Raw genomic sequence first — 57,671 nt, 5'->3', positions numbered from 1 at the left:
TGTTGCATCATCAAGGTTAGCAATCGCTTCACAAACACCGATTGTGCCTTTAGCAAAGGTTGATAATTCAAAAACTCCCATTGGGCCATTCCATACCACTGTTTTAGCGCCGGCTAATTCTTTTGTAAATAATTCAATTGTTTTTGGTCCAATATCCAATCCTTCTAAATCATCTGGGATATTGCCTTCAATAATCGTTGTTGGTGCATCATTATCAAAATCTGGTGCACAAACAGTATCGATTGGTAAAACTAATTTGTCGCCAGCTTTTTCTAAAATTGTTTTTGCTAATTCAACTTTATCTAATTCTACGATTGATTTACCAATGCTACGGCCTTGAGCCACGTTAAAGGTATACGTCATCCCACCACCGATAAGGATTTTGTCTGCTTTATCGATTAAGTTTTCAATTACGCCGATTTTATCTGACACTTTTGCGCCACCTAGAATAGCGATAAATGGACGTTTGGGTTCATCAACAGCGCCACCGATAAATTTAATTTCTTTATCCATTAAGTAACCAGCTGCTGAAGGTAAATTAGATGCAATTCCAACGTTAGAAGCATGAGCACGATGAGCTGTACCGAATGCATCATTCACAAATACATCACCTAAAGATGCCCAATATTTACCTAATTCAGGATCATTTTTGCTTTCTTTCTTACCATCAATATCTTCATAACGAGTATTTTCAACAACCACAATATCGCCAGCTGCCATGTCGTTGATTGCTTTTTCTAAATCCGCTCCACGTGTTTCAGGAACAAAAGTAACTGGTTTGTTTAATAATTCAGACAAACGTTTAGCAACAGGTGCTAAAGATTTTCCTACTTTATCTTCTTCTGTTTTTACACGTCCTAAGTGAGAGAATAGAATTGCTTTTCCACCTTGATTTAAAATATATTCGATGGTCGGTATTGCCGCAACAATACGGTTGTCGTTAGTAATAACACCATCTTTAATCGGAACATTAAAATCAACACGGACTAAGACTTTTTTACCTTTTAAATCTAAATCTTCAACAATTTTTTTAGCCATGGTCAAAAACCTCCTAAGGTTGTTTATCAATATAAAAAGCGGAGAAGCGCGATTGCTTCCCCGCTCCGATTAGTTTAATTTGAATAAATTAAGCTAATTTTGCAAAATATTGTAAAGTACGGATTAATTGTGCTGTATATGACATTTCATTATCATACCAAGCAACTGTTTTAACTAATTGTTTTCCATCAACAGTCATTACTTTCGTTTGAGTTGCATCAAATAATGATCCGAAAGAAATACCTACGATATCAGAAGAAACGATTGGATCTTCAGTATATCCATAAGATTCGTTAGCTGCTTTAGCCATCACTGCGTTGACTTCTTCAACTGATGTATCTTTTTCTAAAACTGTTACTAATTCAGTTAATGAACCAGTTGCAACAGGAACACGTTGAGCTGCTCCATCTAATTTACCATTTAATTCTGGAATTACTAAACCAATTGCTTTAGCAGCACCAGTCGTATTTGGAACGATGTTAGCTGCAGCTGCACGAGCACGACGGAAATCGCCTTTAGCATGAGGTGCATCTAATGTATTTTGGTCACCAGTGTAAGCATGAATAGTTGTCATCAAGCCTTCGATGATACCAAAGTTTTTATGTAATGCATCAGCCATTGGTGCAAGACAGTTTGTTGTACATGACGCTCCAGAGATAACTGTTTCTGAACCATCTAAAATTTCGTGGTTAGTATTGAATACAACAGTTTTCACGTCATTTCCACCAGGAGCAGAAAGAACAACACGTTTAGCTCCAGCTTCAATATGTTTTTCAGCTTTATCTTTAGAGTTAAAGAATCCAGTACATTCTAAAACGATATCTACGCCTAATTCGCCCCATGGTAATTCAGCTGGGTTAGCATTAGCAAAAACTTTAACATCTTTACCATTTACTTTAAAGAATCCATCATGAACTTCTACTTCGCCATTGAAACGACCTTGAGTTGTATCATATTTTAATAAGTGAGCTAACATTTCACCATCTGTTAAGTCATTAATTGCTACTACTTCTAATCCTTCAACTTCTTGAATACGGCGGAATGCTAAACGTCCGATACGTCCAAATCCATTAATTGCTACTTTAACTGTCATGTGAGATTTCCTCCTTTAGAAAATCGAAACTATATTATTTATTTTTAAAGAGTCACCTCTTTTAAAATCTGATCACATGCACCTTCGTCTGTGATTAACCACGTTTGTGAAGGAGCATTTTTTATGTACGCTTGAATAGCTTTAGCTTTACTTTTGCCTCCCGCTACTGCAAGAACACACCTCGCTTTTTTTAAATCTTTCAATTGAAGACCAATTCGAGGGATTTTATAAACAACATTACCATCTGTATCAAAGAAATAGCCAAAAGACTCTGCTACTGCTCCATTATTGGTTAACATTGCCATTTCTGTATCCTTCATGCCACGACGTTTCGCCATATGTAAGGCGCGCCCAATACTATGAATGACACAGTCTGTATTGGAAATCAACTCTAATACTTTTTGCACTGTCGGTTCTTGTAGTAAAAACTCATACGTTTCATGGCTGACTTGTTCTGGTACATATAGTACTTTAAAATCGCCACCCGTTTTTTCTGCCATCATCGCACTAATTGAATTCGCTTGAATGTTGATGGTTTCACCTACGCCTCCTCGAGCGGGTACAAATAAATTATGTCGATTCTCTGTTTCAAGTTCATGCATATTTTTTGCAACAGTCGCCATCGTCGTTCCACCCATAACAGCAATTGTATTTTCGCCATCGGGTAAATGTTCGTCTAGAAGATCTGTTACAATAGCGCCAAAACTCTCAAGCACTTTTTTTTCTTGATCGCTATCACCTGAAACAACAATACATTGTTGAATTCCTAACACTCGAGCAAGTGCTCGCTCTTTTTTCCGCATTCCTGCATGAGCATCAATAAATGTTTCCAAGCCGTGATAAACCGAAAGACCTTCGTCTGTTAAACTCATCCCGCTTTTGGATACATCAATTAGATTAATTTGCTTCAAATAGTCTGTTTCTGTTCGTAAAATACGCTCTGTCACATCTAATTTTAAAGCTAACGTCCGTCTGCCGACAGGTTGCATCCAATAGATATTTCTTAAAACACGAAATCTTTCTTCAACTACTTGGATGATATCAGGAGCAATCCGTTCAATCATTTCAATATCCTGACTCATTTTCTCCTTGTCCCTTCGGTTGGTCATTTTATGTCCAACGTAGACGTTTTACGACCCAAGTATTTTAAAAAGTAAAGGGAGTTCAAATTGATGTTTTAATTTGTTCATCCCTATGGCTCTATAATATCAGTCTTACTCTTTTTTTTCAAGCTATTTGTTGAATATTTTTTCCTTTTTACATTTACTTTTCATCATAGCGCTTTCTTTTCGATGAAGAGGCGATCCCTAGCTCTTCACGATACTTCGCAACGGTTCTTCGCGATAATTTATATTGTTTGTTTTTCAATTCTTCCACAATTTTTTGATCAGAAAGTGGTTTTCTTTTATCTTCATTTTCAACAATTTTCATTAACTCTTTTTTTAGCTCTCCCGTAGCTACTTCTCCGTCCTCTGGATTTGTCTGTTTCAACCCCATTGGGAAAAACATTTTTAACTCAAAAATGCCAAAAGAAGTTTGGAGGTATTTACCATTAACACTTCGACTAACTGTTGACTCATGAATTGAGAGTTCTTTCGCCACTTGCTTCATTTGAAGTGGTTGCAAAGGTCGACTAGGATCAACAAAAAATTCTTTTTGATAAGCAACAATGCTTTGACCTATCCTTAAAATTGTATCGCCCCTTTGAGTCAGGCTTCTTTTTATCCAATCGTATTCACTTTTACGATTAGCAAGATAGTCTTTGACTTCTTTATCACCAGACTTTAGCATTTTATCAAAATAGTGTTGCTGAAAAGTAACTTTCGGTTGTGATTCTTTCGTCCGTCTAACTTTAATTTCTTTGTCTATAATAGTAACTAATAAATCCGGAATGATAAATTGCTCCTCCGTTTTTGAAAAAGCAGCTCCAGGAAAAGGGGTTAGTTTTTGAAGATAGTCAAAAATCCTTTGAATATCTGATAATTTTAATTGGTAATCTTTTTCAATCGCTGACCATTTTCGATTAGCTAAATCTTCAAAATGCTCTTCTAAAACAAGATAAGCCAGCTCAGGAGCTTCCTCATCTCTCTCTGTTTGTAACATCAAACACTCTTGTAAATCTCTTGCACCAACTCCTACAGGTTCTAATATTTGAATCAACCTTAAAGCGTCTAATAAAGCTACTTCACTTGCCCCGGTCAAACGAGAGGCATCTTCTAACGTGATGGTTAAGTAACCATTAGAATCAATATACTCAACTAAAAACAAACTTAATTTCCTTAAGCTGGTTTCCCGATAATTCAGATGAATTTGTTGAATTAAAAAATCGAATAATGAAATATCACGATCTGGTACTTGTAATAACCAATCATGTTCTTCTTCGTTCGTCCGATTAACTGTTGAGCTATATGAAGTTGTATCCATCATTGGCAGGTCGACCTCTAACAAAGGATTTTCTAATGCTTTATTTTCTAAGAAAGAGAGTAAGTCTGGGGTATTATATTGCAACATTTGAATGGATTGTTTCATCTGCATTGTCATCGCCAATTTTTGTGTTTGTTTTTGTTGCTGGGATAGATGCTGTTCAAATCTCATCTTAAAACTCCTTCTTCTTTATTAATTTTCTTGCTATTTTAAAATAGTTTGGTAAAATAGTAGAGTAATGCGTCCTTAGTGTAGTGGATATCACACAAGATTCCGGTTCTTGAGACAGGGGTTCGATTCCCTTAGGACGCGTTTTCATCGTTGATTGTAACATAATTTTCGAAACATAAAAAGTAACAATACTATCGAACTAATGATAAGTAGAAGATACTAACCTAAAGGGTGGGTATCTTCTTTATTTTTGAGAATAAACGAAACAACAAGACGTAAAATTGAGTTCATCATATTATTGAAAGCTGAGTAACACACATCAGAAAAAAACTGAAATTAACCACTTTTAAAATGCACATTTAAATTTTTGTTTTCCATCTACTTTTTAGAGGTGCTGTCTTGTGGAAAGTGACAAATCGTTCTTTTTACGATATACTTAGGAAAGAGCTTGTTGCTCTTCCTTTGTTTTCCAACTCTCTTTATTGATTGAACTGCATGCTTTACTTCCCTTTTTACCCCCTACTTCTGATTAAAAATAAATAAGAGATTTTCACTTCAAAACATACTTTTACTACTAAAGTATATTTTTTTATTTTCCTCGGTTGATCTACCACTCTAGATACTTTTAACATCTCAATACACTTACTTTTATTTTTCACATTAACCTTTCACTTCTATATTTTTATATGATTTCATTTACGATCACTTAATCTATTGAATTTTCTAAATATTCAAACAAAAAGAATGGATGTGATAAAATGCTGCAAAAAAAATAAAATTAGTTTTAATCCTCAGCCTCTTATTCACTTTTGCAAGCGCTTGCTCAAGTGTGAGTAAGGAAAAAAAACAAGAAAAAGAATTTAGAGTTGGAATGACTGTCGGTTACCCTCCTTTCAACTGGATACAAAACAGCAACAAAGATGGCGCTGTCCAACTTAAAGGTGCCGTCGGTTATGCTGGTGGCTACGATATTGACATGGCAAAAAAAATCGCCAAAGGTCTAAATAAGAAATTAGTCATTATCAAAACAGAATGGGATGGCTTAGTTCCTGCTTTAACCTCTGGTAAAATCGACGCGATTATCGCAGGAATGTCACCTACTAAAGAAAGGCTTGAAGTCATAAATTTCACCAAGAGTTATTACGATGCTGAACTCGTGATGGTAACTCTTAAAGACAGTCCGTATGTAGAAGCAACCTCGATTCAAGACTTTTCAAATGCACGTGTTACTGGTCAATTAAACACCTTTCACTATAAAGCCTTAGATCAAATTAAAGGACTCAAAAAAGAAGTACCTGTCGACAGTTCCTCTTCGATGCGAGTCGCCTTACAATCAAAAGTTATCGATGCTTATATTTCTGACCTACCGGAAGGATTAAGCTCCGAATTAATTACTCCAAATTTCAAATTAGTTGAACTAAAAGATGGCTTTAATACAAGTGTAGAAGATACTGTAATCGCTATCGGTTTAAACAAAAAAAATAAAGAACGCGATAAAATAAACGATATTTTAGCCAGCATTTCACAAAAAGAACGTGACCATATTATGCGAGAAGCGATAAAAAGACAGCCTGGGTTAGCATCCCCACGATAAAAACAAAGATTTAACTAGGAGGAAAAAAATGGATTTTCAATGGATATTAAAAATAATTATAGATGATGGTCCTATTATGTTATTCGGAGCTGGAATCGCGTTAATTATTGCTATTTCAGGAACTTTTTTCGGTGGACTAATCGGTCTAATCATCGGGATTATACGAACTATTCCAAAATCAAAATCAAAATTAGTCAGAGCTCTAACCAAAATATTAAACGGTATTTTTACACTATACATTACTATTTTCAGAGGAACTCCAATGATTGTTCAAGCAATGGTTATCTACTATGGTTCAGCTCAAGCTTTAGGTTTAAATATTGATCGAACGTTGGCAGGTGTGATTATTGTTTCCTTAAACACAGGTGCGTACATGTCCGAAACTGTTCGAGCTGGAATTCAATCCATCTCAAAAGGACAGTCAGATGCTACCAAGTCAATCGGTATCACCCATTTCCAAAGTATGATTTATGTGATCCTTCCTCAGGTTCTCCGAAATATTTTACCTAACATCGGGAATACTTTTATCAGTAATATTAAAGATACCTCTGTCTTAAACGTCATTTCTATAACGGAAATATTTTTCCAAACAAAATCAATTGCCGGTAGTAACTTTAGATATTTCGAATCGTTCTTTGTCGCTACTCTAATTTACTTAGCGATGACTATTATTGCTATTTTTATCCTTAAATCAATTGAGAAAAAAATGGCTGGTAAAAGCAATTACATACGAGCAATCGACATCATGCCATTAAGTAATTTTTCGGAAACCATAAAATAAGATACTTAAAGGAGTTTTTCATTTGACAAATTTGCTAGAAATCAAACACCTTAAAAAAAGTTTTGGTCAACAAATGATTTTAAAAGATATTAATTTTACCATTAAGAAAGGCGAAGTTATTTGTATTATTGGTAGCTCCGGCTCTGGTAAATCAACGGCTCTGAGATGTATCAATTTATTAGATGAACCAGATTCTGGTGAAATTATCTATCTTGGTGAAAATATTTTGACACGACAGGCCAATATTAGAGAATACCGTCAACACCTTGGGATGGTTTTTCAACAATTTAATTTGTTTAATAACTTGACTGTACTTGATAACTGTACTCTCGGGCCAATTAAAGGTCTTAAACTTTCAAAACTTGAAGCTGAAAAATCTGCCATTTACTATTTATCTTTAGTCGGTATGGAACAATATATTAATGCAAAACCTTATCAACTTTCAGGTGGACAAAAACAACGGGTTGCAATTGCCAGATCTTTAACGATGAAGCCAGATTTAATTTTATTCGATGAACCAACCTCCGGACTAGATCCAGAGTTAGTCGGTGAAGTTTTAGGTGCCATGAAAACCCTAACTAAATTGGGACAGACGATGATTATCGTAACCCATGAAATGGACTTTGCTCAGGAAGTTGCCGATTCAATTATTTTTATTGATGAAGGCTTAATTGTTGAACAAGGAACACCTGAAACTATTTTTAAAAATCCTGTCCATCCAAGAACAAAAGAATTTTTAGACCGTTTTATCTTAAAATAAAAATTAATTTAGAGCCGCTGTTTATCAATCTTTTTCTTTGACCTTTTATGACTATTAATTTAAACTTCATAGTAGGTACTTCACATAAATTATGTTAAAATAGTATATTGAATAGGCTTATATTTTAGGAGGAATTAATAATGAACCTTATACCAACTGTTATTGAACAGTCTTCACGTGGCGAACGTGCGTACGATATTTATTCTCGCCTTTTAAAAGATCGAATTATCATGTTGAGTGGCCCGATTGATGACAATGTCGCTAACTCAGTGATTGCTCAACTTTTATTTTTAGATGCTCAAGATCCTGAGAAAGATATTTTTCTTTATATCAATTCTCCAGGCGGAAGCGTCTCAGCTGGATTAGCAATTTACGATACAATGAATTTTGTTAAATCAGATGTTCAAACCATCGTTTTAGGAATGGCTGCTTCAATGGGTAGTTTCTTATTATCTGCAGGAACAAAAGGCAAACGTTTTGCTTTACCAAATGCTGAAATAATGATCCACCAACCATTAGGAGGCGCTCAAGGACAAGCTACTGAAATTGAAATTGCAGCTCGTCACATCTTAAACACACGTGAACGCTTAAACAAAATCTTAGCTGACAATACTGGACAACCTATTAAAATTATCGAAAAAGATACTGATCGCGATAACTTTATGTCTGCTGAAGAAGCCAAAGAGTATGGTTTGATTGATGAAGTCATGGTTAACAACAAACAATTAGCTAAATAATTCTAAGTCGAAATGAGGCCGTATATATGAATGATATTGATACTCAAAAAATTGATTTAACAACAGGTATTATCCTTGGGAAAAAGGATGCTCCGATTAAATTAGTTGAATTCACCAATCTACGTTGCCCTTTCTGTAAACAATGGTGGGAAGAACGACAAAAATTAATTGCTAAGTATGTTGCAGAAGGAAAAATCCAACATATTATCAAATTGTTTGACAAAGACAAAGCTAGTTTAGCTGCTGGAAACATCATGCATCACCACGTTCCAGAGGATGAAACCGCAACTAAAGTCATTACAACTATCTTTGAAACACAAGACGATTGGGGCGAACTTGATTCTTTAGAAGACGTTGCCAATTATGCTAAACAGGAACTCGGTTTAACTCTTCAAAAAACTGAACATACTAGTGAGGCTATCAAAAAAGAAGCTGCTGCTTCTGGTGTTTTTTTCATTCCAACGATGATTATCGGTGACACTGTCTTTGACCAAAAAATTTCTGATCAAGATTTAGAAAAATTACTCAATTCGTAAATTCACAAAACAAAGAGGTTTGATACTTTTCAGTATCAAACCTCTTTTTATTTATAAAAAAGGACAGAATAGATTGGAATACTCCGCCCTTTAATAAACACTTAATCCTTATCTTTAAACAATTAACGAATAAGGTGCTTCTAAATAATTAATAATTGATGCTAAGAACGCTGCCGCAGGGGCACCATCCACAACAGCATGATCAAAGGTTAAACTTAATGGTAATTCTTTGATTTCAACAATTGATTGGTCTTCACCAAAAGCTAATTTAGATTGAGTTTGTCCAACTCCTAAAATACCAACTTCAGGCGCATTTAAGATTGGCGTAAAGTATTCAATACCTAGACTACCTAAATTTGTAATTGTAAAGGTTGAGCCTGAATACAGATTACCTGGTAACGTTCCGTCAACAGCTTGAGAGGTCACTTCACCAAAATCAGCACCAATTTGTGATAATGATTTACTTTGAACATCTTTTATTACAGGAACAACCAAACCATCATCAACAGAAACAGCGACACCGACATGAACTGCTTCATGTTGTGTTAATGTTTCTAAATCATACCAAGCATTCATTTCTGGATGGTCTTTCAATGCTAAACTAACAGCTTTAATTAATAAAGTATTGATACTTAAGGCACGACGATTAATTGAATCTCCTGCTTTTTGTTGTAATTCTTTTCTGAAAGTTAAAAGTGCATTGATATTGGCTTTACGATGTAATGTCAACTGAGCACTTTGATTTAAACTTTGGTGCATTCTTTGAGCGATGACTTTACGCATGCCTTCTAAACCTTCACCGATGATTGCCGTCGCTATTGGAGCGACAACTTTAACTGGTGTGTGGCGTTCGACGTCACGGCGTGTAATACGACCGTTACCACCTGTTCCGATGATATCTTCTAATAAATAACCATTTTCATCCGCGACTTTACGAGCTAATGGAGTGGCAAAAACACGTTCACCAGCTACACGTTGTGGTTTTTCTTGAACTGAAGAGATTTCTTCTTTCACTTCTTCAACTTGGACCACTTCTTCACTTGTTTCTGTTGTTCCTGTTACGTTAGGTAGCGCTTCTCCTTCAGCACCGATATAACCAATTGCTTCCTGACAAGGTGCATCGCCACCGTCATCTACAATGATTTGTAATAAAATTCCATCCGCAGTTGCTTCAACATCATGTGTCAATTTTTCTGAACTAATCGCGACAACAGCTTCTCCTTTTGAGATTGGATCGCCGACTTTTTTAAACCATTGATCAACGGTTCCTTCCGTCATTGTTAAACCTAATGTTGGCATTGTTATTGCTTCAGCCATATTTTCCACCTACCCTTTTATTTTAAATCTTCAATCAGTTCGCTAGCTACATTTAAAACTTTTTCTTTATCTGGTAAATAAAGAGCTTCTAAATTACTTGCAAATGGTACTGGCGTATTTGGTGCACAAATACATTTGATTGGACCATCTAAATAATCAAAGGCTTTATCACCCACAACTGAAGCAATATCAGTCGCTGTGTTATTATGTGGATTTGCTTCATCAATGACAATTAAACGTCCTGTTTTCTTCACTGAATTAAGAACTGTTTCTTGATCCCATGGCGCGACAGTAATTAAATCAATGACTTCAACTGAAATATTTTGTTTTTCTAATTCTTTAGCTACGTCTAAAGCAACATAAAGCATTTTTCCAATCGTTACAATTGTTAAATCAGTACCTTCACGTTTCACTTTAGCTTTACCAATTTCAACTTTATAATAACCTTCTGGAACTTCATCTTTCATACCATAAAGAGTCTTATCTTCAGTAAAGATAACAATGTTATCATCTTCAATAGCAGAAAGTAATAATCCTTTCGCATCATATGGATTAGAAGGAACAACTACTTTTAAACCTGGGATTGAACCAAACATACCGTAATATGAACCTGAATGTTGGGCTGCTGCTGATGCTCCAGCACCATGACACGTTCTAACTGTCATTGGAATTTTGGCTTTTCCACCAAACATATAGCGCATTTTTGACCCTTGAGCTAATAATGTATCAAAACAGAAACCTAAAAAGTCATTAAACATTAATTCTGGAACAGGTCTAAGCCCAGTTGCAGCTGCACCAACACTCGCTCCCATATACCCCATTTCTGAAATAGGGGTATCAATGACGCGTTCGCGACCATGTTTTTCAACTAATCCTTTTGTTACTCCGAAAACACCGCCCCAAGCGCCGTCTCCATCTAGATGTTCAACTCCAGCTCCACCGGCAATATCTTCACCTAATAAAATGACGCGATCATCATTGTCCATTGCGATATCTAAACCTTCATTGATTGCTTGCATAAATGAAATTCTTCTACTCATTTTAAAGTCACTCCTTCATCTTGTCTTTTCTTAATTAAACGCTAACGTCTTCATACAATGCTTCTGGATTTGGTAATGGACTATCACTAGCAAATTTAACCGCATGTTCTGTATCTTTAATTGATTGTGCTTCAATTTCATCTGCTACTTTAGCTGTTAACCATTTATTTTTAATGGCAACTTCACGGAACGCTGGAATATTATCAAAATTAGCTAATTCTTTTTCAGCACCTTCTTTAGCTTTATATTTTTGCTCGTCTCCTTCAAAATGTCCATAATCACGATACGTCATACATTCAACGATAGATGGACCTTCTCCACGACGCGCACGGTCAATTGCTTCACCAGCCGCTTCATAAACAGCAACTAAATCTTTGCCATCAACAGTCACGCCAGGAATATCATAAGCTTTACTTCTTTCAGCAATCGTTTTTGTTCCAGATGCATAACTTTGTGGTGTTGCTTCACCAAAGTGGTTATTCTCACAAACAAAAACAACTGGTAAATCCCAAATTGCTGCCATGTTAATTGACTCATGGAATGTTCCCTCATTTGATGCACCATCTCCGAAGAAGCAGACTGCTACATCATCTGTTTTTAAATATTTATTTCTTAAACCAGCACCAACTGCGATGGGAAAACCACCACCAACCATACCGTTTGCACCTAACATCCCTTTATCGATGTCAGCGATATGCATTGAACCACCTTTACCTTTGCAAAGACCTGTTGCTTTACCAAAAATCTCAGCCATCATACCGTCTAAGTCACAACCTTTAGCGATACAGTGACCATGACCACGGTGAGTACTAGTAATATAATCTTTTTCTGTCAAATGAGCACAAACACCTGTTGCTACAGCTTCTTCACCTGCATACAAGTGAACAAATCCTGGAATTTCACCCGTTGTAAAAATACGATGTACCTCATCCTCAAAGTTTCTAATGTCATTCATAATCTTGTAAATCCACTCTGCTTTTTGTTTTGTAATTTGTTCCATTATTCTTCCTCCTTAATTAAGCATCTCGTTTGCTAATTCTCCCATCATCTCTGAAAGAGTTGGATGAGCAAATGTCATTTGTTCTACTTCCGATAATGTTCCTTCAGCTTGTTTCGCTGCTAAAATAGTATGTATCATTTCTGTTGCATTCGCGCCGACAATCACAACGCCTAAGAGTTCTTTATATTTTTTCTCAGAAATAATTTTAATAAAACCAGTTGTTTCGTTACCTGATATTGCACGACCGTTATTACTATAAGGTGTCTTAGAAACTAAAACATCATAACCTTTTTCTTGCGCTTCACTCTCAGTTAAACCAAAGCTTGCAATTTCAGGATGTGTATACACACATTTAGGAATATCCTCATTCTTAAGTGGGGCTTCCTTTTTGCCAAACATGTAGCGAACGGCTTTTATCCCTTCTTTACTTGCAGCATGAGCTAACATCAAGGTATCAATCACATCACCAATCGCAAATACGTTTTTTTCACTTGTTTCATAGTGACGATCAACCTGAATAAATTTTTTGTTTTCTGTTTTCTCTAGATTTAGTGCATCGGCTAATTGTAGATTGGCTTTACGACCTGTTACAACTAACAATTCATCAAAAGAAATTGTAGTATTGTCTAAAACTAATTCACCTTGTTTAACTTCTTTAATTTGTACTTTTTCTAAAACTTTAACCTGCATTTTTTTTAATTTTTGACGAATGATTGTACGTGCCTCTTCATCTTCGGTCATTAATATTTCCGGGGCAACTTCGACAACCGTCACTTCAACACCCAACGGTGCCATTGCAAAGGCTAATTCAATGCCAATAACGCCTCCGCCAATAATTGCCATTTTCTTCGGTAATTCTCTCATTTCAAAGAAAGTATCAGTGGTTAGATAAGAAACTTGATCTAATCCGTTAATTGGAGGAACAAATGGCGTGCTTCCTGTTGCTAATAAAAGATAATTTGTTTCATATTTCGCACCATTCACACTAACTACTCGATTAGAAATAACTTCTGCTTCGCCTTCGATATAATCAATTTTGTTTTCTTTAAACAAATAATGAATCCCTTGTTGTAATTGGCCGACCACTTGATCTTTTCGATTGACTAATTTTGAATAATCAATTTCTTTAACTTCATTTATCACGCCAAACTGATTAGCCTCTGCCATTGTTTCCAGCCATTCCGCATGCTTTAAATAAGCTTTAGACGGTATACAACCAACGTTTAAACAGGTTCCTCCTATCTTCTTTTTCTCAATCACTGCTACTTTTTTCCCTAGTTTACTTGCCTCAACTGCTGCAACATAACCACCAGGACCTGCACCAATGATGATTAAATCATATGACTTCATGAGTTCACCTTCCTTATTCTTGTTTCACTTTATTATAAGCAATTAGCGTGCCAACTTTAAAAAACGTCAAATGAAAGGGGTTTCTTTGTGAAAACAATGAAACGAAACAAATTCGTTGCACATTGTCGCAACACTTCTTCTCTTTTTTTCACAAAAAAAAAGATTAGGAATATTCCTAATCTCTCTATAATAATCTTCAATTTTAACGGTCTATTTTTATTTGATACTTATCTATCTTGCGATATAACGTACTTCTTGCAATCCCTAATTTTTCAGCAGTTTGACTTAAGTGATTGTTTGTCTCAACTAGAACATGTTCAATTTGTTCTTTTTCTGATAACTGACTAGGTGTATTATGTCTTTGTCCGTTTTTCGGTTGCACAGAACCGAGATTAATTAATTCATCAATTTCATCCAATGAAGGTTCTTCATCAAAATAGAAAAGATGAAGACGATCAATAAAATTATAAAATTCACGGATATTCCCTGGCCAATCATAATCGGTCACTCTTTGTTTCACTCGACAAATCCAAGTTGGGTACCATTTTTCTTTTTGACAAAATGCATCAATCAAAACGTCAAAATCTTCCATGCGATCACGCAATGGTGGTAACCTTAGTGGCAAGACAAACAAACGATAAAATAAATCTTCACGGAATTCACCATTTAAAACGAGACGGCGCAAGTCTTTGTTGCTCGCCGTGACTAATCTAAAATCGACATCATGCGCAACTTCTCCACCTAATGGCACGACTTTCTTATCCTCTAAAACTCGCAATAAAGAAACCTGCATTCGAGTTGACATGCTATCAATTTCATCAAGAAACAACGTTCCCTTATTAGCCAAACGGATTTTACCTTGGTATCCCCCTTGATTTGCTCCTGTAAAAGCTCCTGAAGCATACCCGAATAATTCACTTTCTAATAAGTTTTCGCTTAACGCACCACAGTTGACTGAAATTAAAGGGCCGTCTTTATGCGGACTATTGTAATGGATTGTTTTAGCGGAAACTTCTTTACCACTCCCTGTCTCGCCAAAAACATGTACGGGTAAATTCGAGTCGGCAGACTTTAGTAACTGTTTCAAATACCGACGATAAGCTGGATTTCGGGAGGGTATCCCAAAAGAAGTAAACCCTTGACTATGGGATAGTTCTGGAATATCAAAAAAGTAAGCACTCCCTAAACGAAACCGTTCGTTTGAAAGCGGTTTTATTGTATAGGTAAACGTCTTAGTTGCTAAAAACTCTTCCATCGAACGACCCAACCAATAGTTTTGATGTTCTGCTAAATCGTTTGAGACAGCGACAATTTGTTCTTCTTTATTTAAAAGAACGCAAGCCTGAAAGGGTGCATTCATAATTTCTTTCATTTGATTGGCTTGACCACGAAACGTTTCTTGCAATAACTCAATATGGACACTTTTAGTGATCATTTGTAAGGCAACTTGAGTATAATTTGTTTCAAATTGATTTTCTGCACTTGAAACGTTTAGAACAGCGACAATTTCATTGTCTGCTCCTAAGATGGGTGATGAACTACAAACAAAGGGATGTGACGCTTTCGAATAATGTTCATACCGTTTAACAGTAACCGTTTGTTTAGTTCTTAATGTAATTCCAATGGCATTTGTCCCTACCGCTTTTTCAGTCCAGATACTTCCTTCACTAAAGCGAATGTCATTAGCTAGTTGCTTCGTTTGTTCATTACCATCTCGCCAGATAATCGCTCCTTCGGCATCTGTCAAAATAAACAATGGCCGTTTCATATAAAAAAACTCATTGAAATCTTTAATTTCATCTTTAACTGACTGAATAACAAAAGCTAATTCTTTTTTTTGTTGATGTAATCGGGTTAAACTGATTCTCTCAATGCCCTTATCTGAATAAGGATTAACATCATTACTAATACAATATTGCCAAGAATCTAAAATATGATGGGGTAGCACAATCGATTTTGTATCATGTGATTGAACAAAATTGTGCCAAACATCTTTTGTTGTCATCAAAAAGCCTCCCCTTTTACTTTACCTTATTTATTTTGATTATAGCAGTTTTTCAGTAGAGTGCCTACCAAAAGAAATTTTTAAAATCAGCGATTAATAAAAGTTTAACTTCACCTTTATTATTTCAGCCTTTGATTTTCTCATTTTCAGAATTTCTATTCAATCGGAACATAAAAAACAAAACCAACGAAAGTTCCGTCACACCAATAATTATCCATGGAAAGATATCATCTTTTATTTCGGTGACATTGAATTACCTACTGATTAATCTAAATAAAATTTACAAAAAAACTAGAAAAAGTTTTTTCCTTTTTCTAGCTTTATTTATTGGTTACTTCCAATTTACTTGCATATTCATTGATTTTACGCATCCGATGGTTAATGCCGGATTTTGTTATTGCGCCAGAGGGTAAATTTTCGCCTAACTCTTTCAAACTGATCTCAGGTCGTTCTAATCTCAATTCTGCAACTTCTCTAAGTTTTTCAGGCAATGCCTCCAGCCCCACAACCGTCTCAATTAATTGGATATTCTCAATTTGTTTTTTTGCTGCATCTGCCGTTTTATTCATATTTGCATTTTCGCAATTCATGAGACGATTCACAGAATTTCTTAAATCTCGGACAATTCTAACGTCTTCAAATTTCAGCATTGCATTCGTTGCCCCAATCAAAACAAGAAAATCAGCGATTTCTTCTGCACCTTTGAGATAAGTTATGTAGCCATTACGTCGTTCGGCTACGCGCCCATTAAGACCATACGTTTCTAACATTTCACAGAGATCAAAACACTGATCTTCGTAAATTGAATAAATTTCTAAATGATAACGACTAGTCTCCGGATTATTAACCGATCCTCCGGCTAAAAAAGCGCCTCGAAGGTAAGAACGAATTTTTTGTTCATTTTTCTTAATTTCATCAGAGACACGTGTATTAAACATCAGCCCATTTAAAATTTCTAAATCACTGAGCACTCTCTGAGTATCATGTTTTAATCGAACAATATAAACATTATTTTTTTTCAACTTCATTTTTCGTCGAACTAAAAGTTCACTATTGACTTGATAATGATCTTTCAATAACGTATAAATGCGACGAGCAATCGCCGCATTTTCCGTTTGAACATTCAAGACAAATCGTCGATTAACTAAAGTCACAGCACCATTCATTCGAATTAATGCTGCTAACTCAGCCTTCGCATGTTCTTTATGAACTTCAAGCGTTGTTAATTCTTTTTTTACATCTGATGCAAAAGACAAAATAACAGCCCCCTTATCAACCTAATACTTCGCACCAAAAACAAGTCGGAATAATTCATCTACGACTTTGTTTCCATCATGAAAAGCTCCTCCATCTCTAAGCTCTAAAAAGTCTGCTGATACCACTCGGCATTCTTCTTCACGTAATCCTTGAAAATCATGCCTAACCTGAACTAAGTACTCATCAAAACGATCGGAATTCATATACTCTTTGGGAACTTCCTCAGTATTTACCAAGACAGTATCAATAAAACGATGGTTCAAATGACGATGTAAAACCTCAATATGATTTGCATCTGAGAATTGTTCCGTTTCACCTTTTTGAGTCATGATATTACAAATATAGACGACTTCTGCAGGTGAATGAATCACTGCTTGACCAATTTTTTCAATCATTAAATTAGGTAATATACTAGTATATAAACTTCCTGGTCCTAGAACGACCATATCCGCTTCATGAATCGCAGCAATGACTTTTCGTGACGGCTCAGGTATCTTTCCCGTTTCTGTATCTGTAACATAAACATATTCAATCGTTTTTCTAAATTTTCCAATAGTCGATTCACCTGAGGCCTCTGTCCCATCTTCAAATTTAGCATGAAGAGTTAATGATTGTTCTGACGCCGGATAAACATGACCATTCACATGCATAAATTTCGCTAATAATTGTATTGCTTCATACGTACTTTCTCGCATCTCTGATAAGGCAGCAATAATTAAATTGCCAATGGTATGATTCGCTAGAAAATCATCTTCTGCTTTAAACCGATATTGGAAAATATCCTCAACAAGTTGAGGCATATCAGATAAAGAAACAAGAACATTTCGTAAGTCACCCGGCGGACTCATTTTAACACTTTCTCGCAAAACGCCACTACTTCCTCCATCATCAGCTACCGTTACAATTGCTGTTATATCTGCACTTTGATTTCTTAGTGCTTTTAAAATGACTGGCAAACCAGTTCCTCCACCGATTACAACAATTTTAGGTTTTCTGATGCGATACGTTTTCATGATCGATTGACCGTTTCTTTCCTCTTGTTAATATCTCGGTGGGTGATATTCGTTCGATAATTTTCTTCTAGACGATGCCCTAGTCGTTCGGTTAATGCGACTGACCGATGCTGTCCACCAGTACAACCAATTGCAATCGTTAAACTCATCTTACCTTCTTTTTCATAACCAGGTAAAATACTTAAAATTAACGCTTCATATTTTTGATAAAAATCTTCTGTTAAATCAGAAGCCATTACATAGTCATAAACAGGCTTGTTTGTCCCATTTAAAGGCCGTAGTTCTGGTACATAATGTGGATTTTGTAAAAAACGGACATCCATTACGATATCGGCATCTATTGGCAACCCATATTTAAAACCAAAAGAAATCATTTCAATCCTAAACGTATTGCTTTCGGTTGTACTAAAATGTTCAATTATTTGTTCTCTTAATTGTCGAGGCGATAAAAGAGTCGTATCAATCACTAATTGTGCTTCTGATTTCAAAGCAGTTAGCATTGAACGCTCGGTCATAATTCCCTCAGTTACCAATCCATCCATTGCTAGAGGATGTGTTCGGCGCGTTTCTTTATAACGTGAAACGAGTTCTTTATCCGATGCATCTAAAAATAAAATAGAAGTATCTACTAACTTTGTATTTTCAATCTCAATTAACATACTTTGTATTTCTTCAAAAAAAGCACGCGATCTTAAATCAATCACTAACGCGATTTTTGCGATTTTTCCAGATTCTTTAATTAATTCCCAAAACTTGGGAATTAAGCTGGGAGGTAAATTGTCGATACAGAAATAGCCCATATCTTCAAAGCTTTGAATGGCAACCGTTTTACCCGCTCCACTCATTCCTGTTATGACGACTAGTTTTAAACTATCGATTTGTTTTTCTTCCATGTCCATCACTCCTTATCTTCCATCGTTCAATTATATCATACCCGGCGTATCGACGGACAGCAAAAGAGACATAAAAGAGGAAATCCTCATTTTATGTCTCCTTTTTAATTTCTATTATTTTCGATTCATTACTTCTTTCAAATAATATCCTGTAAAACTTCCATCAACTAAAACTACTTCTTCAGGGGTTCCAGTTGTAACAATAGTTCCCCCACCATCGCCACCTTCAGGACCTAAATCAATAAGGTAGTCTGCTGTTTTAATGACATCTAAATTATGCTCAATTACTAAAACTGTGTTTCCAGCATCAACTAATCGATTTAATACGCCTAACAATCGCTTAATATCATCTGCGTGTAATCCCGTTGTCGGTTCATCTAAGATATAGAAACTCTTTCCATTTGAACGTTTATGTAGTTCACTTGCCAATTTCATTCTTTGAGCTTCTCCCCCAGACAATGTCGTTGCAGATTGACCCAATTTCACATAACCTAAACCGACATCCAAAATAGTCTGTAATTTCCGATTAATTTTAGGTATCGAATGGAAGAACGGTACCGCTTCTTCAACCGTCATTTCAAGAATATCTGCAATACTTTTTTCCTTGTAGGTTACTTCTAAAGTCTCAGAATTATAACGTTTTCCCTGACAAACCTCACAAGGAACATAAACATCTGGTAAAAAATGCATCTCAATCTTCAAAATACCATCCCCACGACACGCCTCACAACGCCCACCTTTTACATTAAAACTAAATCTTCCTTTTTTATAGCCCCGAACTTTGGCTTCATTCGTTTTTGAAAACAGATCGCGAATATCATCAAAAACACTTGTATACGTTGCCGGATTACTTCGAGGGGTTCGACCGATTGGGCTCTGATCAATATCAATAATTTTTTCGATTTCCTCATAACCAATAAGTTCACGATATTTACCTGGTTTTTGCGAATTACGATTAATTTTTTGAGCGAGGGCCTTTTTTAAAATATCATTGACTAGTGTACTTTTCCCCGATCCAGACACTCCAGTCACAGCAACAAATTTACCCATTGGAATGGTCACATCAATATTTTTAAGATTATTTTGACTAGCGCCTTTAATGACTAATTGTTTACCATTTCCCTCACGTCGTGTTTTAGGAATAGGTATTTTCTTTTGTCCTGATAAATATTGTCCAGTTAAGGAATTCGGGTTCTGTTCGACTTCTTCCGGTGTCCCTTCTGCTATAATTTGTCCGCCTGCTTCCCCAGCACCCGGTCCAATATCAATTAAATAGTCAGCAGCGCGCATCGTATCTTCATCATGTTCGACGACAATCAAAGTATTCCCTAAATCTCGCATTTGTTTTAAGGATTCGATCAAACGATTATTATCTCGTTGATGTAGCCCTATCGAAGGCTCATCTAAAATATAAAGAACACCGGATAAATTAGAGCCAATTTGTGTTGCAAGGCGTATCCGTTGTGCTTCACCACCAGAAAGCGTTCCAGAAGCTCGACTTAAAGATAAGTAGTTTAAGCCCACATTATTTAGAAATGTTAATCGATCTTTGATTTCTTTCAAGATTGGACGAGCAATTGCCTCTTCTTGTTCCCCCAATGTCAACTCTTCAAAATAATGTAAAGTATCGCGAATGGCTAATTCACTAATAATCCCTATGTGATCACCATTGATTTTCACAGATAATGCTTGTTGATTTAAACGGTACCCATGACAACTTTCACAAGTTAATTCAGTCATATAGGTTCTCATTTGTTCACGAGTATAATCACTATTCGTCTCGTGATATCGACGATTAATATTAGTTACTATTCCTTCGAAAGGAATATCAACATCTCGAATGCCACCAAACTCATTTTGATAATGAAAATGAAAGAGTTCTTCATTTGATCCATGTAAGATGAATTGCTTCTGTTCAGCAGATAAATCACTAAAAGGCATATCAAAATCAATCTTAAAATGACGACATGCTTGCTCCAATAATTGTGGATAATAATTTGAACTGATGGGATTCCAAGGGGCAATAGCTCCTTCACGTAATGATTTACTTTCATCTGGTATGACTAAATCAAGATCGACTTCCAATTTGAGACTTAAACCGTCACAATCGGGGCAAGCACCAAATGGCGTATTAAAAGAAAATAATCGAGGTTCAATTTCACCAACTGTAAAACCACAATAAGGACAAGCATAATGTTCACTAAAGAGAATGGGGTCACCACCAACAATGTCACAGACTGCGTACCCTTCAGATAATCTTAACGCAACTTCAAACGAATCAAATAAACGTGAGCGTATTCCCTCTTTAACAACAATCCGATCAATAACAACGCCGATATCATGTTTTTTTGTTTTAGAAAGTTCGGGAACTTCCGTCACATCATAAATTTCACCATCGACTTTAACTCGAACAAAGCCATCTTTTTGAATTTTTTCTAATACTTTTTTATGCTGACCTTTTTTTCCTGTTATTATTGGAGAAATAATTTGTAACTTGGTTCGCTCTGCTAATTCTAAAACTCGATCTACCATCTGTTCGACTGATTGGCTGGCAATCGGTGTCCCATCATTTGGACAAATTGGATGACCAATACGTGCATATAGCAAACGCAAATAATCATTAATTTCCGTGACTGTTCCAACTGTTGACCGAGGATTCTTACTCGTTGTTTTTTGATCAATAGAAATTGCAGGACTTAAGCCATCAATACTATCAACCTCTGGCTTTTCCATTTGGCCTAAGAATTGACGAGCATAGGACGATAAACTTTCCACATAACGTCGCTGTCCTTCTGCATAAAGGGTGTCAAAAGCAAGTGAACTTTTTCCAGACCCTGAAAGACCCGTCACCACTACTAATTTATCCCGAGGAATCGTAACGTCTATATTTTTTAAATTATGAGCACGTGCTCCCTTAATTATAATTTTATCATTTACCATCTTTATTCAATCCCTACTTTCCTGCTTTAAGTTCCAAAATGGTATCGCGGAGTGTTGCTGCTTTCTCAAAGTCAAGCGACTTCGCTGCTGCTCTCATGGCTAACTCCATTTCTTCTAAGACATGTCCTTTTTCTTGACGGCTCATCTTTTGGTACTGTTCAACAATTGAATTTCCATCTGTATCTTCAGCTAGTTTAGAAATACTAATTAAATCTCGAATATCTTTAATAATAGTTTGAGGAACAATACCATGTTCTTCGTTATATGCCGCTTGAATTTCACGACGACGTTGCGTTTCATTAATTGCTCGTTGCATCGAATCCGTCATTTTATCCGCATACATAATGACTTTACCTTCTGAGTTTCGAGCCGCCCGACCAATGGATTGGACAAGCGAACGTTCACTTCTTAAGAAACCTTCTTTATCCGCATCCAAAATAGCAACTAATGAAACTTCAGGAACATCGAGTCCTTCCCGTAATAAATTAATTCCAATCAAAACGTCAAAAACACCTAACCTTAAATCACGGATAATTTCAGTTCGCTCTAGTGTTTTAATATCACTATGTAAATACTTCACCTTTAAGCCAAGTTCTTTAAAATAATCCGTCAAATCTTCAGACATTTTTTTGGTTAACGTTGTGATGAAAACACGTTCATTGCGGTCTGTTCGTAAATTAATTTCTCCAACCAAATCATCAATTTGCCCCATAATTGGTCTCACTTCAATCGTTGGATCAAGTAATCCGGTCGGACGAATAATTTGCTCGATAACCTCAGGGGTTTGCTCAAGCTCATAAGGACCAGGGGTTGCTGAAACATAAAGAATTTGATTAACATGAGCTTCGAACTCTTCCAATCGTAACGGGCGATTATCTAAAGCGCTCGGCAATCGAAAGCCATAATCAACTAGCATCTGCTTACGTGCTTTATCGCCATTATACATCCCTCTTATTTGTGGCATGGTTACATGAGATTCATCTACCATTATAAGAAATTCATCAGGAAAAAAATCAATTAAAGTATAAGGTGAGTCACCCGGAGAACGACCATCCATATGACGGGAATAATTCTCAATTCCTGAACAATACCCCATTTCTCGCATCATTTCGATATCATAATTGGTTCGTTGTTCTAAACGTTGCGCTTCCAACAATTGTTCGTTTTCTCTTAATTCTTTTAAGCGCTCTGCCAATTCTTTTTGGATTTTTTGGATTGAATCTTCCATCTGATCATCATTCGTTACAAAGTGAGTTGCAGGAAATATAGCGACATGTTCACGATCTGCAATTACTTCTCCTGTCAAAGCTTCAACTTCTCGAATTCGGTCTATTTCATCGCCAAAAAATTCAACACGTAGTGCATGCTCATCCCTTGAAGCTGGAAATATTTCAATCACATCACCACGAACACGAAATCGTCCACGTTGAAAATCAATATCATTCCGATCAAATTGAATATCGACTAATTTACGTAAAAGTTCTTCTCGACTTATTTCCATACCTTCTCTTAACGACAACACTTGGTCTTGATATTCTTTTGGATCACCCAAACCGTAAATACAAGATACAGAGGCCACCACAATCACGTCATTACGTTCAAGTAACGAACTGGTAGCTGAATGTCGCAATTTGTCTATTTCATCATTGACACTGGCATCTTTTTCAATATAGGTATCACTTGACGGAACATAAGCTTCCGGTTGATAGTAATCATAATAACTAACAAAGTATTCCACGGCATTGTTGGGAAAGAACTCTTTAAATTCACTATACAGTTGACCAGCTAATGTTTTATTATGTGCAATAATTAATGTCGGCTTATTAACTTCTTTTATCACATTTGACATTGTAAATGTCTTACCAGAGCCTGTAACACCTAATAAAATTTGAGCTTTTTCATGCTTTTCAATATTATTCACTAATTGTTTAATTGCTTCTGGCTGATCTCCGGCTGGTTCATATTTTGATACCAACTCAAAGACACGTGAATTATCTTTTTCTATCAATCGTACCACTCCTTGCCCTCTCAGATTAATGTCTTTATTTTATCATAGCGAACATATTTTCGCCATCATAAGTTATTACGCTTTTTAATAGCAATTCTATGATTTAACTTTAATTTTTCTAAAAAAAGAGTACAATGAGAGTATCATTAAAATTTAGAAAGGTTGTTATCTATGAGTAAAAGTATTTCATTTGAACAAATCAAACAATTTGATGAGCAATTTAAAACAAGTCAAAACCATTTAAATACACAGCATGCTGTCATGAAAACTGGTATTTTAGCAGCTTCTGCAAACCAAACGGCAGTGATTGAGAATACACCTGTTTTTTCAATCGACCTAGAAACAGGTAAAGTAGCTAACCAAAAACAAAGTGGACGTTGTTGGATGTTCGCGGCCCTCAATACATTTCGTCATTCAATCCAACATGAATTTAATATTAAAAATTTTGAATTATCTCAAAACTTCACTTTCTTCTGGGATAAATTTGAAAAAGCGAACTATTTTTATGAAAATATTTTAAAAACAGCGAACGAACCACTCACCAGTCGTAAAGTCGCTTTTCTATTACAAACACCGCAACAAGATGGTGGTCAATGGGACATGTTAGTCGCTATCATCCAAAAATATGGTATCGTTCCTAAAAGTGTGATGCCGGAATCATTCAATAGTTCAATGAGTCGTGAACTAAATACCTATTTAAATAAAAAACTAAGAAAAGATGCGGTTACTTTGCGTCAACTTGTTGCTGACCAAACCGATGAAACAACGATTCAAATCACTAAAAATAAAATGCTAAGTGATATTTACCAATTGCTTTCTATGACTTTAAGAACTCCACCTGAAACATTTGATTTTTCATATCGTGATAATGATGAAAAATTTCATGCTCATCAAAATTTAACACCTCAAAAATTCTATCAAGAGTTTGTTGGGCAAAATTTAGATGAATATATTAGTATTATCAACGCACCTACCGCTGATAAACCTTATAATCAATTGTACACAGTTGAAATGTTAGGAAATGTGATTGGTGGAAAAGAAGTCTGTCACTTAAATGTTGATATCAAAACATTTAAAGAGTTAGCAATCGCACAACTTAAAGCAGACGAGTCAGTATGGTACGGTTGTGATGTCGGACAATCCTCTATTCGTGATTCTGGTATTATGGCTACGAATGCTTACGCAGTCAATCAAGTCTTAGATATTGATTTTTCAATGACTAAAGCAGAACGTTTGGATTATGGTGAAAGTCTAATGACTCACGCTATGGTTTTAACTGGCGTGAATCTCGTTGATGGCCAACCAACTAAGTGGAAAGTAGAAAATAGCTGGGGCGAAAAAGTTGGCACAAAAGGCTATTTTGTCATGAGCGATGATTGGCTAAACGAATACACTTATCAAATTGTCATCAATAAAAAATATCTATCACCTGAATTACAAGAGATTGTTGCTCAAAATGAAGTAACTTTATTAGACCCTTGGGATCCAATGGGTGCTTTAGCGTAAAATAAATAAAAAATTCCAGGATAATAACAAATTATCCTAGAATTTTTTTATTTTAATTGTTCTTTTAATAAGTTTTGAACTCGTAGTAGCTCTGCTTCAGGTATTTCTTGATAGGAAACGTCATCAATCATGACACCTTCACCTTGTAGGGTCGTTTCATCAATTCGGTAAAAGGATGAGCGATAATCAGTCGCAATTTTCCACATATCTTCCCATTCTAAATCCGTTTGCATGTTATTTTCAATTGCTTTCAAAATACTTTGAAATTTAGTCACCCCTTCAAAACTCAAGGCTTTATCCGCTATTGCTGAGACAACTTCACGTTGGCGATCTTGGCGACCATAGTCTCCATTCGGATCTTCATAACGCATACGTGTATAAGCAAGTGCTTCTTTGCCATTTAATTTTTGAAGTCCTTTTTTAAAGGTATAGCCGTCTTGCTTAAATTCAAACTTACTATTGACCTCTACACCACCAACAGCATCTACTAATTCCTCAAATCCTTCCATATTAATCCAGACATAATGATTTAATGGAATATCTAATAATTTCTCTGTTGTTGCTAGCGCCATACCTTCCATACCAAACGCATAAGCATGATTGATTTTATCGACGGTCCCTTGACCTACGATTTCGGTACGAGTATCTCGTGGAATACTGACTAATGTTGTTTTTTTCTGGTTTGGATTAACCGTTGCTACCATTAGTGTATCTGAGCGACCTAAATCATTTCGCCCAAAATCACCCGTATCCAAGCCTAGTAATAATACTGAAAATGGTTTCCCCTCATTAATTCGATCATCTTTAGCTTTACCAACGGGATATTCCCGTTTACCTTTAATAGGCTGACTTACTTTGTTAGCAACTTGTCTGACATCATAATATGTTTTTGCAAGAAAACCGCCAACCCCCAAAATAAAGATGAGAATTAATGCACTAATCGTGATTAATAATTTTTGCAAAAAAGATTTTTTTTGCTTATTTTTTCTTTTCCCCATAGTTCATCTCCTATATTAATATAAAAGAATTCTAACACATTTTTAATGAAAAGACTGTTCTAAAAAACAAGCTTTTAAAAAATTTAAGTTAATCACAAGAAACACTTTTAACCAATTGTTTCATGGCTTGTTCGATAACTTCTGGTTTTGTCGCTAAATTGATTCTAATACAATTTTCTGTGTTTTTACCAAACCAATTACCATAATCAATCGCTAATTTTGCTTGTTTTTGCATTAATTCTTCAAGACAATCTTCTGATGTATAGTTACTTAGATCTAACCAAGCTAAATAAGTTGCTTTTTTTTCAGCTAAGCGAGCTTTTGGTAAATACTTTTCTGTATAGTCCTTAACTATCGCATAATTATACTCAATCACTTCTAAAACACCTTCAAACCACTCTTCACCATGTTCATAACAAGCTTCTGCTGCAACCATCCCTAACGTACTAACTGGATGACAAGCAACGACTTCAGCATAATCATCATATTGTTTACGATTATTTTCATCTGGAATAATGAGATGAGAATGTAATAGTGATGCCACATTAAATGTCTTAGAAGGAGAATTTAAAACAAAAATAGAAGCATAATATTTTTCAGGTAATGCCAAAGCACTAATAAAGCTATCTTTATCACGTGCAAAATCTTGATGAATTTCATCTGAAATTATTTTCACACCGTGTTTATCACAAATATCAAACAATTGTTCTAATTCCTCATAGGTCCAGATTTTTCCTATTGGATTTTGTGGTGAACAATGTAAAAAGACCTTCACATCATCTTCTATAATTTTTTGTTCAAATTGTTCAAAATCAATGGTATATTGCTGGTCCTTATTTTCAATATCTAAAACCGATAATTGGCGCTCATTTTTAATCACTGCATCATAAAACGGGTAGTAAACAGGAGATAATATTAAAACATGATCGTGCTTATCCGTTAACATTTGAATAATATAGTTAAAAGAATTGACAACTCCTGTATTAAAACGTATCCAATTTTTATCAATCAAAACATTATGACGTTTTTTCTGCCAATTAATAAAGGCTTGATAGTAGCTATCAGGAACGAATGAATAACCAAACACACCATGATTGACCCGCTCATTTAATGCTTCTAAAGCAGCTTCTGGTAACTTAAAATCCATATCGGCAACCCATAAAGGTAATAAATCATTTTCGCCAAATTTTTCTACCATCCCATCCCATTTAACACTATTCGTTCCTTTACGTTCAACATAATAACGTTTACAAAATCCTGCAACATCTGACATTCCTACCGACTCCTTCATATTCATTTACTGTCCTATTATAACTCACTTTTTTTAGATTTCCCAATTTTTTTAGGAAAAGAAACAAAGTATGTGATTTTTTTATCAAAAAAAGAGGATGCCCTTAACGGACTTATCCTCTTACTGAACTAACCTTGGACTTGATAACCTAATTCATCAATCGTTTGGCTTATTTTTTCAATTGTTTGTAGAGATTCATCAAAGTTTACTTTTACTTCTTCTTTTTTTAGTTTTACAGACGCTTTTTTTACGCCATCCAAACCAAGTAATGCTTCTTCGATTCGACTCGCACAATGAGAACAACTCATCCCTGTAACAGTCAATGTTTGTTTCATCTCTAAAACCTCCTTATTTAACAACTCTCTATGGATAAATACGGTGTAATAAACGAGGAAACGGACTTGCCTCACGAATATGCTCAATTCCACAAACCCATGTCACTGTTCGCTCTAAACCTAAACCAAAGCCAGAGTGAGGAACCGCACCATATTTTTGTAAATCTAAATACCATTCATAATCTTTACGATCTAAACCATCTTTTTCAATTTGTTCTAACAAATAGTCATAACCAATCGCACGTTCACTACCACCGATAATTTCACCGTAGCCTTCAGGAGCAATTAAATCGGCACGAATAACAACATCCTCTCGAGTTGGATGTGGTTTCATATAAAACGGACTCATTGACTTAGGATAGTTCATAATAAACACTGGTTTTTCAAAATGATTTGCTATAAATGTTTCATGTGGTGACCCAAAATCATCTCCCCAAGTAATATCATCAAAATCATTTGATTGCAATAATTCAACTGCTTCATCGTATGAAATTCTTGGAAACGGTAAATCAGTATACTTTCTTAAAAGCTCTTTATCACGTCCTAAAACATCTAGAGCATAGTCACAATTTTCTAAGACTTGTTCAATCATGAATGCAATATATTGTTCTTGAATTTCTAAACTTTCATCTTGATGAACATAGGCCATCTCAGGCTCCATCATCCAAAATTCAGTTAAATGACGGCGTGTTTTTGATTTTTCAGCTCTAAAAGTTGGCCCAAATGAAAAGACTTTTCCAAATGCCATAGCCGCTGCTTCTAAATATAGTTGACCCGTTTGAGATAAATAAGCTTGTGTTCCAAAATAATCTGTCTCAAATAATTCAGTTGTACCTTCAGGTGCACTGCTTGTCAAGATTGGTGGATCAATTTTTATAAAGCCACGTTCATTAAAAAATTCAAAAGTTGCTCTAATCAATTCATTACGAACTTGCATGATTGCATGCTGTTTAGATGATCGTAACCATAAATGACGGTGATCCATTAAGAAATCCGTACCATGTTCTTTCGGTGTTATTGGATAATCATGACTTTCTCCAACAACTTCAATGCCGGTAATTCCAATTTCATAACCAAATTTCGAACGAGTATCTTCTCTTATTTCACCTGTTACCCAAACTGACGTTTCTTGTGATAAGTTTTTTGCTACATCAAATAATTCTTCGCCTACTTCATTTTTAACTAAAACACCTTGAAAGAAAGCCGTTCCATCTCTTAATTGTAAGAATGCAATTTTTCCACTTGAGCGTTTATTGGCTACCCAAGCCCCAATTTTAACAGTTTCTCCAACATGTTTTTTTGAATCAATAATTTGTATTGTCTTCATTTCTATGCTCCATCCACTCTAGCTTTTTTATTAATTGTTTGCCATTTTTTTCGTTATAAATTTTTCTATTCTTTGAACTGCTGCTTTTAATGTTTCTAAATCTGTTGCATAGCTCATACGAATATGATCCTCTGTACCAAAACCAATACCACTTACGACTGCAACTAACGCTTCCTCAAGTAAGTCATTGACCCAACTTGAAACATCAGAATAACCACATAATTTAACGGTTTCTGAAACATCAGGATACAAATAAAATGCACCTTGTGGCTTTTCAAGTTTAACTCCTGGTAAAGCAGCAACTAATGGAAAGATCGTGTTTAGTCGAGATTCAAAAGTTGCTCGCATCGCTTCAACACAAGATTGATTACCCGATAAAGCTTCTAGTGCCGCATATTGACTCACTGCTGTTGGATTACTAATCGATTGAGATGTCAATTTAGTCATTTGACTAATGATATCTGAACGACCTAACGCATAACCAATTCGCCAACCAGTCATTGAGTAACTTTTTGATACTCCATTAATCACAATTGTTTGGTCTTGAATAGCTTTGGATAAACTACTAATGGAAACAAACTTATTTCCATTATAAACAAGTTTTCCATAAATATCATCCGCAATTATCAAACAATTATTAGCGATTGCCCAGTCACCAATTGCTAAAAGTTCTGCTTCACTATAAATCATTCCCGTTGGATTCGATGGGGTATTCAAAACTAACGCTTTTGTTTTCGCTGTTTTCGCCGTTTCTAAAGCTGCTACGGTTACTTTATGTTGCGTCTTTTGTGATGTTTCTACATACACAGGAATACCACCAGCTAATTCGACTTGTGCTCCATAACTAACCCAGTAAGGAACAGGTATTAAAACCTCATCTTCTGGGTTAATGATTGCTTGAAAAAGTGCATATAAAAGAAACTTAGCTCCTGTTCCAACCGTCACTTCATTTTTCTGATAGATGACACCTGTGTCTTCCTTAGTTCTTGCAATAATAGCTTCTAATAATTCTGGTATCCCTGCTGAAGGGGTATAAAAACTGGCACGCCCATCTTCAATTGATTCGATGGCCGCTTTTTTTATTGCTATTGGGGTTTGAAAATCAGGTTCACCTAAAGTTAAACTTAAAACATCTTTTCCTTCGCCTTTAAGCTGTTTCGCTTTGGCTGCAGCTGCAAGTGTTGCTGAAGGTTTTAATTGAAGTACTCTTTTTGCTAATTCCAAAATCATCGCCTCCGAATTTAGATATTTTTTAATGTTTGAGAAATGTTCCCCGTTTCAAAATTAATCAAATAATAATCTATTTGATTGCTCTGATTGGTGACAACGACTTCCCACACTGGCTCCTTATCATGAACGCCTAAAGAAAGTTTACGTATCCGTTTCACTTCATCAACATCTAACATACTTTGGATGACCTCTTCTTCACTAACGCCCTGACTTTGATCCATAACAAGAGCTTCCGAGCCATCTTGAGGAATAAAAACAACTTTTTTCTCTCCCTTAGAATTAGACCCAATGACAGTATAGTAATTTTCACCACGATTAAACCAATAAAAATCATCGACTCTTTTAATGTCTGCAACGTCACGAGCAATCTTTACCGATGCTTTCTTAACACGATTGACAGGTTTCAAGGCTTGAGAAATAATCAGGACACTTAAAATAATCAATAACATTAAAAAGATAGAAAATAACTTCAAGCTCTTATTGTGTTTTTTACGCAAACTTATCCACCTCGTTCCGTTTATTTATTATAGCAGTATTCCACTTTATTTTCATTCATTTTTATAGAAATCCTTAATTTCAGTAGCAATATTATCCGGTTTAAGAACCTTCATTGGGATTTCTTTTGGCAAGTAATTTTGGAGTGCTTGACCATATTTGGCATCAATAATCCGGCGATCCATTAGGATCATCAAACCTCGATCTGTATCTTTCCTTAATAAGCGACCAAGCCCTTGTCTTAAACGCATTCCAGCTTGTGGTAATGCTTCTTCATAAAAAGGATTTTTATTCAATGATTCTAAATAATCATAACGCGCTTTAACTAATGGTCGCTGCGGCGGATCAAAAGGTAATTTAGTGACAATTAAAAGTTTTAAATGTTTATTGGGTAATTCAATACCATCCCAAAAACTAGCGGCTCCTAAAATAATACAACGGTCATTTTGAGTGGCTTTTTTTACAATTTTTTCATTCGTTCCCGTCATTCCTTGTGCCAAAACTTCGATATCTGAAAAATCTAATAATGAAGAAAGGCGATAGTACACTTTTTTCAAGATATCATGCGAGGTAAAAAGAACTAAAATAGAGTCATCTAAGGCCGTATATGCCGCCTCAACCGTTTTAGTAATTTGTGTTACAAATTCTTTTTCATTGCCAAAATCAATTTTTTCATCTAAGACAATTAATTCAGCTTGTTTACCATAGTCAAAATAATCTTGTGTTTGATACTTTTCTAATTTAGTTAAACCAAGCTGTTTCTCAAAATAATTAGAATCACTATCTAGCTGTAACGTGCCACCTGTATATAAAATTTGTTGAAAGGATTGATACCATCTCATTTTTTCTAACGAAAATTCTCTAAAATTAAAAGAAGCTAGGACCAAACCTCTACTAGTTAATGTCAGCCACTTAACAGCATCTCGAGAATAATCCATAAAGTAATGACGTAAATTGGTCAACTCCATTAATAAACGTTCATTGTCGAGTTCAAATTCCATTCCATGAACACTCGTTTTTAACCAATCAGACAAATGATAATTAGGTAACTGACGTTGGAACGTTTTAAACCATTGTTCATATTCCAGCAGATTAATTTTAAATTTATTAAGAATTTTTTTGAATTCGATTGGCCAACCTTCAGAAAAATCATCTATTGATAATAAATACTCCGACGTTGCGCGTTTTGAAAAGTAAACTGTTTTTACAAAACCTTCAATTTCTTCAATCAATTCTTTAAATTCGGAAAGAAAAATAGTTTGATACCGCATCTGTTCTGTCCACCATGAATGCTCTAGTGTCTCAGTGAGTGTTTCAGCTAAATCACGAATCGTTTTTATTAAATAATTAGCTTGACTTAAACGTATCCGTTGCGTTGCGGTTTTTTCAATCGTATCTCTTAATTTATGTGCTTCATCAATGACTAAATAATCCATAGTAATAAATTGGGGTTTTTGGCGGAAATCCTCTTCACACAAAAAGGCATGATTCACAATCAAAACATCGGCGACTTCTTTTTTCTTCATCAAATAACGCCAAAAATCATGTTCTAAGTAAGTCCCTTTCCGTACTTTTTGTCTTTCACCTTCATGAGAAACATGTGTATAGAACAAGTGGTTTTTATTAATCGTTAACTCATCGAGATCACCTGTTGTTGTTTCTAATAGCCAAACCAAGCAAGCAATTTGATAAATCGCATATTGTTTTTGTAAAACAGGTTGTTCTAAGGTTAAGACAAATTTTTCTAAATCAATGTAATGATGATGACTTTTTAAAATCACACCATAAAGAGACTGATTTAATATCTTTTCAGCCATTGGTAGCGTTTCGCTTAAAAATTGCTTCTGTAAGACGAGTGTCGAAGTTGAAACGACTACAGGTTCAGCTACTGTTTTATTCATTAATAGAGGTAGCAAGTATCCCAAGGACTTACCTACGCCTGTCGGTACTTCAACTAATAAATTTTTATTTGATTTTTCAATTAAAAAACGATTAATGTGATCCATCATTTCTAATTGTGGTTTTCTAACCTGCAATTTTTTTGTTTTAAATAATTCTTCTTTTGCCTCATCTGTTTCAGGAAAACGACTGCTTAAGGTTGAATAATGTTCTAAAAAATGAAAATCTTTTTTACGTAAAGCCATCTCACCTATAATTTCAATCGGAAAAGGATACGTTAATTTCGTCAGCCGTTGCTCTTTGCGTTGTTGATACATTTTATTTAAAAAAGAAGAATTTTCAACCCCTAATTGGGTGGAGAGTTCCACAATTTTTTTTAACGTGATTAACGGGACTTGCTGAATCCTTTCAATGATTTTCAAAAAAATATGACTTGTAGCAATCGCATCACTTAATGCTTCATGCGGATTTAAATGTTCAATCGCTAAATAGTTCGCCAAATCTTTCACACGATATCCCGGTGAGATTGGGAAAAAAACTTGAGCCAGTTCAACGGTATCCAATACGGATACTGTCAACGGTGAAAACCCACTACGTTCTAATTCACTATTTAGAAACGAAAAATCAAAATAAGCATTGTGTGCGACGAAAACACAATCTTCTAACATATTTTTAATGGTCGGTGCAACTTCTTCAAAGTAAGGGGCACACGCTACTTGTTCATTTGTAATCCCTGTCAATGCTTGAATCGGCTTAGGTATTGATTTATTAGGATTGATATCAACAGTCAGCTCGTGGACAATTTTTCCCTTTTCTACTAAAATACAGGCAAACTGGATGATCTTATCATTCATTAAGTTGGTGCCCGTTGTTTCTAAATCTACAACGGCAAATACCGAATCCCTCATGACTATTTTATCTCCTTTAACATAAACTCAATCCTTTACATTATACTATACTATTATTTTATTTCACGCTATTTTTATACAAAATTATTAAAACGAGTTAGATTGTTTTAACCTATATTTTATGGTTAAATATAAGATAGGATAATAAATAAAAACGGAGTTACGCCCATGAAAAATATTAAGCTAGTTATTGGAAGCATCAGCCTTATTTGGTTACTTATTTTAGGTTTTACCTTTTCTCATTCCATTATTTGGTATGCCTACTTTTTTCTAACAGGAACTGCTTTACTTTTGAGTTTTATTTTACTCTTTCAACTTGGTAAAAATAAGCAGACCACTAAAGTAGATGATCGACCTAAAAATGTAACCTATCAAAAACCATTACAAATCCCTCATCTTTTTAATCGCATTAAAAAGAAACGAAAAATATCAAGAAATGAAGTCGCTATTGTTAAACCAATGGAAAAATCACCCACAATCAAAGATGTGACAGAAAACAACAGTTTTATGAAACAAAATCAAAAAATGTCTTCTGTCAAAAATAAACGTTATCTTCACACTAGAATTCCATTGCTATTTCAAGGTACTACACAAAAAATCCTATTTGAAACAATTCAACGTTTAAAAGATCAACATTTTTTTTATGATTTTTATGGTAATCTCTCTAATGAAGAGTTAATTCAAAATTTTGAACTTTATGTTGATCGACCAATTTTTGAACTTTATGATCAAACGTTACCAAATACTTTTGCCAAAACGCTCTATGACCCTGAAACTGAAAGCAATCGGATTGCTATTTTTCTACCCAGCAACAATGGAAATGAAACCGATATTATGCTTGGTTTTATTGAAATGGAGGATACTTACAAAGCCAATCTACTAATGCAACGTTATGCAAATATTCAAGTCTTCACGACCATTCTTGGAGGAACTTATAAAAAAGTTTATCAAAATGAGAAAAACGAAATAAAAATGATTAAAGACTTTGTTAATTATGATTTAACCATTTCATTAGCTTTTTACAATAATTAAAAAAACCTCTCAAACCTACTATTTTAGATTTGAGAGACTTTTTTTATGTTTTTTTATTTTCTTTAATGCCCATTCATAGTGACTCGAAGTCGCAGAAATATAATAACTACCTAGTGTGCTTCCACCAACCCAAGAAAAAATATTTTTTTCAAATAACTCTGTATCTGAAAAGAGTTGACAGGATTCTAAAACTTGCCGATGGCTTTCTGATAGTTTTTCTTTCAGTTCATTAAGTGGCGTTTCTTGATGACATTCCCAAAATTCAAGATTCATGCCAGAATAAGTTCGCCAATTATACCCTTCTTTTAAAAAAGGACGAGGTTGGCCTTCCTGATTCGAGCTAACCCACTCTAAAAGTAACTGATGCCATTCGTATAGATGAGCTAAAACATCTCTAATGTTTTTATCTCTTTGCCAATGAGCCCCCTTTTCTTTCATACTATCGAAAGAAAAAGTTTGCAACTGCTCTTCTTGTGATAATGAAGCAATCAGGTCACATAGCCTTCTAAAATTTAGCTCTGCTTGAGTTAATAACTCTCCTTTTGATTTAGGTCTCGTCATTAAAATCTTCCTTTCCAACTTTCAACGTTTCTTTTTCAACTTCTTTATCAACAAAAATAGCTTTTTTAGAAATAATATAATTGATCACAATTGCTAGTATTTGAACCAACAAAGCAAAAATAAACTCATTTAATAACTTTTCATTCCCAATAAATCGATTGGTTAACACATTACTAAAAATAAAATGGTCATAATTTAGTTTATCTAAAAATAAAACACGAATAAAAAATTCTGAAAAACGTTTAACAGTTAAATACGTAATTGATAAATCTAAACCAAACACCAGTAAGCGACCGATAATAAAACCAAATAATTGTTTTAAAACGGTTAGAAAGCCCCAGTTTTTATCTTTAAAAACAAAAATTTTATTAGCAAAATAGGCAAATAAAATCGCTGCAATTTGGGCAAGAACAACACCTAACATTGAATTATCTGTTGCTTTCACTACCGAAAAACGAGTGACAAAATAAACAACGGTTGTTAATCCTCCAAAAAAGATGTAACTAATGGTTTCTCGATTAAAAATTTTTTTCATCTGTTTCTTCCTCATCATTATATGTTTGAACAAAGTAAAGGGGTCTATCTTTAGTCTCCATAAATATCTTTCCTAAATATTCACCAAGAACACCGAGTGATAGTAATTGAAACCCACCTAAAAAAAGGATTAAAATAACTAACGTCGGATATCCTGGTACTTGATTACCGAAAAAAAGTGTTGATATAATAACGAAAATCATATAAATAAATGCTAAAAAAGAAATTAAAACACCAATAAAGGTTGATATTCTTAACGGAAAAGTTGAATTTGACGTGATACCATCAACCGCTAACCCAACCAACGCTGAAAATTTCCATTTTGTTTCACCTGCAAAGCGCTCTTCTGCATCAAAAAAAACTTCTTTTTTACGATAACCAACCCACATATAAAGCCCTTTAGTATAACGTTGTGATTCACGTAACTTTTTAATTCCTTCAATACAAACACGATCAAGTAATCGATAATCTCCTACGCCAGATAAGACAGGAACTTTTGAAAATTTCTGTAAAATTTTGTAGTAGGTTTCTGAGGCTTTTTTCTTGAACCATGATTCGCCTTTTCGTTCTCTTCGCTTACCATAAACGTCTTGATACCCTTCTTCCCAATACTTAATCATTTCAAAAATAGTATGAGGAGGATGTTGTAAATCAGCATCCATTGTGATAACTGCATCACCTTTAGCATAATCAAACCCTGCTGCCATTGCGACTTCTTTTCCATAATTACGAGATAAATCAACAAACTTAACCCGCGGATCATATTTCCTAAGTTCACGGACTTTAGATAAACTATCATCCATACTACCGTCATTAATAAATAAAAATTCAAAATTATATTTTTCGTATAGTGGGGTTAATGTTTGATTAATTTGTTTATAAAACGCATTAATATTTTCACCCTCATTATACATTGGAACACAAATTGATATTAATTTCATCTCTATTCTCCTTTAAATCTAACACGTAAAATTATAGAGTATCTTATCTAAAAAAACAATCGAATTAGTCAAATTCATCACTATTCATAGTTAATCTTAACTAATCTAGATTTAAAAACTAGCATGGTAAATTAATAAATGCTATTATTTAAGTAAAGCTAAATGAAAGGAATGATGTTTTATGAAAATGGCACATACTTGCGTGCGTGTTAAAGATTTAGAAGCTTCTGTTACTTTTTATAAAGAGGCTTTCAATTTTGAAGAAAGCCGTCGTCGTGATTTCCCAGAAAATAAGTTTACTTTAGTTTATCTTACTCTTCCTGGTGATGATTATGAATTAGAATTAACCTATAACTACGATCATCCTGGCTATGAATTAGGTGATGGTTACGGGCATATCGCTATTGCAACTGAGGATTTAGAAGCACTACATGCTAAACATAAAGCGGCTGGCTTTAACGTGACTGAACTAAAACACTTACCTAATGTTCCACCTTCATACTATTTTATTATCGATCCCGATGGTTATAAAGTTGAAGTCATTCGTGAAAAATAAATAATCCTATAAAAAGAGGGGCTGAAAAGCAGCCTCTTTTTTTGTGTCTAATTATTTATAAAAAAAAACACTTTTGACTGCCTATCCGCCCTTAGACCGATAGGTAATTAATTTGTTTTACGGTATAATTATAAAAAAAAGGTAAAGGAGTTTATTTATGTCGCGAAGAGAAAAGAAAAAGATGAGTAAGCGTAAGAAAATTAGTATTGGATTAATTTTAATTATTTTAGTGGTTGGTGGTTTTATCGTTATTAGAAATCTTGGTAAAGGGAATGACGCAAAAAATATCACCTCATTAGATAACAAAATTGAATATTTTGATGTTGAAGATGTCGATCAAGTCTTTGTTAATGGGATTGTGACTCCCGTTCGTTCGAAAGAATTTACTAAGGACACAACACTCGGAAAATTAGGTGATTTGCAAGTCAAAAATGGTGACGTTGTTGACGAAGGGACTATTCTTTATCAATACGTTGATGATGCGACCAGCAGTCAAATTACCGATTTAAAATTCCAAATTGAACAAACACAAGCAGAAAAAGATAAAGCAGCTCGAAAAATGCAATTAGCAATCAATCAAATTGGTGCAGCCAGTGAGGCTTCAAAAAATACCGATAGTGAAGAAGAAACAGTTTCCGCTCCTGGTTCTTCGAGAGAATCTATTGAATTAGACTACGATTTAGCAAGCTTTGATATGAAGATGAATCAGCTACAAAGCCAAATCAATGAACTTAATGAAAAACAAGTGAATCAAGTAACAGCACCTTTTAAAGGCCAAGTTACCATTCCACAAGAACAAAATCGTGATAGTGCTATCTTAACTTTAACGTCCAACGATTTTTATGTTGAAGGTGAAGTGAACGAACGTGACTTAGTCAAACTAAAAGCGAAACAACAAGCAGATGTTCGAACTATTTCTGATAACAAATTATATAAAGGAGAGATTACCTATATCTCAAATACACCAACATCAAAAGCACAAAGTACAGAGGCTGGTGCTAGCATGGGCGGTGGTTCAAGTTCGCTTTCAAACTATATTGTTAAAATGACACTTAAAGATGCCAAAGATATTAGAGATGGTTTCCATGTCCAAGCTTCAGTCAAATTAGAGGATAAAAAAATCCAACTTCCTAAAAAAGCTTTAAAAAATGATAAAACTGGTGATTATGTTTTAGTTGATGACTTTGGTTCGGTTGTTAGAAAAGATATCAAAATAACAACTGAAGGCGCTAAAAAAGATCATGTCGTTGTTATTAGTGGATTAGATGCTTTAGATAAAGTAATTATTTCATCAGAAGTAGATTATAAAAACGGTGATATCATTGATGACATCACTGTTGATTCTGGAGGAATGGAGGAAAGCAAATAATGACTGAAAAGCAATTAAATAATTTGCAATCCCCTCTTATTGATTTAAAAGATATTAATAAATATTTTCCAATGGGTAACAGCAAGTTACATGTTTTAAAAAATCTGAATTTAACCATTCATCGTGGTGAATTTCTAATGATTATGGGAAAATCTGGTAGTGGTAAGACAACACTAATGAATATCATCGGTTTTCTTGATCAAGCAACGGATGGTGACTATATTTTTGATGATGAAGAAGCCTCAACTTTAAGCGAAAACCAAAAGTCAGAATTAAGAAATAAACATATTGGCTTCATTTTCCAACAATTTTTTCTAATCCAGTCACTCAATGTTTCTCAAAATGTTGAATTACCTATGGTTTATGAAGGAAAGAAAAAAGAACCTCTACGACGTGAAATTGCCAAAGAATATTTACACTTAGTTGGCTTAGAGGGCAAAGAATATTCCAAAACAACCGAACTTTCAGGTGGACAACAACAACGTGTCGCCATTGCACGCGCACTTGTTAATGAACCTTTATTGATTATGGCAGACGAACCAACTGGTGCTTTAGACAGTGAAACTAGTCGAGATATTATGGAAATTCTCGCACAGTTAAATGATGAAGGAAAAACGATTGTCATGGTGACTCATGATCCTGACATGCGTAAATATGCTTCACGTGTCGTGTACATGAAAGATGGTCTTTTCTTAGATGAGGAGGCGTTCCTTAATGGTTAAAAACCTCTTACTAAGTACTCTTTTAAGCTTACGAGCCCATAAATTACGTGTTTTTTTAACAATGGTAGGGATTATTATCGGAATTACTGCGGTTGTTACTGTTTCAGCGATTGGTGAAGGGATGAAACAAAGTAGTTTAAAAATGGTGGAATCAACAGATGCTAATATGGTTCGCCTCATCTATAAAGAGGATGAAGATGAAATGATGGATCAATCATTTGAACCTTTCTCTTTTTCTACAACTGATTTAAAGATGTTACGTCATTTAAAAAATGTAGATAACATCGCTGCTGATTACGGTTTTGGCTATGGTAACGATGAAAGTATTTTTACTAATATTAACTATTTTGAAATCGGGGACGGTACTCCTATTGTCGCTAATAACAACAAAAATGATAAGGTAAAATACGGCCGTTCCTTCACAACACAAGATGCTAATCAAAATAAAATCATTTTAACTTATGAAGCAATGAAAGATTTATTAAAAATAAAAAAACCAAAAGATATCATTGGTCGAGCGATTGATATCGACGGCCTTAAGTTTATGGTCATTGGGGTTAAAGAAAAAGTGAATTACGATGAATTAGCTTTTAATTCTGATGGTTCGTTTCAATTTAGCATCGTTCCTAAAAAAGCCTTTAATGAATTGGCTAAAAACAAACCCATTAATGCGATTAAATTAAAAGTCACACAAGGAACTGATCGGCAATCAGTTGTTGATGAGGCAAACAACTTACTAAAAGAATACCATTTAGACTTAACTGGCTCATTTGAAGAAGATAGAACAAATGAAGAAATTAAGCGTGATATTGAAAATATGATGAATACAGTCATGCTTGGACTTCTTTTCATTACTGCTATTTCACTACTTGTAGGTGGCATTGGGGTCATGAATATCATGTATGTTTCTGTTTCTGAAAGAAAAAGAGAAATCGGAATACGTCGTGCCATTGGTGCAAAACCATCTAATATTCTACTTCAATTTCTTTTAGAAGCTGCTTTTATCACCTTGCTAGGTGGTATTATTGGTATCCTACTAGGTTGGGGAGCCGCTTCACTAATCTCACTCCTTACACCTATGGAAGCTATTGTTAGTCCTAAAATGGCTCTGATTTCAGCCAGTGTTTCTGCTGGTATTGGACTCTTCTTTGGAGTTATTCCAGCTATCAATGCAGCCAAATTAGACCCAATCAAAGCAATTTATCAATAAAAAAAGTTTGGAATTTCTCATTCGCGAGAAATTCCAAACTTTTTTATGTTTTAAATATAGAATAAGTTATCAGAAGAGAATATGGAGTCACTTGTTACGTCAATTCCTAATCTTTTCAAAATCTGTTCATCGTCTTTATTTAAAATCACCGTCGAATGCGCCTGTACATCTACGAGATGACTTAATTGTTCATAAGCTAACTGAGCCGTTGGATTTGTTACAGCACTCATCGCCAAAGCTATCAAAATTTCATTAGTATTTAGCGACGTCATCTTACTTGATAATTCCTCTACCTTCATTTTTTGAATAGTTCCTAAAATAACCGGTGAAAGTAACAAGATATCATCTGAAATATTCGCTAAATATTTGACTGAATTCAAGATAGCAGCTGCAGAGGCGTCCATCAATTCTGTTGAACGACCTGTAATAATTTCACCATCAGCCAATTCAAAAGCCATGACTGATGCTGGACCAACTAAGTTTAATTTTTTCTTCATTTTATCTGCATACTCTCGCGCAGGTAAGACTGGGGCACGATCTTCTTTTTTTAATTCCATTTCTTCCATGATTAATTGAATGCGATTGACAACCTCTTCATCAACAAGTCCTCGTTTATAAAAAACTTCGGTATCAAAACAACGACGAATAATCTCATCATAAGAAGCTTTTATAACGACCTCATCATCAATAATTCCAAATCCAACTCGGTTGACTCCCATATCAGTTGGTGATTTAAAAACCGATGCTTTTTTAGTAATTCGTTCAATAATACGTTTAATCACAGGAAAGGTTTCAATGTCTCGGTTATAGTTCACAGCGACTTCTCCATACGCTTCATAATGAAATGAGTCAATCATATTAACATCTTTCAAATCAACCGTAGCCGCCTCATAAGCGATGTTTAATGGATGCTTCAAGGGAACGTTCCATACGGGAAAAGTTTCAAATTTAGAATAACCTGCTATTTTACCTAAATGGCTTTCATGATAAATTTGACTTAAGCTTGTTGCCAATTTACCACTTCCAGCTCCAGGTGCTGTTACAACAACAATTGGCTTTGTCGTTGGAATATACGGATTTTTTCCAAAGCCTTCATCACTTACAATTTGATCAATATTATACGGATACCCTTCGATTGCTTCATGAGTATAGACACTAATCCCGCGTTTTTCTAATTTATTAATAAATACTTTCGTTGCTGGTTGGCCGGAATACCGTGTAATTAAAACACTATTTACAGACAAACCATAATCGTTGAATTCATCAATAGATTTTAAAATATCCATGTCATAAGTAATGCCATAATCTCCACGAATTTTATTTCTTTCGATATCACCGGAATAAACACAAATTAAAATTTCAGCTTTATCTTTTAATTTCTGAAGGATTTTTATTTTTGAATCTTCATCAAAACCTGGTAAAACTCGTTTAGCATGTTTATCACCAATAAGTTTGCCCCCAAATTCTAAATAAAGTTTATCATAATTATTAACTCGCTCTAAAATATATTTTGTTTGTTCCTCAATATACTTGTCTGAATCAAAACCTATTTTTTTCATAAATAATCCCCCTATGTAATATTAATCTAATTTGTACGGAACACTAACTACTTTATAATCTTTCGGTATATCATATTTTTCTCTAAACGTTCTTGGGGCAATTTCCCCATAGTTTGGAGGACTTATATAATGTGTATACTGATCAAATGGCAATCTTTTGACCGTTGCTGTTTTAGCTTTATCATCTATTTTTATCAAGACATTACGTTTGTTAAAATAATATAAGTTAACACTATGAATCCCGATAAAAATAATGCTGACAGAAATGAAAAAGACAGCTGCAAGATAATTAAATCTCCAAATATTAACTTTTACTGTTTCTCTAGCCAATAATGCATTCAAAAGTGTTATCGCAATCATCACAAAAAAGACGTAAGATGCTAATCCTGCTCTCGGTCCGAAAGGTGTCACAATTAAAAATGGAGCTAAAACAATACCTGAAGAAGCACCAAAGAGAAAAATCATCCAAAAGTTTTCTTTTATGTTCACATCCTCAAGTCCGCGAATAGCAAAAAGTAACATGATTAAATAAATTAAACTAACAAAACCAAAAACAGTTGCTAAAGATAAACTTAATTCAGCCAACTCAATATGAGCAACACTGAGCATCATAGCAAAAATTGGAAATGCTGTAATTACAAACAACGGGATAAGCATTAATTTGTTTTTATTTTGATATAAAGTCCAAATTAAAATAGCAATCAAAGCTAAAATTAGCCAATTATTAAATAAATAACTTTGTAAGTAATGGGTAAAAAATACGGTTCTAATTTTTTCTAAATCAAAAGTCCGATAACCATCATCACCAGAAGCAATCGTATGATAAACAGAATTGGAAAACATGATTGCTGCCCCTAAAATACTTCCGACTAGATAAGTTAACCGATAACCTACAAGTTTTTTCTTAAATAAAACAACTAAAAAAATAATTGAAAATAAAACATTAAACATCGTTATATTTTCCATACATAATTGGACAAGAAAAGAAAGAACTAAAAGCAATACAATTTTTGCTGGATAAAAACGTTCAGACCCTTTCAAAACAAGCGTCCAAATTAATAATGTTAAAGCAATTCCAACATTATAATTAACAAATCCTGAAAACCAACTAAATGTTTGAGCATATACTGAATAAGGAATTAATAATAATAATCCTGTCACAACAAAAGGAACAAATCTATTTTTAGCATTGGATAATCTCATGACTCCATAGACTATCATAGTATTTATCACACCATAAAGTAAAACTCGGAATATTGCGAAGCGAGAAATAGTGATAATTAAAATATTACCAAAATAGCGTCCATTATAATTATCAAACCAATTATTTAAACGCTCAATCCCCGCTGGTCCTCCCCAATCTAAATCATCCCCAAACGTTAAAGGGATCAAACATGCCATAACGATAAATAAAATAAAACATATAAATAATTGATAATGGAAATATCGCTCTCTTTTTTCATTGCTCCTCCGACTTAATTTTTCCAACTAATCTCCTCCTTAAAAAATAATACATTTCTCTATTATAAGCTCTTTATTAATGATAGCACATCAAACTCTTAATAAACCCACTAAATAAAGGGTGTGCTCGATTGGGACGTGAGCGAAACTCAGGATGATATTGTGCTGCTACAAAAAATTTTAATGCTGGTAACTCCACCAGCTCCATCAATTTTCCATCTGGTGATGTTCCGGAAAAAACCATACCTTTTTTTTCAAATAGAGACTGGTAATTAGTATTAAACTCATAGCGATGACGATGACGTTCAAATACCATTTTTTCCTGACCATAACATGTTGACGCAATGCTCCCTTTTTTTAACTCACACGGATAAGCTCCTAATCTTAAAGTTCCCCCTAGTTCTGCCACTGTTTTCTGTTCATCCATTAGATGAATGACAGGATCACTTGTTTCTTCATTCAATTCTGAAGAATGTGCCTCTTTCAAACCTAAAACATGGCGCGCAAACTCAACACAAGCTAATTGCATTCCCAAACAAATCCCTAAAAAAGGAATATCATTTTCTCGAGCGTATTGAATAGCTATTATTTTCCCCTCGACTCCACGTTCTCCAAAACCACCAGGAACCAAAATCCCCATGACATTAGCCAATGTTTGACTAACATTAACTGTCGTTAAATCTTCAGATTGAACCCATTTAATTTTAACATCCACATCAAATTCATAGCCAGCATGTTTCAATGCTTCAACTACAGAAAGATAGGCATCTGGTAATTCCACGTACTTTCCTACGATTGCAATCGTTACTTGTTTTTCTAAATTTAAAACACGTTGTTCAAGTTCTCGCCATTCTTTCATCTCAGCTGTAGGTGTTTCTAACTTTAAGTAACGACAGACAAGATCATCCATTTTTTGAGCTTGTAAATTTAATGGAATCGAATATAATGTATCGACATCTAGTGACTCAATAACGGCTTCTTTAGGAACATCACAAAATTGTGCCAATTTAGTTTTTATATTTTCTGAGATTGGTTGTTCCGCTCTAACGACTAAAATATTAGGTTGAATTCCTAAAGAACGTAACTCTTTAACACTATGTTGAGTTGGTTTTGTTTTCATCTCACCTGCCGCTTTTAAATACGGGAGTAATGTCGTATGAATATACAAAACTTGCTCACTACCAACCTCTTGTTTCATTTGTCTTAATGCCTCTAAAAAAGGAAGGGATTCGATATCACCTACTGTACCGCCGATTTCTGTTATCACCACATCTGCCTGTGTTAACTCCGCCGCTCGTTTAATTTTATCCTTAATCGCATTGGTAATATGTGGAATGACTTGTACTGTCGCTCCTAAATAAGCTCCTTCCCGTTCTTTTTGTAAAACTTCAGCATAAATTTTTCCTGTGGTCACATTAGAATATTGATTTAATTCAATATCAATGAAACGCTCATAATGCCCCAAGTCTAAATCTGTTTCTGTCCCATCGTCTGTCACAAAAACTTCACCATGCTGATAAGGACTCATTGTTCCTGGGTCAATGTTGATATAAGGATCAAATTTTTGAATCGTTACATTCAATCCTCTATTTTTTAGTAATCGACCCAATGATGCTGCTACAATTCCTTTCCCTATCGAAGAAACCACGCCACCTGTTACAAAAATATACTTTGTCATCTTTCAAAACCCCTTATCAATTTATTGAGAGGATTTACGACAAAAACAAATAAAAAACTCCCTATTCTCTAATACCAAGAGAATAAGGAGCTCTACGTGTTCTTCTGCCCCTACTAAAAGGGGGCCCAAAATGTATGATACAGGGTTCACTTTTAATAGTCAAGTTAAATTACTTTTTAGGCGTCACATTTTCAATTTCGATATCGTCAATCGTTGACAAGGCATTGTCTGAATCTTTATTTACTTCAAAAGTAACTTGGTCGCCTTCTTTTAAGAACATACTATAAACATTGTTAGAAGTACTTATTGTGTAAACTGTTGAATCTTCTTTAAGCAAGAACGAAACTGTCTCTGTTCCGTCAATCATTAGTTTATTGACACGTAATACTTCCCCGCTGATTATCTCTTTTTCAGCTTTTTTCGTATTACGATTATTACTGCCTTTCATGCTTAATTTTACTTTATATGCTTCTAATGTTTTTTGAGCATCATTTCCATCAACTACAATATCGCTGTCCGTTGCGGAAACATAAACATAACCTTTAAAAATACCATTCACATCTAGCAATGAAATGATCCAGGTCGGAACTCCTTCAACGTTATAAAGGATGGGCATCTTTGCATCCCATTTTTTCTCTGGATAAATTTTTTCAGCAATGGAGATTGCGCCATCACTATCCATCATACCTTTATTATCACGATAATATTCCATAACGCCCGTTCTAGCATTAATTAAACTATAGCCTAACGCACTATCTTGTTTAGAATCGTCACTCGTAAAGTCCGTAAAATAGAGTAAATCACCTGATTTTGACATCAAAGGAGTCACTGCCCCACTTGAATAAATTCCATTACTTGTGGGTTGTTTGACATCATCTTTCGTAAAGACACTATTTAGCCACCCCTTACCATAGAGTCCAAAATAATTATTCATACTACTTGCAACCGCACTTGTTAAAGGAGCGTCAATATCTTTTGGCGTCTCTTCCAATTCATAAACTTTAGTTTGGCCTGTTTCACTATTTAAGACCCCGACCTTAAATTGATCATAACGTTTCTTACCACTGACACCAAATTCTTTATAAAGAGTGGTTACGTAGTAAGGAGTCCCGTCATCACCAATCTCCAAATTAACAGCTCCCATACGAGCATAATTGGATGATTTAGAATAAATTGCGCGTTCAGCATCTTGCCACAAATAAGCACTTGGTACATATTTCATGCTTTTTTTGATAAATTCAGGTTGTGCATTTATATCAGTTGCACTAACCTTGAAATACCCTGGAACTTTTTTAAAACGATTCCATTTCCAAAAACTTCGATACTCGATACCTGAAACATAGACATACTCTCCATCAATCACTTGAGCTGTCATTGTCCCTAATTTATAAGCACTATAGTTAGGAACGCTACTAATCATTTTTTGCATTTTATTTTTAGCACTTTTTGTTGACATGGCTATTGGTGTTTCCTTAGTCGACACTAATTCTTCAGTTTCTTTTACTTTTTTTACATTAATTGTTTGATAAATTTGATCCGTGCTCAAAATTCGAGCAACAGGCATATAAATAATCAGTATAACCAGACCAATAATTCCAATAACTAATGCCTTAATCAGTTTTGAACCATCCGGCGACGTTTCATTAATCACAATTCGTTTATTTGTTTTTAACTGTTTTTTTACCAACGAACCTGCGTTTAAAAAAAGAACAAGAATCATTCCTAAAATATAATTAAATAGATTAATTAACAACAAATTACTTAATGTTTGAGGTGGTAAAGTGATATAAACAGTAATAAATCCGAGCACCGTAAAAATAATTGCTGCCACAATACTTTTAGATATTTTACGTTTATCTTTTCCAGAGATAAAGTATCCCACAATCATAGCTAGATAAAAACCGGCACTAAATTTTAACGTAATCAATAAAAAATTAAATAATAACGACATATTCCAACACACTCCTATAATTCTTAACTTTTTGTTAAGTGAGCACATTATATCATATTAGAAAAAAGTGACATCCATCCTAAGACGGATATCCTTTCTCAAATGATAAAATTGTGACGATTCAATAGCAAAACTCTTCATTTCGATACTTTATTTGATATTTTCACTAAAATCGTTAGTCACTCTATTATAAAAAAAGTCGTCTTGAAAAATTAATTTCAAGACGACTTACGTCCGAGTAAATGTTGCTTTATTTTAATTTTATACGTGAATTGGTAAACCTAATGCTAATTCAGCAGTATCCATCACTGCTTCAGCTAATGATGGATGAGAGTGAATCGTTAAAGCAATATCTTCAGCATTCATGCCTGCTTCAACAGCTAAGCCGATTTCAGCAATCATATCACTCGCACCAGCACCAACAACTTGGCCACCAACAATAATATTATCTTCTTTAGTCGTTACTAAACGTACAAAACCTTCTGTTTGGTTCAATGATAACGCACGACCATTACCACCTAATGTAAATTTAGAGGCTTTAACATCTAATCCGGCTTCTTTGGCTTCTTTTTCAGTCATTCCAACAACTGCTAATTCTGGATCAGTAAAAGCTACTGCTGGCATCCCAACATAGTCGTTTTCAACTGGTTTTCCTGAAATAGCTTCTGCCGCAATTTTAGCTTCAAAACTAGCTTTATGAGCTAAAGCAGCTCCAGGAACGATATCACCAATTGCCCAAATACTTGGAACATTAGTACGTCCTTGCTTATCTACTTTCACTAAGCCACGATCCGTCATGTCAACACCAACAATTTCTAAACCTAAATCATCAGTATTTGGACGACGACCAACAGTTACCATGACATAATCACCTTCAACTGTTGCTTCTTTACCGTCGACTTCATAGTTAACAGTCACGCTATCACCATTATCAATTGCTTCTTTAGCCATTGCTTTAGTCACAACGGTTATGCCTTTTTTCTTGAAATCAGCTTCTACAAATTTAACCATGTCTTTTTCAAAAGTAGGTAAAATTTGAGGTGAGCCTTCTAAAACAGTAACTTCAGCACCTAGGTTAGCATAAGCACTACCTAATTCAGCACCAATAACACCACCACCAACGATGATTAATTTTTTAGGAACTTCAGTCAAGTTTAATCCACCTGTTGAATCGATAACACGACCACCAAACTTAAAGCCTTTAATTTCGATTGGACGACTACCTGTTGCCACAATCGCATTATTGAATGAGTAAGTTTGAGCACTATCTTCATGCATCACACGTAATGTGTTTTCATCAACAAAGAAAGCTTCTCCACGAAGAATTTCAACTTTATTTTTTTTCAACAAGAATTCAACACCCGTTGTAAGTTTAGAAACAACCGTTTTATCTTTCCATTCTTGTGTTTTAGTAAAATCTAGTGTCACATTTTCAGCAGACACACCGAAAACTTCAGCATGTTTAGCATCATGGAATTTATGACCGGCGCTAATTAAAGCTTTAGATGGGATACATCCAACATTCAAACATACCCCTCCAATAAATTCACGCTCAATGATTGCGACTTTTTGCCCCATTTGTGCGGCACGAATTGCTGCTACATATCCACCAGGTCCTGCCCCAATGACGACTGTATCTAATTCTACTGCGAAATCTCCTACTACCATGCGTGATTCACCTTAACCTTCCATTAATAATAATTCTGGATCTGCTAATAAACGTTTAATATTGTTCATCGCTTTTTGAGCTGTAGCTCCATCTACGATACGGTGGTCAAAGCTCAATGATAATTTCATCATACGGCCAACTGCTAATTCGCCATCTGCATTTACAACAGGTTGTTGAGTAATTGTACCCACACCTAAAATAGCTACTTCTGGGTAGTTGATAACTGGTGTAAACCAACCACCACCAACTGAACCAATATTACTAATTGTAACGGTACCACCACGCATATCAGGTCCTGTTAACTTACCTTCAATCGCAAGTGCTGCTTTTTCATTGATTTCATCAGCAATATCAAACATCCCTTTTGTATCTGCTTGTTTGATATTTGGAACATATAATCCATGATCTGTATCTGTTGCGATACCAATGTTATAGTAATTTTTGAAAACAATTTCATCAGTTGTATCATCAATTGATGCATTCATTACTGGGAATTTTTTCATTGTTGCTGTTAAAGCTTTAACAACATATGGTAAGAATGTTAATTTTGTATCACGATCTGCTGCTACTGATTTAAATTTCTTACGGTGATCCCAAAGTTTAGAAACTTCAACTTCATCATGTAATGTTACATGAGGTGCTGTCTGTTTACTATTTACCATCGCTTTAGCAATTGCTTTACGCGTTGGTGTCATTTTTTCTCTAACTTCTGCTTCTGGTGTTCCAACAAATGGTGTTGGAGTTGCTTTAATTGTTGGTGTTGAAACAGATGAAACTGTTTCTGTAGCTACATTAACTGTTTCAGATGCTACTACTGGTGCTTGACCAAAGTTATCGATGTCCGCTTTAATGACACGACCAGCTTTACCTGTTGGAGTGACTAAAGTAATATCAACACCTTTTTCACGAGCATATTGACGAACTGAAGGCATTGCTAACACACGGTTAGACGGATTTCCAGTTGCACTTGATGCTGTTGGCGCACTAGCTACTGCTGGTGCTGCTTCTGGTACAGCCACTGGAGCTTTAGCTGCTTCTGAAGCTACTACTGCTGGTGCTGCATCATTATGACCTGGTGCGTCAATTTCTACAAGTACATCACCTACATTAGCTACTGTTCCTTCAGCAACAACAACTTTCACGACTTTACCTGTTACAGGAGAAGGAATTTCTTCTACTGATTTATCATTTTGTACTTCTAATAATGTATCATCCTCATTGATTGTATCGCCAGCTTTAACAAACCATTTTACGATTTCGCCTTCTGCGATACCTTCACCAATATCTGGTAATTTAAATTGGAAAACTCCGCCACTTGCTACAGGTGCTGCTGTTTCTACAGCAACTTCTTCAGGTGCTGCTGGAGTTTCTTCTTCACTTTCATGACCTGGTGCGTCAATTTCTACAAGTACATCACCCACGTTTGCCACTGTTCCCTCTGGAACAACAACTTTTAGGACTTTACCTGTTACAGGAGAAGGGATTTCTTCTACTGATTTATCATTTTGCACTTCTAATAATGTATCATCTTCGTTGATTGTATCGCCAGCTTTGACAAACCATTTTACGATTTCGCCTTCTGCAATACCTTCACCAATATCTGGTAATTTAAATTTAAAAGCCATATCTGCTTACTCTCCTTCTTTATCCGTTACGTTAAGCTAGTTCTAAAATTCGTAAACTTCTTTTACTTTTGCTTCGATATCAGATGCATTTGGTAACCAAGCATTTTCTGCTTGTCCAAATGGGAAAATAGTATCTGGAGCAGAAACACGACCAATTGGTGCTTCAAGTGAAAGAACGGCACGTTCAGAAATTTCTGAAACTACTTGAGCGCCAACCCCTGCTTGTTTTTGAGCTTCTTGGACGACAACTACACGTCCTGTTTTTTCAACAGAAGCAATGATTGTATCAACATCTAATGGAGCAACGGTACGTAAGTCGATAATTTCAACAGAAATACCTTCTTTTTCTAATTTATCCGCAACTTTAATAGCTTCACGAACCATAGCGCCATAAGTTATGATTGATACATCTTTACCTTCACGAGTAACGGCTGCTTTATCTAAGGGAACAGTGTAAGCTTCATCTGGAACTTCCTCACGGAATGAACGATATAATTTCATATGTTCTAAGAAGACAACTGGATCATTATCACGAATAGCTGAAATTAATAAGCCTTTAGCATCATATGGATTACTTGGAATTACCACACGAATACCTGGTGATTGGGCCATTAAACCTTCTAAATTATCTGAATGTAGCTCTGGAGTATGTACGCCTCCACCAAATGGAGCACGAATAGTAACAGGCATATTACGAGTACCACTCATACGGTAACGAGTACGTGCCATTTGTCCTACCACTTCATCCATTACTTCAAAGACAAAACCGAAGAATTGGATTTCAGCTACTGGACGGAAGTTTTCTAATGCTAAACCAAACGCTAATCCACCGATACCAGATTCGGCTAAAGGTGTATCAAATACACGTTCTTCTCCAAATTTTTCTTGTAGGCCTTCAGTTGCACGGAAAACCCCACCATTGTTACCAACGTCTTCTCCAAATACTAATACATCTGGATTTGCTTCAAGTTCTAAAGCTAAAGCATCAGTAATTGCTTGAATCATTGTTTTTTGTGCCATAACTTATTTCGACTCCTTTGCTTCATAAATGTCAATTTGTTCTTGAGTTGTTTTTGGTGTTACTTCAAACATATTTTTTAAGAAATCAGAAACTTTTTGTTTAGGTGTTGCATCTGCAGCCTTAATTGCTTCTTTAATTTCTTCTTTTGTTTGTTCAATAATGGCTTCTTCTTTTTCTTCAGACCATAGACCTTTTTCAGTTAAATAAATACGGAAACGAGTCAATGGATCTTTACCATGCCACTCATCTTCAATATCTTTAGTACGATATCTTGTTGGATCATCACCTGAAAGTGTATGTGGACCATAACGGAATGTTAAAGTTTCAATTAAAACAGGTCCATTTCCAGCCACTGCCCAATCACGAGCTGCTTTCGTTACTTGATAAACAGCTAAAGGATCCATACCATCTACTTGAATACTTGGAATTCCAGCCGCAATCCCTTTTTGAGCTAACGTTGTAGCAGCCGTTTGTTTTTCACGAGGTGTTGAGATTGCATAGCCATTATTTTGAATAAAGAATACAGCATTTGCTTTATAAGCTCCTGCAAAGTTAATTCCTTCATAGAAATCACCTTGTGATGAACCACCATCACCCGTATAAGTATAAGCAACATTCGCTTTGCCACGTTTTTTAAGTCCCAAAGCCACACCAGCGGCTTGAACATATTGAGCACCAATAATAATTTGAGGTGGTAAAGCTTTTAAATCTTGTTTATATTCGTTACCTGCAGCATGACCTCTTGACCATAAAAAGGCTTGTGTTAATGGTAAACCATGTTTAATTAATTGAGGAACATCACGATATCCTGGTAATAATACATCTTCTTTGTCCATTGCAAATTGACTTGCTAATTGACTTGCTTCTTGTCCCGCTGTTGGAGCAAAGAAACCTAAACGTCCTTGACGATTTAACGCTGTTGAACGTTGATCTAAAACTCGAGACCAAACCATATCGGTCATTAATTGTACTAATTCTTCATCTGTTAAATCAGGCATTAAATCCTCATTAACAATTTTCCCTTTCTCATCTAACACTTGAACAGTAGGAAATTCTGCGTTAATATCCTTTAACAAAGCGTCAAAATCAAGTGGATTAACTTTTTTCTTAGCCATATTGATACACAATCCTCTCTCTTGGATAATTATTGTTGCTTTCAAACAGTACAGATAAACTGTATTATTTTTCTTGTTTCAACATCATTAATTTACCACGTAAAAATCATTATTGCAAGGAATCGGCTCCAGTTTTTTTAAAATTAAAACTAAGAAACAACTGTGCCAGTGTAAAGTGAACAACCTCACTTACTTATGTTTTTTAACCCCTTTCTTGCAAACTGTTACCATCTGTTACATTGAATTATGTAAATCTGTTATATATTAACTTACTGAAAGCTTTATTAATAGGAAATAACCCGTTCTTAAAAACACCCTTTTAAATAATTATAAAACAATTAGATAAAAAAGGGAATAATAATGAATATTTATTTTGATTAACTCTATAAAAAATAACTACCGCTTGTGAATAACCTCGCAATATAACTTTAATTTAAGTCTATGCTATAATAAAGCAACATCTTTTAACAAAGGAGATACTTTATGCTAAAAAAAGCCTTATCCATTAATTATTCTTCCCTAAATGGCTCTTATGGAATCCAAGCAGATTTGAAGACGTTTCTTGACCTTAATGTTTTTGGGTTTACTGTCATCACATCCAATCATTCTTTAGAAACTTTTAAAATTCCAAGTGCTATTATAAAAAAACAACTTCAGACTATATTTTCTGGTGAAGAAATCCAAGCAGTAAAAATCGGTTCAATCGACCAAGCTACTAATATCGAAATTTTCAAAGTTTTTTTTACCTTAAATCATACTAAAAACATCGTTCTTGATTGTATGCAACTGGATTTTAATTTATCATTAGCTAACCATTTAAAAAAAGAGTTGTTTCCTCTCATCAACTGGCTAATTATTAATGAAGACACTTTGAATTATTTTTTCTCACAAGAACAAAATTTGACACAACAATTAGAAAAATTAAGCAATTTAGGACCCAAAAAAGTTATGCTGATTTCTAAAAAAAAGTTAATCATTTTTAATAACCATATTTTACAAGGACAAACAACTTTATCAGATAATCAATTCACACAACTTTCAAGCACTCTTACTGCTTGCTTAGCAAATGGACTTTCTGATAAAGAAATTCTAGATTACTTTATAAAATAAATAAAAAGCCAAATTATCAAATTCAATTGATAATTTGGCTTTTATTTAATGTTTAACAATCATAGATATCCCTTGTCCTCCACCAATACAAAGTGTTGCTAAACCATACTTACTTCCCCGTTTTTTCATTTCATGAATTAACGAAACAAGTATTCGAGCACCACTTGCCCCGATAGGGTGTCCTAAAGCAATTGCACCACCATTAACATTAACAATTTCTGGATTCAATTCTAATTCATTTAAAACGTTTATTGCTTGTACAGCAAAAGCTTCATTCGATTCAATTAAATCTAAATCTTCAATATTAATATTTGCTTTTTTTAATGCTTTTTTAGTCGCTTCAATCGGTGCTGTGCCCATTAATTCTGGCTCAACGCCACTTACTGCATAGGATGAAATACTTGCTAATATTGGTAACGAGAGTTCGACTGCTCTTTGCCTACTCATAAGAATAACAAAAGCAGCACCATCATTAATACCAGAAGCATTCCCCGCTGTGACAGTTCCCCCTTTTTTAAATGCTGGTTTCAATTTAGACAGTTTTTCTAATGAAGAACCTCGCCTAGGGTATTCATCTGTGTCAAAGTATCTCTTTTCTTTGTCAGAGTTTCGATATTCTATTGGTACAATTTCATCTCTAAACCGATGTCGATTAATAGCTTTCTCTGCTTTTTTTTGACTTTCTAATGCAAAAAGATCTTGTTCTTTTCTCGAAATAGATGCTTTAGTTGCAATGTTTTCAGCAGTCAATCCCATATGTTGTTTAGTGAAAGCATCCGTCAGCCCATCCATCAACATTAAATCAATTAATTTTTGATCTCCTAGCATTTTACCTAAACGATATTGAGGTATCAGATGACTTGATCTTGTCATCTGTTCAACACCACCTGCAATTATAATTTCCTGATCACCTAAAATAATAGATTGAGCGCCATTGATTATTGATTTTAGACCAGAACCGCAAACTTTATTCAACACATACGCTGAAGATTCCAACGATAATCCTGCTTTAAGTGCAATTTGTCGAGCGATATTTTGACCTTCACCTGCACCCAAAACATTTCCAATAATTAATTCATCAACGTCTTTCGGATTTATATTAATTTCTTCTATTTGATTTTTTATAACTTGTGTGGCTAAGTCTGTAATTGAGACCTCTTTTAGTGTACCTCCAAATTTACCAATTGCGCTTCTTTTTGCCGATACAATAACGACTTCATTCATTCTAAAGACCTCCTATAAAATATAGTCTAGTCTACAATATGAATGATTTCTATTTAAAATTCAAGACAAAGTAAAAGTCTTAATATAACCTTAGATAATCACATTTTTAAACTATTAAAAATCGCGATTTTCAGCACTTGTTGATTTCACTTCATATTCAGCTTGCTTAAATATTAAAATTTCAGACTGTTCATCGTTACTTTTATACTGAACCAATTGAACTAAATGATTTCCTAACTTTAAAGATTCTTCCAATTCTGTTAATTCGAATGTTTGGACGTCATCTTCTACTTTTATTTTCTCAATTAACTCTCCGTCAATATAAAAATAAGATATTTTGTTCGGATTAACTTCTGATATTTTAACTCTTAAGATTATTGGACTTTCTTCTTTATCTAAATAAACAACAGGCGTTTCACTCGCTTCTTCATCAGATGCTGCTAATATTTCAATTTTCCCCTCTCCTTTATTTTCTATAGAAAAACTTTTCCTATTAGTATCTGAAACTGAAAGATTCGTGTCATTAACAACCGTCGAGCTCACAGACTCATCTTGTTTGTCTGCTTCTTCTATCTTTTTAAAGTTGCAACCAAAAAATAGGAAGATTGAAGAAAAAAGTAAAATACTTACTAATTTTTTTTCATATTATTCACCCTACTCTCGTTCATTTAACGCAAGTATATCATTGAATTTTAATTAGAACTAATGATTTACTTTTTCGTATAAAATAGGGGTTGTACAAAAAAGGATGAATCTGAGAAAGTTCTCAAATTCATCCTTCAACTAAAAAATTTCAATCAGTCTTATTTAACAAAGAATTAGATTTTTAGTCTAACTCTTTAGTTTAGTTTCATTCATGCTCAGTTTCTAATTTTTAATATTTTATTTTTGAGAAAATTATATGATTCATTGCATAAAAATATTAGACATTATGACTAATAAGTCTTTCACAAATGCCCCTTAACAGAATTGAACTGATGTTCCCGGGTTACGAATCCGATGTTCTACCACTAAACTAAAAGGGCTTATCATAATAATAGTACTATCGCAAAAAAATTACAATCTTTTAGACAAAAAAAAAGTAAAATAAATTTTACTTTTAACTGGGCTAGCTGGATTCGAACCAACGAGTGACGGAGTCAAAGTCCGTTGCCTTACCGCTTGGCTATAGCCCAATAAAAATAGGCGACTGATGGGAATCGAACCCACGAATGCCGGAACCACAATCCGGTGCGTTAACCACTTCGCCACAATCGCCATAATATTATTAAGTTTAGTGTTTAAAATAAAAAAAGGCGACTGATGGGAATCGAACCCACGCGTGCCGGAACCACAATCCGGTGCGTTAACCACTTCGCCACAATCGCCATGTGACTATTTAAATTATAAAATTATACCGGCGGCCGGGGTCGAACCGGCACGCCCTTAGCGGGCACAGGATTTTGAGTCCAGCGCGTCTGCCAATTCCGCCACGCCGGCATAAAAAGGCGGTAACCGGATTTGAACCGATGATAGAGGTGTTGCAGACCTCTGCCTTACCACTTGGCTATACCGCCATTTTATATAATTTAAAACTGGGCTAGCTGGATTCGAACCAACGAGTGACGGAGTCAAAGTCCGTTGCCTTACCGCTTGGCTATAGCCCAATAAAAATAGGCGACTGATGGGAATCGAACCCACGAATGCCGGAACCACAATCCGGTGCGTTAACCACTTCGCCACAATCGCCATTATAAAATTAACAGGGGTAGTAGGACTCGAACCCACGCTGACGGTTTTGGAGACCGTAGTTCTACCACTAAACTATACCCCTAAAAATGGAGGGAGGCAGATTCGAACTGCCGAACCCGAAGGAGCGGATTTACAGTCCGCCGCGTTTAGCCACTTCGCTATCCCTCCAAATGGCGCAAGACAGAATCGAACTGCCGACACACGGAGCTTCAATCCGTTGCTCTACCAACTGAGCTACTGCGCCAAAACGGTCCCGACGGGATTTGAACCCGCGATCTCCTGCGTGACAGGCAGGCATGTTAACCCCTACACCACGGAACCTTTTGTTTATGGAAGACTACTAAGGATATTTATAGAGCTTCCATTATTCAGTTTTATGACCCGTACGGGAATCGAACCCGTGTTACCGCCGTGAAAGGGCGGTGTCTTAACCGCTTGACCAACGGGCCTATTTATTTAAAGTCTTTACAAAAATCATTACGGAGAGTAAGGGATTCGAACCCTTGAGACAGTTATTACCGCCTACATGATTTCCAATCATGCTCCTTCGGCCAACTCGGACAACTCTCCAGAGTATTTACCGTAGGCTAGTAAACTTTATAACTCCGGCAGTAGGACTCGAACCTACGACATCATGATTAACAGTCATGCGCTAC

Annotated in this window: 46 protein-coding genes and 15 tRNA genes (1 of these 61 running past the window's edge); 13 read left to right on the top strand and 48 right to left on the bottom strand. The window is 35.0% G+C overall.

All coding sequences use genetic code 11. The features are described from left to right. From ACTJFD_RS10215 to rpoN, 4 genes are all read right to left on the bottom strand, one after another. Window positions 1–1,038: the 5' portion of a phosphoglycerate kinase gene (locus tag ACTJFD_RS10215; RefSeq protein WP_442261416.1), read on the bottom strand. Its footprint begins 150 nt before the window's first position; only the first 1,038 of its 1,188 coding nucleotides appear in the window; the start codon lies at window positions 1,036–1,038; its stop codon lies beyond the left edge, outside the window. A gap of 88 nt (window positions 1,039–1,126) precedes the next feature. Continuing rightward, window positions 1,127–2,131 carry a type I glyceraldehyde-3-phosphate dehydrogenase gene (gap, locus tag ACTJFD_RS10210; protein ID WP_442261415.1) on the bottom strand — a complete coding sequence of 335 codons (1,005 nt, stop codon included), beginning with the start codon at window positions 2,129–2,131 and terminating at the stop codon, window positions 1,127–1,129. A 44-nt stretch (window positions 2,132–2,175) separates the two neighbouring features. Further along, window positions 2,176–3,213: a sugar-binding transcriptional regulator gene (locus ACTJFD_RS10205; protein WP_442261413.1), complete on the bottom strand. Its 1,038-nt coding sequence runs from the start codon at window positions 3,211–3,213 to the stop codon at window positions 2,176–2,178. Window positions 3,214–3,394: 181 nt separating this feature from the next. Then, window positions 3,395–4,726 carry an RNA polymerase factor sigma-54 gene (rpoN, locus tag ACTJFD_RS10200; protein ID WP_442261411.1) on the bottom strand — a complete coding sequence of 444 codons (1,332 nt, stop codon included), beginning with the start codon at window positions 4,724–4,726 and terminating at the stop codon, window positions 3,395–3,397. Between the two features lie 69 nt (window positions 4,727–4,795). Here rpoN and ACTJFD_RS10195 point away from each other — a divergent pair. From ACTJFD_RS10195 to ACTJFD_RS10170, 6 genes are all read left to right on the top strand, one after another. Further along, window positions 4,796–4,867 (top strand) — tRNA-Arg (locus ACTJFD_RS10195). 688 nt (window positions 4,868–5,555) lie between these two features. Further along, a complete protein-coding gene (locus ACTJFD_RS10190; RefSeq protein ID WP_442261409.1) occupies window positions 5,556–6,320 on the top strand; it encodes a transporter substrate-binding domain-containing protein in 765 nt (254 codons plus the stop codon). A gap of 28 nt (window positions 6,321–6,348) precedes the next feature. Further along, complete coding sequence (locus tag ACTJFD_RS10185) at window positions 6,349–7,101, top strand: amino acid ABC transporter permease (RefSeq protein ID WP_442261407.1); 753 nt, start codon at window positions 6,349–6,351, stop codon at window positions 7,099–7,101. Between the two features lie 22 nt (window positions 7,102–7,123). After that, window positions 7,124–7,861: an amino acid ABC transporter ATP-binding protein gene (locus tag ACTJFD_RS10180; protein WP_442261406.1), complete on the top strand. Its 738-nt coding sequence runs from the start codon at window positions 7,124–7,126 to the stop codon at window positions 7,859–7,861. A gap of 140 nt (window positions 7,862–8,001) precedes the next feature. Then, entirely contained in the window at window positions 8,002–8,598 is a 597-nt protein-coding gene (gene clpP / locus ACTJFD_RS10175) for an ATP-dependent Clp endopeptidase proteolytic subunit ClpP (RefSeq protein WP_442261404.1), read from the top strand. A gap of 26 nt (window positions 8,599–8,624) precedes the next feature. Continuing rightward, window positions 8,625–9,134, top strand: coding sequence for a thioredoxin domain-containing protein (locus ACTJFD_RS10170; protein WP_442261402.1), 510 nt, complete (start codon window positions 8,625–8,627; stop codon window positions 9,132–9,134). A gap of 114 nt (window positions 9,135–9,248) precedes the next feature. On the opposite strand, the gene ACTJFD_RS10165 is transcribed toward ACTJFD_RS10170, so the two are convergent. The 10 genes from ACTJFD_RS10165 to uvrB form a co-directional block, all read right to left on the bottom strand. Continuing rightward, window positions 9,249–10,451 (bottom strand): dihydrolipoamide acetyltransferase family protein, encoded by a 1,203-nt coding sequence (locus ACTJFD_RS10165; RefSeq protein WP_442261401.1) that lies wholly within the window; start codon window positions 10,449–10,451, stop codon window positions 9,249–9,251. 17 nt (window positions 10,452–10,468) lie between these two features. Then, window positions 10,469–11,491, bottom strand: coding sequence for an alpha-ketoacid dehydrogenase subunit beta (locus tag ACTJFD_RS10160; protein ID WP_442261399.1), 1,023 nt, complete (start codon window positions 11,489–11,491; stop codon window positions 10,469–10,471). A gap of 34 nt (window positions 11,492–11,525) precedes the next feature. After that, window positions 11,526–12,491 carry a thiamine pyrophosphate-dependent dehydrogenase E1 component subunit alpha gene (locus tag ACTJFD_RS10155; RefSeq protein ID WP_442261397.1) on the bottom strand — a complete coding sequence of 322 codons (966 nt, stop codon included), beginning with the start codon at window positions 12,489–12,491 and terminating at the stop codon, window positions 11,526–11,528. Between the two features lie 12 nt (window positions 12,492–12,503). Then, window positions 12,504–13,841 (bottom strand): dihydrolipoyl dehydrogenase, encoded by a 1,338-nt coding sequence (gene lpdA / locus ACTJFD_RS10150; protein WP_442261396.1) that lies wholly within the window; start codon window positions 13,839–13,841, stop codon window positions 12,504–12,506. A 202-nt stretch (window positions 13,842–14,043) separates the two neighbouring features. Then, the gene (locus ACTJFD_RS10145; RefSeq protein ID WP_442261395.1) at window positions 14,044–15,846 is read right to left on the bottom strand and encodes a sigma-54-dependent Fis family transcriptional regulator; all 1,803 of its coding nucleotides are present in this window, start codon (window positions 15,844–15,846) and stop codon (window positions 14,044–14,046) included. Between the two features lie 320 nt (window positions 15,847–16,166). Further along, window positions 16,167–17,102 carry a DNA-binding protein WhiA gene (gene whiA, locus ACTJFD_RS10140; protein WP_442261394.1) on the bottom strand — a complete coding sequence of 312 codons (936 nt, stop codon included), beginning with the start codon at window positions 17,100–17,102 and terminating at the stop codon, window positions 16,167–16,169. A gap of 21 nt (window positions 17,103–17,123) precedes the next feature. Continuing rightward, a complete protein-coding gene (locus tag ACTJFD_RS10135) occupies window positions 17,124–18,116 on the bottom strand; it encodes a gluconeogenesis factor YvcK family protein (RefSeq protein WP_442261393.1) in 993 nt (330 codons plus the stop codon). Continuing rightward, window positions 18,113–19,009, bottom strand: a complete 897-nt coding sequence (gene rapZ / locus ACTJFD_RS10130; RefSeq protein WP_442261392.1) for an RNase adapter RapZ — start codon at window positions 19,007–19,009, stop codon at window positions 18,113–18,115. The genes ACTJFD_RS10135 and rapZ overlap by 4 nt, the downstream gene beginning before the upstream one ends. A gap of 114 nt (window positions 19,010–19,123) precedes the next feature. Beyond that, window positions 19,124–21,949, bottom strand: coding sequence for an excinuclease ABC subunit UvrA (uvrA, locus tag ACTJFD_RS10125; protein ID WP_442261390.1), 2,826 nt, complete (start codon window positions 21,947–21,949; stop codon window positions 19,124–19,126). Window positions 21,950–21,962: 13 nt separating this feature from the next. Continuing rightward, the gene (gene uvrB / locus ACTJFD_RS10120) at window positions 21,963–23,957 is read right to left on the bottom strand and encodes an excinuclease ABC subunit UvrB (RefSeq protein WP_442261388.1); all 1,995 of its coding nucleotides are present in this window, start codon (window positions 23,955–23,957) and stop codon (window positions 21,963–21,965) included. A 171-nt stretch (window positions 23,958–24,128) separates the two neighbouring features. Between uvrB and ACTJFD_RS10115 the strand changes: the two genes are divergently transcribed. Further along, entirely contained in the window at window positions 24,129–25,463 is a 1,335-nt protein-coding gene (locus ACTJFD_RS10115; RefSeq protein ID WP_442261386.1) for a C1 family peptidase, read from the top strand. Window positions 25,464–25,510: 47 nt separating this feature from the next. Here the strand turns inward: ACTJFD_RS10115 and ACTJFD_RS10110 are convergent, their stop codons facing one another. The 7 genes from ACTJFD_RS10110 to ACTJFD_RS10080 all read right to left on the bottom strand — a co-directional run bounded on the left by ACTJFD_RS10110 (window position 25,511) and on the right by ACTJFD_RS10080 (window position 33,946). Further along, window positions 25,511–26,461 carry an LCP family glycopolymer transferase gene (locus ACTJFD_RS10110; protein WP_442261385.1) on the bottom strand — a complete coding sequence of 317 codons (951 nt, stop codon included), beginning with the start codon at window positions 26,459–26,461 and terminating at the stop codon, window positions 25,511–25,513. Window positions 26,462–26,549: 88 nt separating this feature from the next. Further along, window positions 26,550–27,734, bottom strand: coding sequence for a MalY/PatB family protein (locus ACTJFD_RS10105; RefSeq protein ID WP_442261383.1), 1,185 nt, complete (start codon window positions 27,732–27,734; stop codon window positions 26,550–26,552). 146 nt (window positions 27,735–27,880) lie between these two features. Further along, the gene (locus ACTJFD_RS10100; protein WP_442261382.1) at window positions 27,881–28,087 is read right to left on the bottom strand and encodes a copper ion binding protein; all 207 of its coding nucleotides are present in this window, start codon (window positions 28,085–28,087) and stop codon (window positions 27,881–27,883) included. A 28-nt stretch (window positions 28,088–28,115) separates the two neighbouring features. Further along, a complete protein-coding gene (gene asnS / locus ACTJFD_RS10095; protein WP_442261380.1) occupies window positions 28,116–29,414 on the bottom strand; it encodes an asparagine--tRNA ligase in 1,299 nt (432 codons plus the stop codon). A gap of 30 nt (window positions 29,415–29,444) precedes the next feature. Next, window positions 29,445–30,638, bottom strand: coding sequence for a pyridoxal phosphate-dependent aminotransferase (locus tag ACTJFD_RS10090; protein WP_442261378.1), 1,194 nt, complete (start codon window positions 30,636–30,638; stop codon window positions 29,445–29,447). Between the two features lie 17 nt (window positions 30,639–30,655). Then, entirely contained in the window at window positions 30,656–31,141 is a 486-nt protein-coding gene (locus ACTJFD_RS10085; protein WP_442261376.1) for a cell wall elongation regulator TseB-like domain-containing protein, read from the bottom strand. A gap of 51 nt (window positions 31,142–31,192) precedes the next feature. Continuing rightward, window positions 31,193–33,946 (bottom strand): helicase C-terminal domain-containing protein, encoded by a 2,754-nt coding sequence (locus ACTJFD_RS10080; RefSeq protein ID WP_442261374.1) that lies wholly within the window; start codon window positions 33,944–33,946, stop codon window positions 31,193–31,195. A gap of 168 nt (window positions 33,947–34,114) precedes the next feature. Here ACTJFD_RS10080 and ACTJFD_RS10075 point away from each other — a divergent pair, with 168 nt between their 5' ends. Continuing rightward, complete coding sequence (locus ACTJFD_RS10075; RefSeq protein WP_442261372.1) at window positions 34,115–34,978, top strand: hypothetical protein; 864 nt, start codon at window positions 34,115–34,117, stop codon at window positions 34,976–34,978. Window positions 34,979–34,996: 18 nt separating this feature from the next. On the opposite strand, the gene ACTJFD_RS10070 is transcribed toward ACTJFD_RS10075, so the two are convergent. Genes ACTJFD_RS10070 through ACTJFD_RS10060 form a run of 3 tightly spaced genes read right to left on the bottom strand, consistent with a single transcriptional unit; the run spans window position 34,997 to window position 37,014 of the window. Continuing rightward, window positions 34,997–35,539, bottom strand: a complete 543-nt coding sequence (locus ACTJFD_RS10070) for a ClbS/DfsB family four-helix bundle protein (protein ID WP_442261371.1) — start codon at window positions 35,537–35,539, stop codon at window positions 34,997–34,999. Then, entirely contained in the window at window positions 35,526–36,074 is a 549-nt protein-coding gene (locus ACTJFD_RS10065) for a GtrA family protein (protein WP_442261369.1), read from the bottom strand. The genes ACTJFD_RS10070 and ACTJFD_RS10065 overlap by 14 nt, the downstream gene beginning before the upstream one ends. Further along, a complete protein-coding gene (locus tag ACTJFD_RS10060; RefSeq protein WP_442261367.1) occupies window positions 36,058–37,014 on the bottom strand; it encodes a glycosyltransferase family 2 protein in 957 nt (318 codons plus the stop codon). The genes ACTJFD_RS10065 and ACTJFD_RS10060 overlap by 17 nt, the downstream gene beginning before the upstream one ends. 181 nt (window positions 37,015–37,195) lie before the next feature. On the opposite strand from ACTJFD_RS10060, the gene gloA reads away from it, so the two are divergent. From gloA to ACTJFD_RS10040, 4 genes are all read left to right on the top strand, one after another. Then, a complete protein-coding gene (gloA, locus tag ACTJFD_RS10055) occupies window positions 37,196–37,570 on the top strand; it encodes a lactoylglutathione lyase (protein WP_442261365.1) in 375 nt (124 codons plus the stop codon). Window positions 37,571–37,727: 157 nt separating this feature from the next. Beyond that, complete coding sequence (locus tag ACTJFD_RS10050; RefSeq protein WP_442261363.1) at window positions 37,728–38,939, top strand: efflux RND transporter periplasmic adaptor subunit; 1,212 nt, start codon at window positions 37,728–37,730, stop codon at window positions 38,937–38,939. Then, entirely contained in the window at window positions 38,939–39,661 is a 723-nt protein-coding gene (locus tag ACTJFD_RS10045; RefSeq protein ID WP_442261362.1) for an ABC transporter ATP-binding protein, read from the top strand. The genes ACTJFD_RS10050 and ACTJFD_RS10045 overlap by 1 nt, the downstream gene beginning before the upstream one ends. After that, window positions 39,654–40,871 (top strand): ABC transporter permease, encoded by a 1,218-nt coding sequence (locus tag ACTJFD_RS10040; protein WP_442261361.1) that lies wholly within the window; start codon window positions 39,654–39,656, stop codon window positions 40,869–40,871. The genes ACTJFD_RS10045 and ACTJFD_RS10040 overlap by 8 nt, the downstream gene beginning before the upstream one ends. Window positions 40,872–40,921: 50 nt before the next feature. On the opposite strand, the gene ACTJFD_RS10035 is transcribed toward ACTJFD_RS10040, so the two are convergent. The 8 genes from ACTJFD_RS10035 to pdhA all read right to left on the bottom strand — a co-directional run bounded on the left by ACTJFD_RS10035 (window position 40,922) and on the right by pdhA (window position 52,950). After that, a complete protein-coding gene (locus ACTJFD_RS10035; RefSeq protein ID WP_442261359.1) occupies window positions 40,922–42,430 on the bottom strand; it encodes a DUF1846 domain-containing protein in 1,509 nt (502 codons plus the stop codon). Window positions 42,431–42,451: 21 nt separating this feature from the next. Then, window positions 42,452–43,918, bottom strand: coding sequence for a DUF6056 family protein (locus tag ACTJFD_RS10030; protein ID WP_442261358.1), 1,467 nt, complete (start codon window positions 43,916–43,918; stop codon window positions 42,452–42,454). 49 nt (window positions 43,919–43,967) lie between these two features. Beyond that, window positions 43,968–45,569 carry a CTP synthase gene (locus tag ACTJFD_RS10025; protein ID WP_442261356.1) on the bottom strand — a complete coding sequence of 534 codons (1,602 nt, stop codon included), beginning with the start codon at window positions 45,567–45,569 and terminating at the stop codon, window positions 43,968–43,970. 169 nt (window positions 45,570–45,738) lie between these two features. Beyond that, on the bottom strand, window positions 45,739–47,520 hold the full coding sequence (locus tag ACTJFD_RS10020; RefSeq protein WP_442261355.1) for a DNA-binding protein: 1,782 nt from the start codon (window positions 47,518–47,520) through the stop codon (window positions 45,739–45,741). Between the two features lie 261 nt (window positions 47,521–47,781). Further along, complete coding sequence (lpdA, locus tag ACTJFD_RS10015) at window positions 47,782–49,188, bottom strand: dihydrolipoyl dehydrogenase (protein ID WP_442261353.1); 1,407 nt, start codon at window positions 49,186–49,188, stop codon at window positions 47,782–47,784. Between the two features lie 12 nt (window positions 49,189–49,200). Beyond that, window positions 49,201–50,814, bottom strand: a complete 1,614-nt coding sequence (locus ACTJFD_RS10010; protein ID WP_442261351.1) for a dihydrolipoyllysine-residue acetyltransferase — start codon at window positions 50,812–50,814, stop codon at window positions 49,201–49,203. A gap of 42 nt (window positions 50,815–50,856) precedes the next feature. Further along, complete coding sequence (locus ACTJFD_RS10005; protein WP_442261350.1) at window positions 50,857–51,834, bottom strand: alpha-ketoacid dehydrogenase subunit beta; 978 nt, start codon at window positions 51,832–51,834, stop codon at window positions 50,857–50,859. Between the two features lie 3 nt (window positions 51,835–51,837). Next, window positions 51,838–52,950 carry a pyruvate dehydrogenase (acetyl-transferring) E1 component subunit alpha gene (gene pdhA, locus ACTJFD_RS10000; protein ID WP_442261349.1) on the bottom strand — a complete coding sequence of 371 codons (1,113 nt, stop codon included), beginning with the start codon at window positions 52,948–52,950 and terminating at the stop codon, window positions 51,838–51,840. Window positions 52,951–53,433: 483 nt separating this feature from the next. Here pdhA and ACTJFD_RS09995 point away from each other — a divergent pair, with 483 nt between their 5' ends. Then, window positions 53,434–54,060 carry a bifunctional hydroxymethylpyrimidine kinase/phosphomethylpyrimidine kinase gene (locus ACTJFD_RS09995; protein ID WP_442261348.1) on the top strand — a complete coding sequence of 209 codons (627 nt, stop codon included), beginning with the start codon at window positions 53,434–53,436 and terminating at the stop codon, window positions 54,058–54,060. Window positions 54,061–54,105: 45 nt separating this feature from the next. Here the strand turns inward: ACTJFD_RS09995 and ACTJFD_RS09990 are convergent, their stop codons facing one another. The 16 genes from ACTJFD_RS09990 to ACTJFD_RS09915 form a co-directional block, all read right to left on the bottom strand. Further along, on the bottom strand, window positions 54,106–55,284 hold the full coding sequence (locus ACTJFD_RS09990; RefSeq protein ID WP_442261347.1) for an acetyl-CoA C-acetyltransferase: 1,179 nt from the start codon (window positions 55,282–55,284) through the stop codon (window positions 54,106–54,108). Window positions 55,285–55,398: 114 nt separating this feature from the next. Next, on the bottom strand, window positions 55,399–55,827 hold the full coding sequence (locus ACTJFD_RS09985) for a hypothetical protein (protein ID WP_442261346.1): 429 nt from the start codon (window positions 55,825–55,827) through the stop codon (window positions 55,399–55,401). Window positions 55,828–56,238: 411 nt separating this feature from the next. Further along, window positions 56,239–56,309, bottom strand: a tRNA-Thr gene (locus tag ACTJFD_RS09980). 78 nt (window positions 56,310–56,387) lie between these two features. Next, window positions 56,388–56,459: transfer RNA gene (locus ACTJFD_RS09975), tRNA-Gln, on the bottom strand. Between the two features lie 9 nt (window positions 56,460–56,468). Beyond that, window positions 56,469–56,541, bottom strand: a tRNA-His gene (locus tag ACTJFD_RS09970). 37 nt (window positions 56,542–56,578) lie between these two features. After that, window positions 56,579–56,651, bottom strand: a tRNA-His gene (locus ACTJFD_RS09965). Window positions 56,652–56,678: 27 nt separating this feature from the next. Then, window positions 56,679–56,763, bottom strand: a tRNA-Leu gene (locus ACTJFD_RS09960). A gap of 6 nt (window positions 56,764–56,769) precedes the next feature. After that, window positions 56,770–56,840, bottom strand: a tRNA-Cys gene (locus ACTJFD_RS09955). A gap of 18 nt (window positions 56,841–56,858) precedes the next feature. Further along, a tRNA-Gln gene (locus ACTJFD_RS09950) sits at window positions 56,859–56,930 on the bottom strand. 9 nt (window positions 56,931–56,939) lie between these two features. Further along, window positions 56,940–57,012: transfer RNA gene (locus ACTJFD_RS09945), tRNA-His, on the bottom strand. A gap of 14 nt (window positions 57,013–57,026) precedes the next feature. After that, window positions 57,027–57,097 (bottom strand) — tRNA-Trp (locus ACTJFD_RS09940). 5 nt (window positions 57,098–57,102) lie between these two features. Continuing rightward, window positions 57,103–57,183 (bottom strand) — tRNA-Tyr (locus ACTJFD_RS09935). A gap of 3 nt (window positions 57,184–57,186) precedes the next feature. Continuing rightward, a tRNA-Phe gene (locus ACTJFD_RS09930) sits at window positions 57,187–57,259 on the bottom strand. A gap of 4 nt (window positions 57,260–57,263) precedes the next feature. Continuing rightward, window positions 57,264–57,336: transfer RNA gene (locus ACTJFD_RS09925), tRNA-Asp, on the bottom strand. Window positions 57,337–57,392: 56 nt separating this feature from the next. Beyond that, window positions 57,393–57,464: transfer RNA gene (locus ACTJFD_RS09920), tRNA-Glu, on the bottom strand. 31 nt (window positions 57,465–57,495) lie between these two features. After that, a tRNA-Ser gene (locus ACTJFD_RS09915) sits at window positions 57,496–57,585 on the bottom strand. Window positions 57,586–57,671 lie beyond the last annotated feature (86 nt).

The sequence above is a fragment of the Vagococcus sp. genome, from assembly GCF_052102835.1.
Classification (GTDB): domain Bacteria; phylum Bacillota; class Bacilli; order Lactobacillales; family Vagococcaceae; genus Vagococcus.
Note: the sequence above shows the minus strand (reverse complement) of the source record. Positions and strands in the feature narration are given on the sequence as shown.

Excerpts from the sequence above, each read along its gene's own strand:
- gap (WP_442261415.1), bottom strand. The coding sequence starts at position 2,131 with ATGACAGTTAAAGTAGCAATTAATGGATTTGGACGTATCGGACGTTTA.
- ACTJFD_RS10205 (WP_442261413.1), bottom strand. The coding sequence starts at position 3,213 with ATGAGTCAGGATATTGAAATGATTGAACGGATTGCTCCTGATATCATC.
- rpoN (WP_442261411.1), bottom strand. The coding sequence starts at position 4,726 with ATGAGATTTGAACAGCATCTATCCCAGCAACAAAAACAAACACAAAAA.
- ACTJFD_RS10185 (WP_442261407.1), top strand. The coding sequence starts at position 6,349 with ATGGATTTTCAATGGATATTAAAAATAATTATAGATGATGGTCCTATT.
- clpP (WP_442261404.1), top strand. The coding sequence starts at position 8,002 with ATGAACCTTATACCAACTGTTATTGAACAGTCTTCACGTGGCGAACGT.
- ACTJFD_RS10170 (WP_442261402.1), top strand. The coding sequence starts at position 8,625 with ATGAATGATATTGATACTCAAAAAATTGATTTAACAACAGGTATTATC.
- ACTJFD_RS10165 (WP_442261401.1), bottom strand. The coding sequence starts at position 10,451 with ATGGCTGAAGCAATAACAATGCCAACATTAGGTTTAACAATGACGGAA.
- ACTJFD_RS10160 (WP_442261399.1), bottom strand. The coding sequence starts at position 11,491 with ATGAGTAGAAGAATTTCATTTATGCAAGCAATCAATGAAGGTTTAGAT.
- ACTJFD_RS10155 (WP_442261397.1), bottom strand. The coding sequence starts at position 12,491 with ATGGAACAAATTACAAAACAAAAAGCAGAGTGGATTTACAAGATTATG.
- lpdA (WP_442261396.1), bottom strand. The coding sequence starts at position 13,841 with ATGAAGTCATATGATTTAATCATCATTGGTGCAGGTCCTGGTGGTTAT.
- ACTJFD_RS10145 (WP_442261395.1), bottom strand. The coding sequence starts at position 15,846 with ATGACAACAAAAGATGTTTGGCACAATTTTGTTCAATCACATGATACA.
- ACTJFD_RS10135 (WP_442261393.1), bottom strand. The coding sequence starts at position 18,116 with ATGAAAACGTATCGCATCAGAAAACCTAAAATTGTTGTAATCGGTGGA.
- rapZ (WP_442261392.1), bottom strand. The coding sequence starts at position 19,009 with ATGGAAGAAAAACAAATCGATAGTTTAAAACTAGTCGTCATAACAGGA.
- uvrA (WP_442261390.1), bottom strand. The coding sequence starts at position 21,949 with ATGGTAAATGATAAAATTATAATTAAGGGAGCACGTGCTCATAATTTA.
- ACTJFD_RS10115 (WP_442261386.1), top strand. The coding sequence starts at position 24,129 with ATGAGTAAAAGTATTTCATTTGAACAAATCAAACAATTTGATGAGCAA.
- ACTJFD_RS10110 (WP_442261385.1), bottom strand. The coding sequence starts at position 26,461 with ATGGGGAAAAGAAAAAATAAGCAAAAAAAATCTTTTTTGCAAAAATTA.
- ACTJFD_RS10105 (WP_442261383.1), bottom strand. The coding sequence starts at position 27,734 with ATGTCAGATGTTGCAGGATTTTGTAAACGTTATTATGTTGAACGTAAA.
- ACTJFD_RS10100 (WP_442261382.1), bottom strand. The coding sequence starts at position 28,087 with ATGAAACAAACATTGACTGTTACAGGGATGAGTTGTTCTCATTGTGCG.
- asnS (WP_442261380.1), bottom strand. The coding sequence starts at position 29,414 with ATGAAGACAATACAAATTATTGATTCAAAAAAACATGTTGGAGAAACT.
- ACTJFD_RS10080 (WP_442261374.1), bottom strand. The coding sequence starts at position 33,946 with ATGAGGGATTCGGTATTTGCCGTTGTAGATTTAGAAACAACGGGCACC.
- ACTJFD_RS10075 (WP_442261372.1), top strand. The coding sequence starts at position 34,115 with ATGAAAAATATTAAGCTAGTTATTGGAAGCATCAGCCTTATTTGGTTA.
- ACTJFD_RS10070 (WP_442261371.1), bottom strand. The coding sequence starts at position 35,539 with ATGACGAGACCTAAATCAAAAGGAGAGTTATTAACTCAAGCAGAGCTA.
- ACTJFD_RS10065 (WP_442261369.1), bottom strand. The coding sequence starts at position 36,074 with ATGAAAAAAATTTTTAATCGAGAAACCATTAGTTACATCTTTTTTGGA.
- ACTJFD_RS10060 (WP_442261367.1), bottom strand. The coding sequence starts at position 37,014 with ATGAAATTAATATCAATTTGTGTTCCAATGTATAATGAGGGTGAAAAT.
- gloA (WP_442261365.1), top strand. The coding sequence starts at position 37,196 with ATGAAAATGGCACATACTTGCGTGCGTGTTAAAGATTTAGAAGCTTCT.
- ACTJFD_RS10050 (WP_442261363.1), top strand. The coding sequence starts at position 37,728 with ATGTCGCGAAGAGAAAAGAAAAAGATGAGTAAGCGTAAGAAAATTAGT.
- ACTJFD_RS10045 (WP_442261362.1), top strand. The coding sequence starts at position 38,939 with ATGACTGAAAAGCAATTAAATAATTTGCAATCCCCTCTTATTGATTTA.
- ACTJFD_RS10040 (WP_442261361.1), top strand. The coding sequence starts at position 39,654 with ATGGTTAAAAACCTCTTACTAAGTACTCTTTTAAGCTTACGAGCCCAT.
- ACTJFD_RS10035 (WP_442261359.1), bottom strand. The coding sequence starts at position 42,430 with ATGAAAAAAATAGGTTTTGATTCAGACAAGTATATTGAGGAACAAACA.
- ACTJFD_RS10025 (WP_442261356.1), bottom strand. The coding sequence starts at position 45,569 with ATGACAAAGTATATTTTTGTAACAGGTGGCGTGGTTTCTTCGATAGGG.
- ACTJFD_RS10020 (WP_442261355.1), bottom strand. The coding sequence starts at position 47,520 with ATGTCGTTATTATTTAATTTTTTATTGATTACGTTAAAATTTAGTGCC.
- lpdA (WP_442261353.1), bottom strand. The coding sequence starts at position 49,188 with ATGGTAGTAGGAGATTTCGCAGTAGAATTAGATACAGTCGTCATTGGG.
- ACTJFD_RS10010 (WP_442261351.1), bottom strand. The coding sequence starts at position 50,814 with ATGGCTTTTAAATTTAAATTACCAGATATTGGTGAAGGTATTGCAGAA.
- ACTJFD_RS10005 (WP_442261350.1), bottom strand. The coding sequence starts at position 51,834 with ATGGCACAAAAAACAATGATTCAAGCAATTACTGATGCTTTAGCTTTA.
- pdhA (WP_442261349.1), bottom strand. The coding sequence starts at position 52,950 with ATGGCTAAGAAAAAAGTTAATCCACTTGATTTTGACGCTTTGTTAAAG.
- ACTJFD_RS09995 (WP_442261348.1), top strand. The coding sequence starts at position 53,434 with ATGCTAAAAAAAGCCTTATCCATTAATTATTCTTCCCTAAATGGCTCT.
- ACTJFD_RS09990 (WP_442261347.1), bottom strand. The coding sequence starts at position 55,284 with ATGAATGAAGTCGTTATTGTATCGGCAAAAAGAAGCGCAATTGGTAAA.